At 44.9% G+C, this 57671-nt stretch carries 54 protein-coding genes, 1 pseudogene and 1 riboswitch (2 of these 56 cut by a window edge); of the genes and pseudogenes, 53 read left to right on the top strand and 2 right to left on the bottom strand.

Annotated features, from left to right (window positions below; genetic code table 11):
• The 13 genes from DET59_RS08525 to DET59_RS08465 form a co-directional block, all read left to right on the top strand.
• Window positions 1-1145 carry the 3' portion of a 4Fe-4S dicluster domain-containing protein gene (locus tag DET59_RS08525; RefSeq protein ID WP_044340580.1) on the top strand. It extends 973 nt beyond the left edge of the window, so only the last 1145 of its 2118 coding nucleotides appear in the window; its start codon lies beyond the left edge, outside the window; it ends in the stop codon at window positions 1143-1145.
• A gap of 339 nt (window positions 1146-1484) precedes the next feature.
• Window positions 1485-2672, top strand: a complete 1188-nt coding sequence (locus DET59_RS08520; RefSeq protein WP_113969266.1) for an acetyl-CoA C-acetyltransferase — start codon at window positions 1485-1487, stop codon at window positions 2670-2672.
• 135 nt (window positions 2673-2807) lie between these two features.
• Window positions 2808-3659, top strand: coding sequence for a 3-hydroxybutyryl-CoA dehydrogenase (locus DET59_RS08515; protein WP_113969265.1), 852 nt, complete (start codon window positions 2808-2810; stop codon window positions 3657-3659).
• 29 nt (window positions 3660-3688) lie between these two features.
• Entirely contained in the window at window positions 3689-4825 is a 1137-nt protein-coding gene (locus tag DET59_RS08510; RefSeq protein ID WP_113969264.1) for an acyl-CoA dehydrogenase, read from the top strand.
• Window positions 4826-4994: 169 nt separating this feature from the next.
• Complete coding sequence (locus tag DET59_RS08505) at window positions 4995-6134, top strand: acyl-CoA dehydrogenase (protein WP_113969263.1); 1140 nt, start codon at window positions 4995-4997, stop codon at window positions 6132-6134.
• A 266-nt stretch (window positions 6135-6400) separates the two neighbouring features.
• Window positions 6401-7054 carry a TetR/AcrR family transcriptional regulator gene (locus DET59_RS08500; protein ID WP_258549615.1) on the top strand — a complete coding sequence of 218 codons (654 nt, stop codon included), beginning with the start codon at window positions 6401-6403 and terminating at the stop codon, window positions 7052-7054.
• Window positions 7051-10317, top strand: coding sequence for a fused isobutyryl-CoA mutase/GTPase IcmF (gene icmF, locus DET59_RS08495; RefSeq protein ID WP_113969262.1), 3267 nt, complete (start codon window positions 7051-7053; stop codon window positions 10315-10317). Before DET59_RS08500 ends, icmF begins: the two co-directional genes overlap by 4 nt.
• A gap of 266 nt (window positions 10318-10583) precedes the next feature.
• Complete coding sequence (locus tag DET59_RS08490; RefSeq protein ID WP_113969261.1) at window positions 10584-10766, top strand: hypothetical protein; 183 nt, start codon at window positions 10584-10586, stop codon at window positions 10764-10766.
• Window positions 10767-10926: 160 nt separating this feature from the next.
• Complete coding sequence (rpoE, locus tag DET59_RS08485) at window positions 10927-11502, top strand: DNA-directed RNA polymerase subunit delta (RefSeq protein WP_113969260.1); 576 nt, start codon at window positions 10927-10929, stop codon at window positions 11500-11502.
• Window positions 11503-11996: 494 nt separating this feature from the next.
• Window positions 11997-13601: a CTP synthase gene (locus DET59_RS08480; protein ID WP_113969259.1), complete on the top strand. Its 1605-nt coding sequence runs from the start codon at window positions 11997-11999 to the stop codon at window positions 13599-13601.
• A 217-nt stretch (window positions 13602-13818) separates the two neighbouring features.
• Window positions 13819-13925, top strand: a riboswitch (SAM riboswitch).
• A 96-nt stretch (window positions 13926-14021) separates the two neighbouring features.
• Window positions 14022-15107: a sugar ABC transporter substrate-binding protein gene (locus DET59_RS08475; RefSeq protein ID WP_113969258.1), complete on the top strand. Its 1086-nt coding sequence runs from the start codon at window positions 14022-14024 to the stop codon at window positions 15105-15107.
• Window positions 15108-15123: 16 nt separating this feature from the next.
• Complete coding sequence (locus DET59_RS08470) at window positions 15124-16659, top strand: sugar ABC transporter ATP-binding protein (protein ID WP_113969257.1); 1536 nt, start codon at window positions 15124-15126, stop codon at window positions 16657-16659.
• Complete coding sequence (locus DET59_RS08465; protein ID WP_113969256.1) at window positions 16628-17617, top strand: ABC transporter permease; 990 nt, start codon at window positions 16628-16630, stop codon at window positions 17615-17617. The genes DET59_RS08470 and DET59_RS08465 overlap by 32 nt, the downstream gene beginning before the upstream one ends.
• Window positions 17618-18298: 681 nt before the next feature.
• Here DET59_RS08465 and DET59_RS08460 read toward each other — a convergent pair.
• Complete coding sequence (locus DET59_RS08460) at window positions 18299-18823, bottom strand: DUF2529 domain-containing protein (protein ID WP_113969255.1); 525 nt, start codon at window positions 18821-18823, stop codon at window positions 18299-18301.
• A 204-nt stretch (window positions 18824-19027) separates the two neighbouring features.
• On the opposite strand from DET59_RS08460, the pseudogene DET59_RS08455 reads away from it, so the two are divergent.
• From DET59_RS08455 to spoIID, 35 genes and pseudogenes are all read left to right on the top strand, one after another.
• Window positions 19028-19384, top strand: a pseudogene (locus tag DET59_RS08455) (response regulator); the annotation flags it as partial.
• A 186-nt stretch (window positions 19385-19570) separates the two neighbouring features.
• On the top strand, window positions 19571-20431 hold the full coding sequence (gene fdaB / locus DET59_RS08450; protein ID WP_113969254.1) for a class IIb fructose-bisphosphate aldolase FdaB: 861 nt from the start codon (window positions 19571-19573) through the stop codon (window positions 20429-20431).
• Between the two features lie 176 nt (window positions 20432-20607).
• Window positions 20608-21249: a fructose-6-phosphate aldolase gene (gene fsa / locus DET59_RS08445; RefSeq protein ID WP_113969253.1), complete on the top strand. Its 642-nt coding sequence runs from the start codon at window positions 20608-20610 to the stop codon at window positions 21247-21249.
• A 190-nt stretch (window positions 21250-21439) separates the two neighbouring features.
• Window positions 21440-22723, top strand: a complete 1284-nt coding sequence (locus tag DET59_RS08440) for a UDP-N-acetylglucosamine 1-carboxyvinyltransferase (RefSeq protein WP_113969252.1) — start codon at window positions 21440-21442, stop codon at window positions 22721-22723.
• Between the two features lie 519 nt (window positions 22724-23242).
• Window positions 23243-24205 (top strand): class II fructose-bisphosphatase, encoded by a 963-nt coding sequence (glpX, locus tag DET59_RS08430; protein ID WP_113969250.1) that lies wholly within the window; start codon window positions 23243-23245, stop codon window positions 24203-24205.
• Between the two features lie 664 nt (window positions 24206-24869).
• Window positions 24870-26132 (top strand): transcription termination factor Rho, encoded by a 1263-nt coding sequence (rho, locus tag DET59_RS08425; RefSeq protein WP_044340561.1) that lies wholly within the window; start codon window positions 24870-24872, stop codon window positions 26130-26132.
• Between the two features lie 212 nt (window positions 26133-26344).
• The gene (rpmE, locus tag DET59_RS08420; protein ID WP_034765123.1) at window positions 26345-26557 is read left to right on the top strand and encodes a 50S ribosomal protein L31; all 213 of its coding nucleotides are present in this window, start codon (window positions 26345-26347) and stop codon (window positions 26555-26557) included.
• Between the two features lie 312 nt (window positions 26558-26869).
• Window positions 26870-27481, top strand: a complete 612-nt coding sequence (locus DET59_RS08415) for a thymidine kinase (RefSeq protein ID WP_113969249.1) — start codon at window positions 26870-26872, stop codon at window positions 27479-27481.
• Window positions 27482-27654: 173 nt separating this feature from the next.
• Entirely contained in the window at window positions 27655-28107 is a 453-nt protein-coding gene (locus DET59_RS08410) for a hypothetical protein (RefSeq protein ID WP_113969248.1), read from the top strand.
• Between the two features lie 152 nt (window positions 28108-28259).
• Window positions 28260-29330: a peptide chain release factor 1 gene (gene prfA / locus DET59_RS08405; RefSeq protein ID WP_113969247.1), complete on the top strand. Its 1071-nt coding sequence runs from the start codon at window positions 28260-28262 to the stop codon at window positions 29328-29330.
• A complete protein-coding gene (gene prmC / locus DET59_RS08400; protein WP_113969246.1) occupies window positions 29330-30202 on the top strand; it encodes a peptide chain release factor N(5)-glutamine methyltransferase in 873 nt (290 codons plus the stop codon). Before prfA ends, prmC begins: the two co-directional genes overlap by 1 nt.
• A gap of 383 nt (window positions 30203-30585) precedes the next feature.
• Window positions 30586-31368, top strand: a complete 783-nt coding sequence (gene spoIIR / locus DET59_RS08395) for a stage II sporulation protein R (RefSeq protein WP_113969245.1) — start codon at window positions 30586-30588, stop codon at window positions 31366-31368.
• Between the two features lie 150 nt (window positions 31369-31518).
• The gene (locus tag DET59_RS08390) at window positions 31519-31959 is read left to right on the top strand and encodes a GNAT family N-acetyltransferase (RefSeq protein ID WP_113969244.1); all 441 of its coding nucleotides are present in this window, start codon (window positions 31519-31521) and stop codon (window positions 31957-31959) included.
• Window positions 31960-32312: 353 nt separating this feature from the next.
• Window positions 32313-33353 (top strand): L-threonylcarbamoyladenylate synthase, encoded by a 1041-nt coding sequence (locus tag DET59_RS08385; RefSeq protein ID WP_397540927.1) that lies wholly within the window; start codon window positions 32313-32315, stop codon window positions 33351-33353.
• 146 nt (window positions 33354-33499) lie between these two features.
• The gene (locus DET59_RS08380) at window positions 33500-34054 is read left to right on the top strand and encodes a manganese efflux pump MntP (protein WP_113969243.1); all 555 of its coding nucleotides are present in this window, start codon (window positions 33500-33502) and stop codon (window positions 34052-34054) included.
• 128 nt (window positions 34055-34182) lie between these two features.
• Complete coding sequence (locus tag DET59_RS08375) at window positions 34183-34620, top strand: low molecular weight protein arginine phosphatase (RefSeq protein ID WP_113969242.1); 438 nt, start codon at window positions 34183-34185, stop codon at window positions 34618-34620.
• 18 nt (window positions 34621-34638) lie between these two features.
• On the top strand, window positions 34639-35928 hold the full coding sequence (locus tag DET59_RS08370) for a methyl-accepting chemotaxis protein (protein ID WP_113969241.1): 1290 nt from the start codon (window positions 34639-34641) through the stop codon (window positions 35926-35928).
• A 152-nt stretch (window positions 35929-36080) separates the two neighbouring features.
• Window positions 36081-36524, top strand: coding sequence for a ribose 5-phosphate isomerase B (gene rpiB / locus DET59_RS08365; protein WP_113969240.1), 444 nt, complete (start codon window positions 36081-36083; stop codon window positions 36522-36524).
• A 12-nt stretch (window positions 36525-36536) separates the two neighbouring features.
• The gene (locus DET59_RS08360; protein ID WP_113969239.1) at window positions 36537-37079 is read left to right on the top strand and encodes a TIGR01440 family protein; all 543 of its coding nucleotides are present in this window, start codon (window positions 36537-36539) and stop codon (window positions 37077-37079) included.
• Window positions 37080-37496: 417 nt separating this feature from the next.
• Entirely contained in the window at window positions 37497-38738 is a 1242-nt protein-coding gene (locus tag DET59_RS08355; protein ID WP_113969238.1) for a serine hydroxymethyltransferase, read from the top strand.
• 421 nt (window positions 38739-39159) lie between these two features.
• Window positions 39160-39789, top strand: coding sequence for a uracil phosphoribosyltransferase (gene upp / locus DET59_RS08350; protein ID WP_098351501.1), 630 nt, complete (start codon window positions 39160-39162; stop codon window positions 39787-39789).
• Between the two features lie 689 nt (window positions 39790-40478).
• Window positions 40479-40700 carry an AtpZ/AtpI family protein gene (locus DET59_RS08345; RefSeq protein ID WP_113969237.1) on the top strand — a complete coding sequence of 74 codons (222 nt, stop codon included), beginning with the start codon at window positions 40479-40481 and terminating at the stop codon, window positions 40698-40700.
• A gap of 3 nt (window positions 40701-40703) precedes the next feature.
• Entirely contained in the window at window positions 40704-41078 is a 375-nt protein-coding gene (locus tag DET59_RS08340; protein ID WP_113969236.1) for an ATP synthase subunit I, read from the top strand.
• 22 nt (window positions 41079-41100) lie between these two features.
• The gene (gene atpB / locus DET59_RS08335; protein ID WP_113969235.1) at window positions 41101-41814 is read left to right on the top strand and encodes a F0F1 ATP synthase subunit A; all 714 of its coding nucleotides are present in this window, start codon (window positions 41101-41103) and stop codon (window positions 41812-41814) included.
• Window positions 41815-41885: 71 nt separating this feature from the next.
• Entirely contained in the window at window positions 41886-42098 is a 213-nt protein-coding gene (gene atpE / locus DET59_RS08330) for a F0F1 ATP synthase subunit C (protein WP_044339990.1), read from the top strand.
• 163 nt (window positions 42099-42261) lie between these two features.
• Complete coding sequence (locus DET59_RS08325; RefSeq protein WP_113969234.1) at window positions 42262-42777, top strand: F0F1 ATP synthase subunit B; 516 nt, start codon at window positions 42262-42264, stop codon at window positions 42775-42777.
• Window positions 42774-43310 (top strand): F0F1 ATP synthase subunit delta, encoded by a 537-nt coding sequence (locus DET59_RS08320; RefSeq protein WP_113969233.1) that lies wholly within the window; start codon window positions 42774-42776, stop codon window positions 43308-43310. Before DET59_RS08325 ends, DET59_RS08320 begins: the two co-directional genes overlap by 4 nt.
• 27 nt (window positions 43311-43337) lie before the next feature.
• Window positions 43338-44846: a F0F1 ATP synthase subunit alpha gene (gene atpA / locus DET59_RS08315; RefSeq protein WP_113969232.1), complete on the top strand. Its 1509-nt coding sequence runs from the start codon at window positions 43338-43340 to the stop codon at window positions 44844-44846.
• A 105-nt stretch (window positions 44847-44951) separates the two neighbouring features.
• Window positions 44952-45812: a F0F1 ATP synthase subunit gamma gene (locus tag DET59_RS08310; protein ID WP_113969231.1), complete on the top strand. Its 861-nt coding sequence runs from the start codon at window positions 44952-44954 to the stop codon at window positions 45810-45812.
• A gap of 69 nt (window positions 45813-45881) precedes the next feature.
• A complete protein-coding gene (atpD, locus tag DET59_RS08305; protein ID WP_113969230.1) occupies window positions 45882-47285 on the top strand; it encodes a F0F1 ATP synthase subunit beta in 1404 nt (467 codons plus the stop codon).
• A gap of 22 nt (window positions 47286-47307) precedes the next feature.
• Window positions 47308-47712, top strand: coding sequence for a F0F1 ATP synthase subunit epsilon (locus DET59_RS08300; RefSeq protein WP_113969229.1), 405 nt, complete (start codon window positions 47308-47310; stop codon window positions 47710-47712).
• A gap of 185 nt (window positions 47713-47897) precedes the next feature.
• Window positions 47898-48134: a DUF1146 family protein gene (locus DET59_RS08295; protein WP_113969228.1), complete on the top strand. Its 237-nt coding sequence runs from the start codon at window positions 47898-47900 to the stop codon at window positions 48132-48134.
• A gap of 222 nt (window positions 48135-48356) precedes the next feature.
• The gene (locus DET59_RS08290) at window positions 48357-49106 is read left to right on the top strand and encodes a YwmB family TATA-box binding protein (protein ID WP_113969227.1); all 750 of its coding nucleotides are present in this window, start codon (window positions 48357-48359) and stop codon (window positions 49104-49106) included.
• Between the two features lie 32 nt (window positions 49107-49138).
• Entirely contained in the window at window positions 49139-50443 is a 1305-nt protein-coding gene (murA, locus tag DET59_RS08285; RefSeq protein ID WP_113969226.1) for a UDP-N-acetylglucosamine 1-carboxyvinyltransferase, read from the top strand.
• A gap of 177 nt (window positions 50444-50620) precedes the next feature.
• Window positions 50621-51634 carry a stage II sporulation protein D gene (spoIID, locus tag DET59_RS08280; RefSeq protein WP_113969225.1) on the top strand — a complete coding sequence of 338 codons (1014 nt, stop codon included), beginning with the start codon at window positions 50621-50623 and terminating at the stop codon, window positions 51632-51634.
• Window positions 51635-51672: 38 nt separating this feature from the next.
• Here the strand turns inward: spoIID and DET59_RS08275 are convergent, their stop codons facing one another.
• Window positions 51673-52110, bottom strand: coding sequence for a VanZ family protein (locus tag DET59_RS08275; protein ID WP_113969224.1), 438 nt, complete (start codon window positions 52108-52110; stop codon window positions 51673-51675).
• A gap of 221 nt (window positions 52111-52331) precedes the next feature.
• On the opposite strand from DET59_RS08275, the gene DET59_RS08270 reads away from it, so the two are divergent.
• The 5 genes from DET59_RS08270 to DET59_RS08250 all read left to right on the top strand — a co-directional run.
• On the top strand, window positions 52332-53246 hold the full coding sequence (locus tag DET59_RS08270; protein ID WP_113969223.1) for a stage II sporulation protein SpoIIQ: 915 nt from the start codon (window positions 52332-52334) through the stop codon (window positions 53244-53246).
• Between the two features lie 370 nt (window positions 53247-53616).
• Entirely contained in the window at window positions 53617-53799 is a 183-nt protein-coding gene (locus DET59_RS08265) for a hypothetical protein (protein ID WP_113969428.1), read from the top strand.
• 24 nt (window positions 53800-53823) lie between these two features.
• A complete protein-coding gene (locus DET59_RS08260; protein WP_113969222.1) occupies window positions 53824-54126 on the top strand; it encodes a DUF4212 domain-containing protein in 303 nt (100 codons plus the stop codon).
• Window positions 54127-54171: 45 nt separating this feature from the next.
• Entirely contained in the window at window positions 54172-55839 is a 1668-nt protein-coding gene (locus DET59_RS08255; RefSeq protein WP_113969221.1) for a sodium:solute symporter family protein, read from the top strand.
• Window positions 55820-57671: the 5' portion of a DUF294 nucleotidyltransferase-like domain-containing protein gene (locus tag DET59_RS08250; RefSeq protein ID WP_113969220.1), read on the top strand. The gene runs 44 nt beyond the window's last position; only the first 1852 of its 1896 coding nucleotides appear in the window; it begins with the start codon at window positions 55820-55822; its stop codon lies off the right edge, out of view. The genes DET59_RS08255 and DET59_RS08250 overlap by 20 nt, the downstream gene beginning before the upstream one ends.

Here is a 57671-nt window from a genome sequence, read left to right as displayed (position 1 = left end):
CTTTTGCCTTCAATGGCACGAAAGGGAATCAGCTGGCCATGGCGAGTGCGACTCAAGCAGCGGAAGAAGCGGCTGCAGGAGCTACTTACAGCCCTAGCCTGATCGGAGACGTCATCACAGAAGAAGAAATCTGGGCATGTACAACGTGCCGTAACTGTGAAGACCAATGTCCGGTCATGAACGAGCACGTGGATAAAATCATCGACCTTCGCCGTTACCTGGTCCTGACAGAAGGAAAGATGGATGCAGATGCACAACGCGCGATGCAAAACATCGAACGCCAAGGGAATCCTTGGGGTCTGAACCGTAAAGAACGTGAAAACTGGCGTGAAGCGAGAGAAGACGTTCATATTCCTACGGTGAAAGAAATGAAAAAAGCGGGAGAAGACTTCGAATACTTATTCTGGGTCGGATCCATGGGTTCATTCGATAACCGCAGCCAAAAAATTGCGTTGTCCTTTGCCAAGCTGCTGAATGAAGCAGGCGTGAAATTCGCAATTTTAGGTAACAAAGAGAAGAACTCCGGTGATACACCACGTCGACTTGGTAATGAGTTCCTATTCCAGGAGCTTGCAGGTCAAAACATCGCCGAATTCGAAAAGAATGAAATCAAGAAAATCATTACGATCGATCCGCATGCGTATAACATTTTCAAAAATGAGTATCCGGACTTCGGTTTGGAAGCGGAAGTGTACCACCATACCGAGCTTCTATATGACCTGGTAAAAGAAGGGCGCCTGAAGCCGAAATACGAAGTGAACGAAACAATCACCTTCCACGACTCCTGTTACCTGGGACGTTACAATGAAGTATACGATCCACCACGGGAAATCCTGAAATCAATCTCCGGCGTGAAGTTGGTTGAAATGGAACGTAACCGTGAAAAAGGTATGTGCTGTGGAGCAGGTGGAGGACTCATGTGGATGGAGGAAGACGCAGGTCACCGCGTGAACGTTTCCCGTACAGAGCAGGCACTTGAGGTCAGCCCATCGGTCATCAGCTCGGGTTGTCCATACTGCCTGACGATGCTTTCAGATGGAACGAAAGCGAAGGAAGTAGAAGAAACCGTCTCTACTCAGGATGTGGCAGAAATCCTTGAAAAAGCGGTATGTGGCGATCAAAAAGATCAGCCGGCTGCTTCGTAAAAAGAATATTATCCGTTTAATAATGAGTGTCGCTTCTCAGTAGTTGAACATCTAGGAGTGAAACCAAAGCCTCAACCTGCGTTTCACTCCTATTATTTTTCTACAATAATAAATTTAATAGAAAAATAAAAACTTTCTAAAAAATCATTACGTTCTAACTGAATATGAAGTACAATAAAGGTATATAAGGGACAAAAACTGTCCCTTCTCTTTTGGGGACTGGTTGAGCGAGCGTTCAGTCGAATATCAGTAAGTCCTATTTTTTTAAGAACAGTTGAAAGCGTATACAATTTGTTTTTGTCGAATCAAATCATTCAGATATAAGGGAGAGCGATTGAGATGGGAAAAACGGTTATTTTAGATGGAGCAAGAACGCCATTCGGTAAATTTGGTGGAAGCTTAAGCAGTTTTACAGCTTCAGAGCTGGGCGGTTTTGCCGTGAAGGAAGCCCTGAAACGATCAGGTATAAATGGTGAAGAGGTAGAGGAAGTGATCCTCGGATCTGTTTTACAAGGGGGACAGGGACAGATCCCTTCCCGACAAGCATCCCGTCATGCAGGATTGCCGTGGAACGTCAAAACGGAAACCATCAACAAAGTATGTGCTTCAGGAATGCGAAGCGTGACAATGGGTGACCAAATCATCCGTGCAGGTGACGGCGAAGTCATCGTGGCAGGCGGAATGGAATCCATGTCCAATGCACCGTACATCCTTCCGAAAGCTCGCTGGGGCTTCAAGATGGGTGATTCTCAGGTGAAGGACTTAATGGTTCACGACGGATTGACATGCAGCTTCAACCATGTCCACATGGGAACGTACGGAAATGAGACAGCGAAGGAATTTGAACTATCAAGAGAAGAGCAGGACGGGTGGGCATTAAGAAGCCATGAACGCGCTCTGAAAGCGACAGATTCAGGCATTCTGGGTGAAGAAATCGTCGCGGTGGAAGTACCACAGCGCAAAGGGGAACCAGTAGTAGTCAGTAAAGATGAAGCCCCGCGAAAAGAAACGTCCATCGAAGCTCTGGCCAAGTTAGGTCCTGTCTTCGGATCGGAAGGAACGATCACAGCCGGGAACGCACCAGGGGTCAACGACGGGGCGGCAGCCATGGTACTCATGAGTGAAGAGAGAGCTGCAAAAGAAGGGAAGCAGCCATTAGCCACCATCCTTGGACATACAGCCATTGCCGTCGAAGCAAAGGACTTCCCGCAAACACCGGGACTCGTCATCAATGAGCTGCTGAAGAAAACAGGCAAATCACTTGAAGAAATCGACCTGTTCGAAATTAACGAAGCATTCGCAGCTGTGGCCCTGACAAGCGGGAAAATCGCTGGATTGGACCCGGAAAAAGTCAATGTAAACGGTGGAGCAGTGGCCCTTGGTCATCCGATCGGAGCAAGCGGAGCGCGTATCATCCTGACGCTCGCATACGAACTGAAGCGTCGCGGAGGCGGTGTAGGAATTGCATCGATCTGCAGCGGCGGCGGTCAAGGGGATGCGATCATGATCGAAGTGGCGAAGCAGTAGGGGGATAGCACATTGTTGTACCAGGTACAAAGGTGCTTGGTTTGCTATTCGATTTTAAGGTTTCAGCTGTTAAACAACACAAATTCAACTTCTAACTAGATTACTAGTGTTAGCTATAACAAAGGGGAGAACAAAATGAACATCAAAAAAGTAATGGTCATCGGGGCAGGGCAAATGGGATCAGGAATCGCTCAAGTGTGTGCACAAGCAGGATTCGATGTCTACCTGAACGATTTGAAAGAGGAGTTTGTCCAAAAGGGAATCGGCGTGATCACAAAGAACCTGACGCGCTCCGTTGAAAAAGGAAGAATGTCAGAAGAAGATAAAACAGCCACTGTGAACCGTTTAACGGCTTCAACGGATATCAACGACGCGAAGCAAGTAGACCTTGTCATCGAGGCAGCGGTGGAAAACATGGATATCAAAACAAAAATCTTTGCTCAACTGGATGAAATAACTCCGGAGCACACGATCCTTGCATCTAACACTTCTTCACTACCGATTACAGAAATCGCTGCAGCGACGAAGCGTCCCCAGCAAGTGATCGGAATGCACTTTATGAACCCTGTACCGGTCATGAAGCTGGTTGAAATCATTCGCGGGCTTGCGACGACGGATGAAGTGTATCAAGTGATCGAAGACATGACGAAATCCCTTCACAAAGTTCCGGTTGAAGTAGAGGACTTTCCTGGATTCGTCTCCAATCGCATCCTGATGCCGATGATCAACGAAGCGATCTACACGCTGTATGAAGGGGTGGCGAGTAAAGAGGCGATTGATGAAGTGATGAAGCTCGGTATGAATCATCCAATGGGTCCTCTTACTCTGGCAGACTTCATCGGGCTTGATACATGCCTTTACATCATGGAAACACTGCACGAAGGCTTCGGTGATGACAAATATCGCCCATGTCCGCTACTTAGGAAATATGTGAAAGCAGGCTGGTTGGGACGTAAAACAGGCCGCGGTTTCTATTCATACGAGTAATAACGACGAACATCAGGGAGGAACCATTCATGGAGATACGATTCACGGAAGAGCAACAGATGATGAGAAAGATGGTACGGGATTTTGCCGAAACGGAAATCCAGCCGTTTATAGAGAAGATGGAAGAAGGACAATTCCCGAGAGAGATTTTAAATAAAATGGCGGAACTTGGCCTGATGGGAATCACGATTCCTGAGAAATATGGCGGCTCTGAAATGGATTTCACCTCCTATATCATTGCCATTCATGAGCTGTCCAAAGTAAGCGCAACCATCGGCGTGATCCTGTCTGTGCATACTTCAGTAGGAACCAATCCGATTCTATATTTCGGAAACGAAGATCAGAAACAAAAGTATCTTCCCAAGCTTGCGACCGGGGAATATTTAGGCGCTTTCTGCCTGACGGAACCCAGTGCAGGTTCGGATGCGAAAAGCTTGAAAACGAAAGCCGAAAAACGTGGCGATCACTACGTTTTAAACGGATCAAAAGTCTTTATTACGAATGGTGGCGAAGCGGATACGTATATTGTCTTTGCGGCAACGGACCCGTCCAAAGGGAGCCGGGGAGTATCAGCCTTCATCGTAGAGAAAGATACACCGGGTCTTGTGATTGGAAAAGACGAACATAAAATGGGTCTCCACGGTTCGAGAACGGTTCAGTTGACCTTTGAAGATATGAAAGTCCCGGCTGATAACCTTCTGGGTCAAGAAGGGGAAGGCTTCAAGATCGCCATGGCGAATCTCGATGTCGGCAGGATCGGGATCGCAGCGCAGGCATTGGGAATCGCTGAAGCGGCTTTCGACTATTCCACCGCTTATGCCAAAGAGCGCGTACAATTCGGTAAGCCTATCGCAGCCCAACAGGGGATCGGATTCAAGCTTGCTGATATGGCGACGGCCGTTGAAGGATCGAAGCTTCTTGTGTACCGTGCGGCCAATCTTCGTTCGAACAATATTTCATGTGGAAAAGAAGCGAGCATGGCTAAGCTCTTTGCTTCAAAAACAGCGGTGGAAGTCTCAACGGAAGCCATTCAGGTATACGGTGGATATGGCTATACGAAGGAATATCCGGTTGAGCGTTTGTTCCGTGATGCGAAGGTGACGGAGATCTATGAGGGTACGAGTGAGATTCAGAGAATGGTGATTGGGAAGAATTTGCTGGTTTAGTGGGATGGGGAGCTTGAGGTTTTGGTGGAGTGTCTTTAGGCATACATTCTGAAGCGTGTCAGGCACCCGATCTTGATAGTGATGTTTCGTGGCGTAAAGGGGTTTGTGGCATCTCCTGACTCGTAAGGGTGCCAGACCCGGTATGTAGATGATAAGAGGAGGAAACGAGATGAATTTTAAATTATCGGAAGAGCATGAAATGATACGTAAGATGGTGCGTGATTTTGCGCGGAATGAGGTGGCACCGACTGCTGCCGAGCGTGATGAGGAAGAGCGCTTCGATATGGATTTGTTTAAGAAGATGGCTGAGCTTGGCCTGACGGGGATTCCTTGGCCGGAAGAGTACGGTGGAATCGGGAGCGACTACCTGGCATACTGTATCGCCGTTGAAGAGCTATCAAGAGTGTGTGCGTCTACGGGAGTGACTCTTTCCGCCCATACGTCTTTAGCAGGCTGGCCTGTATATAAATTCGGGACAGAAGAGCAAAAGCAGAAGTACCTTCGTCCAATGGCACAAGGTGAGAAAATCGGGGCTTACGGATTGACTGAGCCGGGTTCAGGTTCGGATGCAGGCGGTATGAAAACGACGGCCCGTTTAGAAGGTGATCACTACGTATTGAACGGCTCTAAAATTTTCATCACGAACGGTGGAATCGCCGATACGTATATCGTATTCGCTCTGACAGATCCTTCTCAGCGCCAGCGTGGAACGAGTGCGTTCATCGTAGAGAAAGAATATGAAGGATTCTCTGTAGGAAAGAAAGAGAAGAAGCTGGGGATCCGTTCATCGCCAACGACTGAAATCGTATTTGAAGATTGTAAGGTACCAAAAGAGAATATGCTTGGGAACGAAGGCGATGGATTCAAGATTGCCATGATGACACTGGATGGCGGCCGAAACGGAATTGCTGCTCAAGCGGTGGGGATTGCGCAGGGAGCCCTTGATGCGTCTGTCGAGTATGCAAAAGAGCGTGAGCAATTCGGGAAGCCGATTGCAGCGAACCAGGGGATTTCATTCAAAATCGCGGATATGGCGACGTCCATCGAAGCTTCCCGTCTATTAACGTATCAAGCTGCGTGGCTTGAGTCAGAAGGTCTTCCGTACGGAAAAGAATCGGCGATGTCGAAGCTGATGGCCGGGGATACAGCGATGAAAGTGACAACGGAAGCGGTTCAGATCTTTGGTGGATATGGTTATACAAAAGACTATCCGGTAGAGCGTTATATGCGTGATGCGAAGATTACGCAGATTTATGAGGGGACGCAGGAGATTCAGAGGTTGGTTATTTCGCGGATGGTGACGAAGTAGGTATCTGAATGGGATTGTGTGTGTGGGATTTTTTTTAAGAGAATCTCCTGGTCGTCCTGAAGCGTGTCAGGCACCCGATGGATTCTGAGATGCTTCGTGGCGTAAAGGGGTTCTTATCATCGCTTGCGACTTTAGGGTGCCAGACCCGGTATGTATAGATAAGTAGTTATAGAGATAGATGACCTTCTGCTTTGTTGGGGGATGAGGCAGATTGGTCTTGAAGTGGGGTCAATGGGAGAAATGGATAGTAAAGGCGGTCGGTTGTTTTGAATAAGAAGAGGGAAGTTCATGCTTCGGTTAAGGATGAGCGTTTGGTAGAAAAGCGTCGTGATCAGATGATTCGCGGGGCCGTCTCTCTATTTAAACAAAAGGGGTTTCATCGCACCACGACTAGGGAGATCGCAAAGGCCGCCGGATTCAGTATCGGAACGTTATATGAATATATTCGAACAAAGGAAGATGTCTTGTATTTAGTGTGTGACAGCATTTATGAGCAGGTTCGGCTGGAGCTTGAGGAGCTGGATGTCGGAAAAGGGACACTGGAGAGCTTAAGGCTCGGCATCGCTCATTATTTTAAAGTGATGGACCGGATGCAGGATGAAGTCCTCGTCATGTATCAGGAGGCGAAATCCTTATCGAAGGACGCCCTTCCATATGTACTGCGTAAAGAACTTGAAATGGTGGGGATGGTGGAAGATCTCATCATTGGCTGTGTCGAGAGTGGCAAGCTTGAGCTTGATGAAAATCAGATCCATATGCTGGCTCAAAATGTATTCGTCCAGGGACAGATGTGGGGATTCCGTCGTTGGGCACTTCAGAAGCGGTTTACACTCGATGAATACATCCATCTTCAAATCGAACTCACTTTTGCAGGCGTCATAGGGTTTGAAAAACAAGGGAGAACAGGGGGAGTAATATGAGCACGGTTGAAATTTATAAACCAAAGCACCATGTTCGTTTTGTCACGGCTTCGAGTCTGTTTGACGGGCATGATGCGTCGATCAACATAATGCGTCGGATTATCCAGGCAAGTGGGGCAGAGGTTATCCATTTAGGTCATAACCGCTCCGTGGAGGAAGTCGTCAATGCTGCGATACAAGAGGATGTACAGGGAATCGCGATTTCGTCCTACCAGGGCGGGCACGTAGAATACTTCAAGTACATGTACGACCTTTTGAAAGAAAGAGGAGCATCTCATATCCGCATTTATGGCGGAGGTGGGGGCGTCATCATCCCGCGTGAGATCAAGGAGCTGCACGAATACGGGATTGCCCGCATCTTCTCACCTGAAGACGGTCGAAAGCATGGTCTTCAAGGAATGATCAACAACATGATCGAGGAATGTGATTTCCCGACGATCAAGGGAAGCGTGGATCAAGAGGTTGAAAAGCTTTCTACTGGAAATGTTAACACGGTTTCGAAGCTGATTTCACTTGCCGAGTATCAAGTCGGAGCAAATGAAGAAGTGGCGGCGACGGCCCAAACCGTTTTCTCTGAAATCAAGAGCTTAGCGAAAAAAGCTCCGGTACTGGGGATCACCGGTACGGGTGGAGCGGGGAAGAGTTCCTTGACGGATGAGCTGATCCGCCGTTTCATCAACGAGCTTCCTGAAAAGAAAATCGCGATCCTATCCATCGATCCCACGAAACAAAAAACAGGCGGAGCCCTTCTTGGGGACCGCATTCGTATGAATGCCATCTTCAATCCTCGCGTCTATATGCGAAGTCTTGCTACCCGTGGGTCGAAAACGGAGCTTTCACTCGCCATCAAGGATGCCATCAATGTGGTCAAAGCGGCAGGCTATGATCTGATCGTCGTTGAAACGAGCGGGATCGGTCAGGGGGATGCGGAAATCGCTGAAATCTGTGATATGTCCATGTATGTCATGACAAGTGAATTCGGTGCTCCGTCCCAGCTTGAGAAAATCGATATGATTGATTTTGCCGATCTTATTGTCATCAATAAATTTGAGCGCAAAGGCTCAGAGGATGCAAGACGCCAGGTACAGAAGCAGTATCAGCGCAGCCACTTGCTTTTTGATAATGACTTAGATGACATGCCGGTATACGGAACGATTGCCAGCCAGTTCAACGATCCGGGTACAAACGCGTTGTTCGCAGCGGTCGTGGAAACCGTGAACAAGAAAATGGAACTCGATTGGAAAACAAGCTTCTCCAAAGACGTCGATGTGGAAAAGCAAAACGTCATCATTCCAAACAATCGCCGTTACTATCTGCGTGAGATTGCTGAAACGGTCCGGAACTATCATAAAAAAGCCGAAGAGCAGGTGAACCTCGCCCGCAGATTGTTCCAATTGGAAGGAGCAATCGAAGCCGTTAACGAAAAGGAAACGAATGATGGGGTCCTAACATCCCTTCAGACGTTGAAAGATGAAGTCGAAAATAAATTAACAGCTGAGTCAAAACGGATATTAGAGAAATGGGATTCTTTAAAAGAAACCTACAGTAAAGATCAATTCATCACAAAAATCCGTGATAAAGAAATCGTCACTGAGTTAAAGACAAAGAGCTTATCTGGACTCGATATTCCCAAAGTATCCCTTCCAAAATACAAAGACTACGGCCAGATTCTGGATTGGGTATACAAAGAAAATGTCCCAGGCTCGTTCCCGTACACAGCAGGAGTGTTTCCTTTTAAACGAAAAGGGGAAGATCCGAAGCGTCAGTTTGCCGGTGAAGGGACTCCTGAACGGACGAATCGCCGTTTCCATTATCTTTCTAAGGATGATGATGCGAAGCGCCTGAGTACAGCCTTTGACTCTGTAACCTTATATGGTGAAGATCCGGATCACCGTCCTGACATTTACGGAAAAGTCGGGGAGAGCGGAGTGAGCATCTGTACGCTCGAAGACATGAAGAAGCTATACGCAGGCTTTGACCTGTGTGCGCCTTCTACGTCGGTATCCATGACAATAAATGGTCCGGCTCCGATCATCCTTGCCATGTATATGAACACGGCAATCGATCAGCAGATCCGCATGAAGGAAGAAGAGCTCGACCGCGTGTTGACGGTGGAAGAATATGTGGAAGTGAAGGAACAGACGCTGCAAGTCGTCCGCGGAACCGTGCAGGCAGATATTTTAAAAGAAGATCAAGGACAAAACACATGTATCTTCTCGACTGAATTCGCCCTGCGCATGATGGGGGACATCCAGCAGTACTTCATCGATCATAAAGTACGAAACTATTACTCTGTATCGATTTCCGGCTACCATATTGCGGAAGCGGGAGCCAATCCGATTTCACAGCTTGCCTTCACACTGGCGAACGGGTTCACGTACGTTGAATACTATTTAAGCCGAGGAATGGACATCAATGCGTTTGCCCCGAACTTATCGTTCTTCTTCTCGAATGGCCTGGACCCTGAGTATACGGTGATCGGCCGTGTGGCACGCCGCATTTGGTCAACGGTGATGCGTGATAAATACGGCGCCAATGAGAGAAGTCAAAAGTTGAAGTATCATATTCAAACATCGGGTCGCTCCCTGCATGCCCAGGAGATTGACTTTAACGATATCCGTACGACACTTCAAGCCTTGATGGCCCTGCAGGATAACTGTAACTCCCTGCACACCAATGCCTATGATGAAGCCATCACGACACCAACGGAGGAATCGGTCCGCCGTGCCATGGCGATCCAGATGATCATCACGAAAGAACACGGATTATCGAAAAATGAAAATCCGCTTCAAGGATCGTTCATCGCAGAAGAACTGACCGATCTTGTGGAGGAAATGGTCCTCACAGAATTTGATCGCCTGAATGATCGAGGCGGCGTACTTGGATCGATGGAAACCCAATATCAACGCGGGAAAATCCAAGAGGAATCCATGTACTACGAAATGAAAAAGCATTCCGGGGAACTTCCGATCGTGGGAGTGAACACGTACCTGAATCCAACCCCGCCTTCAGAGGAACAAATGGACAGCATGGAACTGGCACGTGCAACGAAGGAAGAAAAAGAAACACAAATTCATAATCTGCGAGACTTCCAATCACAACACAAGGACAAATCCGAAGAAGCACTGGCCCGCCTGAAACAAGCAGCCGTGGACGGAGGAAACATCTTTGAAGAACTCATGGAAACAGTGAAAGTAGCCAGCCTCGGCCAAATCACACGCGCCCTCTACGAAGTAGGCGGACAATACCGTCGTAACATGTAAAAAATCATCAAGAAAAAGAGACTACTGTAGGGGTGCAGTGGTCTCTTTTTCTAGGTGTCTCTTCAGCAGGGGGGTCAATAAACGTATCAATAACTTTGAACAAATAACGAAATATGTTTAAAAAGTCCATGAACAGTCTATCCTTTAAACAAAATCAACCAATTTTTAACACGATCTTAATAGTAGTCGGGTATCATTTCCTATATAATGAGAATTGTCAGATAAGTGAGAGGGTAAGAACGATACATACGTTTGGATGTGAGACTGTGAAGACCATTTTTCGTTATATACTATTAGCCATCATCCTATGCGCCGCAGTAGTACTATATCAATTGCAATTAGGAGCGATTCCTTTTTTTCTGCTCTCTTTCTATCTTTTCTTCGAAGCGTTTCGTGTGATTCGAAACGGTGAAAAAGAAGAGAAATGGGAAAGCGGCAGACCCTCCTGACCCCAGGTGTGAAAAAAATGCAAGAAAAACCAGATAGGTATAGCATAAAGTCTTTTCTATTGTTTATAATGATGAATATGGTTAGAATTGATAATGGAGAATTTTTGCCCTTTTTTACTCTACTTAGTAGAGTTTGAAATACAGAAAGGAAGTGCGTTAATTGAGTCTTAAGCAGTTATCCAAAGAAGAATTACGTCAAACATCATTCATTGAGTTGGCACATGAGATTTTAACAGAGAAAAAGAAAGCGATGCCTTTCGAAGACATAGTCAAAGAAATTAAAGGTTTGCTTGGAATTTCTGAAAAAGAGGTTCGCAGCCGCTTACTTCAATTCTATACGGATCTTAATGTCGAGGGACGTTTTATTGCCATGGGCGATAACAGTTGGGGATTAAGAGAATGGTATCCGGTGGATCAAATCGAGGAAGAAACGGTTCCAACGATGAAATCCAGCAAAAAGAAAAAAGCGAAGAAGAAAGTCGATGAAGATTTAGATCTTGAAGACTTCGATGATCTGGACGATGAAGATCTTGATTATGATGATCTTGATGACACGGACGATGACGATGATCTGACAGATGACGACGACGATGACGATGTAGATGCCGTTGACGCCGATGCAGATGAAGATCTGGACATCGATGAAGACGAGGAAGAACTTGAGATCGATGTATTCGATGAAGACGAAGAAGAAGACGAAGAAGAAGAGCTGGATGAGGAAACGGAAGATAAATAATCTTCCCCTCATATAAGCAACTGACGAACCTATCAAAAAGGCGCTTTTGGCCATTTTGATAGGTTTTTTTATGGTCTCGGGCCTTGTGTACCAGTGACGCCATTGATTGAAAATTCCCTCATCATTCTATGCTTGACTTCTTTCTTTGAGGAAGGTAGTATTTTATTTGGGCTCCTTAAAAAAGGACGAATTACGTATACAACGCTCCCCTTACATGTTTGTAAGTGGGGCTTTTTTTATTTTATAAGAAGAAAGCTTTGACGTAACAGGGTATTGTCTATTCCTTTATGTGTGGCGGATCGACTCTTTAAGACCCCTTACATTTTTATGTATATTGATAATAAGAGGCTGTCTTTTAGCTGGTTTATGCAGATGAATTTATTTTTAGAGAATGGACTTGTCCTTCTTTGAACAAGATAAATTCATGACATACCTACATAAGAGACACCCTCTACTTTTTTTGAACCAAACTTACTTTGAAGGGGGACATATACATGACTAAGTATATTTTCGTAACAGGCGGCGTAGTGTCGTCACTAGGGAAAGGGATCACAGCAGCGTCCCTTGGCAGACTATTGAAAAACCGTGGAGTGAGTGTCACGATCCAAAAGTTCGATCCATACATCAACGTGGATCCGGGAACGATGAGTCCCTATCAGCACGGTGAAGTATTCGTAACAGATGATGGTGCGGAAACGGATCTTGACTTAGGTCACTATGAGCGTTTCGTTGACATTAACCTGACGAAATACAGCTCTGTCACAACGGGTAAAATCTATTCGACTGTACTGAAAAAAGAGCGTCGCGGTGATTATCTTGGTGGTACTGTACAAGTTATCCCACACATCACAAACGAAATCAAAGAACGCGTATACCGCGCCGGACGCGAGACGAATTCAGATGTCGTGATCACGGAAATCGGTGGAACGGTCGGGGATATCGAATCTCTGCCATTCCTTGAAGCGATTCGCCAGATCAAGAGCGATGTTGGCCGTGACAATGTGATGTACATCCACTGTACGCTGATTCCTTACATCAAAGCAGCGGGTGAAATGAAAACAAAACCGACTCAGCATAGCGTAAAAGAGCTTCGCAGTCTTGGTATCCAGCCAAATGTCATCGTCGTGCGTACTGAAATGCCAATGACTCAAGACATGAAAGACAAAATCGCGTTATTCTGTGATATCGATAAAAATGCTGTAATCGAAGCAATGGATGCAGACACCCTATACTCTGTACCACTTGCGCTACAGGATCAAAAGCTTGATGAAATCACATGTCAGCACTTGAAACTGAACTGCCACGAAGCAGACATGACCGAGTGGAATGAACTCGTTGACCGCGTGAAAAACCTGTCCCGTAAAACAAGAATTGCCCTGGTAGGGAAATATGTTGAACTGCAGGATGCGTATATCTCAGTAGTGGAAGCCCTTCGTCACGCCGGCTATCAATTCGATAGCGACATCGAAGTAAGATGGTTGAACTCTGAGCTGATCGACAACGAAAACGTAGCAGAAAAACTGGCAGATGTAGATGGAATCCTTGTACCAGGCGGCTTCGGTGACCGTGGGGTAGAGGGAAAAATCGCTGCAACTCAATATGCCCGTGAAAACAAGGTTCCTTTCCTTGGAATCTGCCTTGGAATGCAGCTGGCATCTGTAGAATATGCACGTAATGTTCTTGGGTTGGAAGGAGCTCACTCTGCTGAGTTGAATCCTGAAACGCCATATCCGGTCATCGATCTCTTACCTGAACAAAAGGACATCGAAGATCTTGGTGGAACACTGCGTCTCGGACTATACCCATGTAAGCTGACAAAAGGTTCAAAAGCCTATGCAGCCTACGATGGAGAAGTGGTATACGAGCGTCACCGTCACCGCTTCGAATTCAACAATCACTACCGTGAGCAAATGGAAAAAGCCGGCTTCATCTTCTCAGGCACAAGCCCTGATGGCCGTCTTGTGGAAATCATCGAGCTAAGCGACCACCCATGGTTCGTCGCATCTCAATTCCACCCAGAATTCACCTCACGCCCCACACGCCCGCAGCCTCTATTCAGAGACTTCGTGGAAGCGTCACTTGCGTATGGTGATAAATAAGATTAGATTTTTGGAACTGCTCTCCCTTGTTTTGGGAGGGCGGTTTTTTGGTTTTATCGGGTGCGGGATTTGTCGACTGTTCTACAAATAGTGACAAATTTCGTGAAGCACTCTTTAATCCTCTATAGAAAATTTCCAAAAAAGAATATTGACAATATTCCCACATATCGTTAATATATCGTTTATAGCGCATGCGAACTATATCAAATTTCATATTCTCTTATAAAGAGTTGGCAGAGGGACTGGCCCGATGACGCCCGGCAACCTACCGTACACACGGAAAGGTGCTAAAACCTGCAGGAAGAATTTCCTGAGTGATAAGAGCACGTTTATTTATACATAAACCTCTTTTCTCTTGGGAAAAGGGGTTTTTTTATTTTGAAAAATTGAGGCATATCACCTCGGGAGGAGAAAAGAACGATGAAAAAAGCAGCATCAATTCTCGTATTACTCGCATTTATTTTCAGTTTAGTGGCTTGTCAGCCAAAAGTATCCCAGGAGGCTGGCGCAGAGAGCGGAGAAAAGAAAGAAGCGACTTCCGATCATCCGTTAGCCAATAAAAAGATCGCACTTATTATGCAAATCAATTTAGGGACATTTTCCGCTCAATACATAGAGGGTGTCAAAGAGCAGGTGGAGAAGTTTGGCGGGAAGGTTCAAGTATTTACGTCTGAAGGAGACTTGGCGAAAATGTCTTCCAACCTGGATGCAGCCATCAATCAAAAGTTTGATGGGATCCTCATCGATCACGGAACGAAAGAAGCACTGCAATCAGGAGTGGAAAAGGCGAAGGAACAAAACATTCCCGTTGTCGTGTTTGATGCGGATGTTGCTTCAGAAGAGGTGACGGTCCTCGAACAGGGCGATCAGCAAATGGCTGAACAAACCTTGACGAAGCTTTCGGATGAGCTTGACGGCAAAGGTGAGATCGTAAAGATTTGGGTTGCAGGCTTTGCCCCGATGGAAAGGCGCCAAGTGGCCTATCAGGAATTTTTAGAGAAGAATACTGATATTAAAGAGGTGGCGGCCTTTGGAGCGGCTACTCAGAATACGGCACTGGATACACAGGCTCAAATGGAGGCGATATTGAAACAGTATCCGAATAAAGGGGATATCGATGCTGTCTGGGCTGCTTGGGATGAATTTGCAAAAGGCGCCGTTCGGGCAATCGAAGCGGCAGGGAGAAATGAAATCAAAGTCTATGGAATCGACATGAGTGATGAGGACCTGCAAATCATTCAAAAAGATGGAAGTCCGTGGGTAGCATCGGCAGCCGTCGACCCAAAAGATATCGGTCGTGTGCAGGTCCGTTTCTTGTATCAAAAGCTGGGTGGCCAGGAAACGCCTGAGAAAGTAAAGCTTGAGCCGGTCTTTGTTGAAAAGGATGGATTGCCTGAAGAAACGATTACGACCGATCAATTACACGAGTATGTAGATGGCTGGGGAGCCAGTGAGCAAGGCTATACAGATGAACTGAAAAAGCTTGAAGGATCGTTCACAGAGTAGAAAGGAGTTAGAAGCGATGACGTCTCCACTGTTAGAAATGATTGATATCAATAAAACCTTCTCAGGAGTGAAAGCCTTAAAGACTGCAAGCTTCGATGTGAAAGAGGGAGAGGTTCATGCTCTGTTGGGGGCGAATGGTGCAGGCAAAAGTACGCTGATGAAGATTTTATCAGGAGCCTATGTGCAGGACAGCGGGGACATCATCCTTCACTCTGAAAAAAGAGACTATCAATCTCCGAAAGAAGCGAAGGGGCACGGCATCCATTGCGTGTACCAGGAAGTGGACACGGCCATTGTCCCTGGACTTTCTGTAGCAGAAAATATCGTCCTGGATCAGTTCTCACAAAAAGGCTCCTTCTTTATGACCAAAAAGTCATTAAAGATAGAAGCGTTGGAGGCACTCCGACGAATTGGGGCAGAAGCCATACCCCTCGGACATCCTGCGTCACAGTTAAGTCTCGCTGAAAAGCAGCTGGTGCTCATTGCCAGGAGCCTGCTTCAACAAGCGAAAGTATTGATTTTAGATGAACCAACGGCCCCTTTAAGTTCTTCTGAAACGGAAAAATTATTCCGTGTCATAGAAGATTTAAAGAAAGAGAGAGTAGGGATCATCTTCATCTCTCACAGGCTTCCTGAAGTATTTCAGCTTTCCGATCGCATCACCGTCATGAGAGACGGGGAGACCGTGGGAACGTACGGAACCCACGAAACTACCTCTCAGAAGATCATCGAAGCCATGCTTGGAGGAACATATAGAGAAGAGTTTCAGAAAGGAAGGCTGCCAATCGGTGAAACGCTTTACGAAGTGAGAGGGCTTGAAGACGGACAAAAGGTGAAGGATATCCATTTATCCGTAAAGGCAGGAGAAGTGGTCGGAGTGGTCGGACTTGTGGGAGCGGGGAAAACCGAACTTGCCAAAGCCTTGTTTGGGGACTCTCAAGTAGAATCTGGTGACCATTTTCTGAAAGGAAAGAAGCTTAGAATTCAGTCCCCGCGAGATGCGATCCAAAATGGATTGGCGCTCGTTCCGGAAGAAAGACGAAAAGAAGGGTTGTTCATTCATGAATCCGTTCAGCACAACCTGAGCTTTCCTTCATTAAGAAAAGTCTCCAATTGGTTATGGATCAATAAGGGAAAGGAACGCGAGCTGGCCCGTGAAAAAATCCGATCCCTTGGTATCAAAGCCGCTCATGAAGGAATCCTGGCCAACTTTTTAAGTGGGGGAAATCAGCAAAAGGTTTCAATCGGAAAGTGGCTTTCAGATGAAGCTTCTGTGTTTTTATTTGATGAACCGACGAAGGGTGTGGATGTGGGAGCAAAGAAGGAGATCTTCTCCCTGATTCAATCCCTTGCAGAAAAAGAAAAGGGCATTCTCTATTTTTCCTGTGAAATACAAGAAATCCTCTCGATCTCGGATCGGATACTCATCATGTATGATGGCCGGATCGTCAAAGAAATGACAAAAGAAGAAGCTACTCAAGAACTCATATTGTTTTATGCTTCAGGAGGGATCCAAACGAATGAAGGGCAACATACTCGACTTACTGTTTAAATACGGAGCCATCGTGTTGATGGCTGCAATTCTTCTATTTTTCAGCTTATATAACCCATTTTTCTTTACATATGGAAATCTATCAGACATTCTCCGCTCGATTTCCATCGTTACATTGGTCGCCATCGGGGTCACCTTTACCCTTGTCGTGGATGGCTTTGACCTATCAGTGGGATCGACGGTATCCCTGTCTACTGTTGTGACGGCTTCTTTGATGGTCTGGTATGAGGCTCCGTTGTGGGTCGTGCTCCTTGTTCCATTGTTGGTGGGAGCGGGAGTCGGGTTATTCAATTCGCTGTTGATCGTTAAGTTTGGAATTCCGGATTTGCTTGCTACATTAGGGGCCATGTATATCATTTCAGGTGTCCACCGGACGTATACAGAAGGGTACTCGATCTACAATCAGATGCCGATGACAACCGGAGGGACAGCTCCGGGGGAATTTACAGAAGCGTTCCTCTGGATCGGCCAGGGAAAGTGGCTCGGATTGCCGGTACCGGTATGGATCATGCTCGTGTTAGTCGGAATCGTCTATGTGATCATGCATTTCACGAGATGGGGGCGCATTTTGTATATGACAGGGGGTAACGCAGAAGCGTCACGCTTATCAGGTGTCAGGGTGACACGGGTGAAGTTGATTGCCTACGTTCTCTCAGGTGTATTCGCATCGATTGGAGGAATCCTGTTCACAGCCCGGGTCGGATCAGGACAGATGGATGCCGGTGCACCGCTCCTGATGGAAGCAGTCGCCGCTGTATTTGTCGGCTTCTCCGTCTTCGGCGCAGGAAAACCGAATATCCTGGGCACCTTCTTTGGAGCAGCGTTGATCGGGGTCCTGCTGAATGGATTGACAATGATGAATCTACCATATTATGCATTTGAAATCATTAAAGGAAGCGTACTGGTATTGGCATTGGCAGTGACATATGTGCATGCCAAGAAGGTGCGTGGGGCTTGAATTAGTTGAGGGGAGAGGTGAATTTTGGTGTAACGGGTTCCGTAAAATATCGCAAACATTAAAAATGTAAGTTAAAATGCGTATCCATTTGCATATTAAATGGATACGCATTTTTCATTAGTTTAAAGCCATTTATAGGGGATTTCATAGGGAGATTTGTATAGGAAATTGCACCGCAAATGGTAGGGGTAAAATGGCTGTTGTACCCCTACCATTTTACCCTCAATTTGGTATACAATTTGTCATGCCAAAAATGCTACACAACACATTCAAACCCCCTATATATGTTAATGTGAAGTCTTATCCTTAAATGAGTAACCAGTGATATATAAAATAAGCGGAGTTTTTCCGTTTAGTTTGCAGAATAGAGCTCGGTACGGGGTATATAGGCGGAATTTTTCCGGTTAAGCAAATTAAAATTACCCATTTACTCGTTTTACGAGTAAATAGTCGGAATCTTTCCGTCTATTTAAGGTATTTTTTATTCTTTTTCCTAATTAAGAGAAATTTCTCCGCTTATTTATCACAGCATGCTGATTCCTCATCTCTGGGTCCGTGAGAGTCCGCTCTTTCATTATATCAACCTGATTTTCAAGATATCGAGAGTTCTACAATAAACAACCGTCTCTTAGAACATATCCATCAAAAAGGCCCGTCCCCAACCAGGAACGGGCCTATCTATTACTCCTCATACTCCTCCAACATCTCACGGATCACAAACCCGAGGGCGAAATAAAGATAAAGCGCCGCCATGCTGGAAGGAAAGCTCACACGCTCACCGATTTCATCGCCTGGAAGCATGCCCTTGATTACTTTCGTATCTAAGTGAACATCGGCTAAATCCACCAGATTCACTTCACCCTCCACCAATCCAGAGACAGCCACGAATGGCACACCTTCATCAGCCAGTCTTTTCCCTAACGCCACGGCTTCCTCATCAGTTGAAAAACGGCTGACGACTAATACACGATCTGCTTCCGTCAGCTCGGTGGAACCATCGTATCTTTTAGCAGAAGGAAGAGGTTCAGCGCCAAACAAAGCCTCGGCTGTAACTGCCTCCATTTCCCCGAAGCCCTTCATGTAAATATTTCCTTGACCGATGGCGGCTTGGGCCAGCAGGCGGGCACCGTCTTCGATTTGGAATTCCTGCTTATCATAAATGCGTTTGAACAGTCCTGTTAACTGTGTCGTGAACATTTTTATCATAGAATCAACTCTCCTTATATATTCAGCTTCGACATTTGTCATCGTAACGCTTATTATAAAGGGGAAAAAGGTCTTAAGTAAAATCTTGATTAGAAGCAGGATTTTTTACAGTAAAAAGAGAATTAGTAATAAATATACAATTATTAGCCGGTTATTTAGTTTAGTAATACATAATTTACTTTAATATGAAGGGGATTGGGATGGATGAACGAGAAAATTCTTATTGTAGACGATCAATTTGGTATTAGGATTCTATTAAATGAAGTGTTACAAAAGGAAGGCTACCAAACATTTCAGGCGGCGAACGGAATCCAGGCTCTTGAAATTGTAGATCAGCATTCCCCTGATTTGGTTTTGCTGGATATGAAGATTCCAGGGATGGATGGAATCGAAATTTTGAAGAGAATGAAGCAGAAGGATGCAGATATCCGCGTCATTATTATGACGGCGTACGGGGAGCTGGACATGATTCAGGAAGCAAAGGATCTGGGAGCACTTACTCACTTTGCGAAACCGTTTGATATCGACGACATCAGGCAGGCTGTGAAACAATATATTCCAGCTTGGTCGTATTATTTGAATAGTGAAAATAGTAGTATTTTTATCAATTCGCCTCTGCAGTTGGTAAAATCAATTCTGTTTTGGTATGATACAAGTGAAATTGTAAACAATGTCACATGGTGCTATAAATAACACCGCCATTTCTACTAGAATGGTTCACTGACTGAATAGAAGGAGGAAATTACTATGCCTTTAGTTTCAATGAAAGACATGCTAATTCAAGCAAAAGAAAACAGCTATGCGGTAGGTCAATTCAACCTGAATAACCTTGAGTTCACTCAAGCGATCCTACAAGCTGCAGAAGAAGAAAAATCACCTGTCATCCTTGGTGTTTCTGAAGGGGCAGCCCGTTACATGAGCGGCTTCAAAACAGTTGTAAAAATGGTCGAAGGTCTTATGGAAGACCTGAACATCACAGTACCTGTTGCGATTCACTTAGACCACGGTTCAAGCTATGACAAATGTAAAGAAGCAATCGATGCAGGTTTCACTTCTGTCATGATCGACGCTTCTCACGGTCCTTTCGAGGAAAACATTGAAATCACTTCTAAAGTGGTTGAATATGCTCACTCTAAAGGTGTTTCTGTTGAAGCTGAGCTTGGAACTGTTGGTGGACAAGAGGATGACGTAATAGCAGATGGCGTTATCTATGCAGATCCTAAAGAGTGTCAAGAATTAGTAGAGCGTACTGGTATCGATACACTGGCACCTGCACTTGGTTCTGTTCACGGCCCTTACAAAGGTGAACCGAATCTTGGATTCAAAGAAATGGAAGAGATCGGTGCAGCGGCTGGAGTACCTCTAGTACTTCACGGTGGTACTGGAATTCCGACAAAAGACATCCAAAAAGCGATTTCTTTCGGAACAGCCAAAATCAACGTAAACACTGAAAACCAAATTGCTTCAGCTAAAGCGGTACGTGAAGTACTTGCAGCTGACACTGAAGTATATGATCCACGTAAATACATGGGTCCTGCCCGTGAAGCGATCAAAACGACAGTTGCTGGCAAAATGCGCGAATTTGGTTCTTCTAACCAAGCTAAATAGATAGGTAATGTTTGGAAAGTCCTTGCGTGTAGATTACAGGCTTTCCGAATGTGGTAGAAAAAGAATGAAGCGGTAGGATGGGACTGGCACCAGGAGAGGTTTGATACCTTTTTGGGTCAGTCCCTTCCGTTCATTAAAAGATGATTGAAAATTTTGTCGAAAATGGGGTAGAGGTAATGAAATTTTTCATAGACACAGCAAACATGAGTGAAATTCAAGAAGCATTTGAATGGGGTATTCTTTCAGGAGTGACAACGAATCCGTCGCTTGTAGCGAAAGAAAAAAACGTGACATTTGAAGACCGTTTAAAAGAAATCACGGAATTAGTCCCTGGTTCTGTAAGCGCTGAAGTCATCGCGACAGACGCTGAAGGAATGATCAAAGAGGGCAGGGAGCTTGCGAAGATCGCGCCCAACATTACGGTTAAGCTTCCGATGACGCCGGACGGATTGAAAGCGACATCTACTTTTGCTAAAGAAGGAATTAAGACAAATGTCACGCTGATTTTCAGTGCGAATCAGGCGCTTTTAGCGGCTCGTGCTGGAGCGACGTATGTTTCGCCTTTTTTAGGAAGATTAGATGATATCGGTCATGACGGTCTCGAGCTTGTATCCAAGATCGCTGAAATCTTTGCGATTCACGGCCTGGAAACAGAAATCATTGCGGCATCGACCCGCCATCCACAGCATATTACAGAAGCTGCTTTAAGAGGGGCGCATATTGCGACCGTTCCTCTGAAAGTGTTGAAGCAATTGTTCCATCATCCTCTTACGGATAAAGGAATCGACGCATTCCTGAATGATTGGAACAACCGCTAATTTTAAGTCAATTGGTCTAGCAAAAAAAATTCTTTTATCCTATACATGTTTTGACGAATTATGTATACACTAGTAGACAATACCTCTTAGAACGTCTTCTATTGGAAAAATAATCCTTTTTGTTTTTGGTGTGCGGAGTCTGACAGCCATTGGGGCTTCCTCATCAATGAACAGTGGAAGGGAGTTTAATATGGAAAAGTTAAAAATTGCAGGAGGTTATCCCCTTGAAGGAACCATTAAAGTCAGTGGGGCCAAAAATAGTGCGGTAGCCTTGATCCCGGCAACCATTCTTGCTGATTCACCAGTCACAATCGAAGGGTTACCAGACATCTCTGATGTACAGACACTGAAAGATCTTTTAGAAGAGATCGGTGGTTCAGTCAACCTGGAAGATGGGGATATGAATGTAGATCCAAGTCAAATGGTGTCCATGCCTTTACCTAGCGGGAAGGTGAAAAAGCTTCGTGCTTCTTATTATTTAATGGGAGCGATGCTTGGACGATTCAAAAAAGCGGTCATCGGATTACCGGGTGGGTGTCACCTAGGTCCACGTCCGATTGATCAACACATTAAAGGCTTCGAGGCTCTTGGAGCAGAAGTGACGAATGAACAGGGTGCGATTTATTTGCGTGCCGATGAATTAAGGGGTGCCCGCATCTATCTTGATGTAGTCAGTGTAGGAGCAACCATTAACATTATGCTTGCCGCTGTACGCGCAAAAGGCAGAACGATCATTGAAAATGCGGCAAAGGAACCTGAGATCATCGACGTAGCTACTTTACTAAGTAATATGGGCGCGAAGATCAAAGGAGCGGGAACGGACGTGATCCGTATTGATGGTGTAGACGAGCTTCATGGCTGCCGTCACACAATCATTCCTGACCGCATTGAAGCAGGAACGTTCATGATCCTTGCAGCAGCCGTCGGTAAAGGCGTGCTCGTTGACAACGTTATCCCATTACATATGGAATCAGTCATCGCCAAGCTGCGTGAAATGGGCGTACCCGTTGAAACAAATGACGACCAGATCTACATCGGAAGAGCGGACAAGCTCAAATCCGTTGATGTGAAAACATTGGTGTATCCAGGATTCCCGACAGATCTGCAGCAGCCGTTCACGACATTATTGAACAGGGCAGAAGGTTCTGCTGTCGTAACGGACACGATCTATTCAGCCCGCTTCAAGCATATCGATGAACTGAGAAGAATGAATGCGACGATCAAGGTGGAAGGTCGCTCCGCCATCGTCAATGGACCTGTACAATTACAAGGTGCCAAAGTGAAAGCAAGTGACCTCCGTGCAGGAGCGGCCCTTGTCATCGCCGGCCTAATGGCAGAAGGAATCACAGAAGTAACCGGCCTCGAACACATCGACCGCGGCTACAGCGACCTCGTCGCCAAACTCGAAGGCCTGGGCGCAACCATCTGGCGTGAAAAAATGTCCGCCGAAGAACTGGAGCAGATGAAGTCGTAGTTTCGTAAAACGTTTTGAAAATTTTTCAAGAAATTGTTGTTTTAAATTATTTTATGAAAAGCAATAAACTAAGTTGATTGGAGCGGAAGGTGCTCGACTCCTGCGGGAATAGCGGGAAAGTAAGAAAAGAGGAGGCGGCTCGCACAGCCCCGACAAGCATAAGATGAATGGACCGAGAAGGCGTTCTTTGCCTTCTTGGGCCATTTAGCTTATGACCTCGAGGGGCTAGCCGCCGGAGCTGGACAGGTGAGACCCCACAGGGCAAAGCCCGAGGAGGCTCAACTCACGCCCCGCGGAAAGCGAGCACCTGGAGCGGAAATCAACCACTACTCGCTTTTTAAGGATTTCATTAAATATTTCCAGTATGACCAGTTCTTTTCTACCTAAACGAACCATTGTGTCCTACTTTTTTCGAAAAAAAGTCTCTCTAAACGTTTCAATGTGTTACAATAAATCTGTTAATATGTTATACAATTCAAGATTATTGTAAAACAAAAGGGATTACGGGAGGCTATATACATGGAAAGAAGTTTATCAATGGAGCTTGTTCGAGTAACAGAAGGGGCTGCCCTTGCATCGGCTCGCTGGATGGGTCGCGGTAAGAAGGATGAAGCAGATGATGCTGCAACCTCTGCCATGCGCGATGTATTCGATACAGTACCGATGAAGGGAACAGTTGTCATCGGTGAAGGTGAAATGGATGAAGCTCCAATGCTTTATATCGGTGAGAAACTAGGGACAGGCTATGGTCCACGTGTAGATGTGGCCGTCGATCCGTTGGAAGGAACGAACATCGTTGCTTCCGGAGGCTGGAATGCACTGGCGGTACTCGCGGTGGCAGACCACGGAAACCTACTGAACGCACCGGATATGTATATGGATAAAATCGCAGTTGGACCAGAAGCGGTCGGGGAAATCGATATCAACGCTTCTGTTATCGATAATCTGAAAGCCGTTGCGAAAGCAAAGAACAAGGATATCGAAGACGTAGTGGCAACGGTCTTGAATCGTCCTCGTCATGAGCATATCATCCAACAGCTGAGAGAAGCAGGGGCCCGCATCAAGCTGATCAATGATGGTGACGTAGCAGGAGCTATGAACACGGCATTCGATCATACGGGTGTCGATATTTTATTCGGATCCGGTGGCGCTCCAGAGGGAGTACTAGCTGCCGTTGCGCTGAAATGCTTAGGCGGAGAAATTCAAGGAAAGCTTTTACCACAGAACGACGCCGAACTCGAGCGCTGTATCAGCATGGGGCTGGATGTGGACAAGATCCTTCGAATGGAAGACCTCGTATGCGGTGACGATGCGATCTTTGCGGCAACAGGTGTAACAGACGGCGAACTGTTAAGAGGTGTTCAGCTTAAAGGGACATACGGCTTGACTCATTCTGTCGTTATGCGTGCCAAATCCGGTACCGTTCGCTTCATAGACGGCCGCCACAGTCTTCAGAAAAAACCAAACCTGGTCATGAGATAATAAATAGATATACGTAACATGAGAGAGAAACCAACTCTTCTTAATAAGAGATGAGGGATGGGCAGAGTGTCTTACCATTTCTGCCCATGACCACTCTTATCACTCACTTTTTTTCTTCATAGGTGAAAAAATGCTGCCTATCTACAAAATTACCTTCCTTTTTTTACCCAGTCATTGATTCTTCATTAAAAGTATGGTTACAATAGATAAGGTTTTATCTTCAGCATTTTTTCTATTAATTTATGCTTCAACATATTTCTTCATTTTTAGAAAAATCTACCCATATTTGGCTCTTTTCTAAAAGATAGTATTTATTTGTGAAAGAGAATATAACAAAGTTGATTGTAGCGGAAGGTGCTCGACTCCTGCGGGAATAGCGGGAAAGTACGAAAAACGGAGGCGGCTCGCACAGCCCCGACAAGCATAAGATGAATGGGCCGGGAAGGCGTTCTTTGCCTTCATGGACCATTTAGCTTATGACCTCGAGGGGCTAGCCGCCGGAGCTAGACAGTTGAGACCCCACAGGGCGCAGCCCGAGGAGGCTCAACTCACGCCCCGCGGAAAGCGAGCATCCTGCAGCGGAAATCAACCTCTACTCTCTTGTGAAAAATAACAACAAAGTTTTATTTTAAAGTAGGACAAATTAATAAAGCGTGGTGTCATGATGGAAGAGTTAACAATCTCTAGCTTAGAAAATATGAAGCTTAAAGAGCTTTACGAGCTAGCCAAACAATACAAAGTTTCTTATTATAGTAAATTAACAAAAAAAGAATTGATTTTCGCTATCCTTAAAGTTCGTGCAGAACAAGAAGGCTTCTTCTTTATGGAAGGTGTTCTTGAAATCATCCAATCAGAAGGATTCGGTTTCTTACGACCGATCAACTATTCTCCAAGCTCTGAGGATATTTATATTTCTGCATCACAAATCCGCCGTTTCGACCTTCGTAACGGGGATAAGGTATCGGGGAAAGTGCGCCCTCCGAAGGAAAACGAGCGTTATTTCGGTCTGCTTCATGTAGAAATGGTCAATGGAGAAGAGCCTGAATCTGCGAAAGAACGTGTTCATTTCCCAGGTCTCACGCCTTTATATCCTGACCGTCAAATGAAACTTGAAACAACACCAAACAAAATCTCCACGCGAATCATGGATCTTATAGCTCCTGTCGGTTTTGGACAACGTGGATTAGTCGTAGCACCACCTAAAGCTGGTAAGACGATGCTGATCAAAGAAATCGCGAACTCGATCACGACGAATCATCCTGAAGCGGAACTAATCATCCTTCTGATCGATGAGCGTCCAGAGGAAGTAACGGATATCGAACGTTCGGTTGAAGCAGAAGTCGTAAGCTCAACATTCGATGAAGTGCCGGAAAACCACATCAAAGTGGCAGAACTCGTTCTTGAGCGCGCCATGCGTTTAGTGGAGCACAAGCGTGATGTCATTATCCTGATGGATAGTATCACTCGTTTGGCCCGTGCTTATAACCTGGTCATCCCGCCAAGTGGACGAACTCTTTCCGGTGGTATCGATCCGGCTGCGTTCCATCGCCCGAAACGATTCTTTGGTGCTGCACGTAACATTGAAGAAGGCGGAAGCTTGACGGTCCTGGCGACAGCGTTAGTGGATACAGGGTCCCGTATGGACGATGTCATTTATGAAGAGTTCAAAGGAACAGGGAACCTGGAACTTCATCTTGATCGTTCTCTTGCTGAGCGACGAATCTTTCCGGCCATCGACATCCGTCGTTCCGGAACTCGTCGTGAAGAACTTCTCATCAAACCGGATCATCTTGAAAAGCTGTGGGCGATTCGCAAAGCGATGTCCGATCAGCCTGATTTCGCTGAGAAGCTTATGCGCAAGCTGAAGCAATCGAAGACGAATGAAGAGTTTTTCAATGTGTTGACAGAAGAGTCGAAGAAGCGTTAATCTAGTATTCGAATGATTGGTGCTATGTCTGTAACTTCCAATTTTTCAGGTTGCAAATATCACTTGTCCTTGTTATAATAGTGTCAATGTGTTTTAAAAAATGGATGTGGTAAGGGGCTGGCTATAACTCTCATGCTTATGCTCATATCACATATATCTTCGTAATAAATTACTCTGTCTCAGATGATTCAGGGCGGAAGGAGATGAAAGAAATGAAATCAGGAATTCATCCTAAGTACAACACGATCAAAGTTAGCTGTGCTTGCGGTAACGAATTTGAAACTGGTTCTGTAGCGGAAGAAATGCGCGTTGAGGTATGTTCTGAATGCCATCCATTCTACACAGGACGTCAGAAATTCGCTGACGCTGGTGGACGTGTTGACCGTTTCAACAAAAAATACGGTCTTAAAAATCAACAACAATAATGAAGAGATGAAAGGTCATATCGAATTTCTTTGTGCGTAAGGCATAAATATATGAGATTGGCCCTTCTCTTCTATTAGAAAAACAGGCAAGGATCTTCATGCTTGCCTGTTTTTTATTCTTTTTAAAGCAAATGGTTGAAGAAATAGAGGCAGTTCCAATTGAGCTGTGCCTCTTTTTTTCTGCCAAATTACAGGATTCTGAGCATTTTTCCCGTACATAAAGGAATGCTTTAACTATAAGAGTAGTCCGTTTATCCTAACAGTCAGGCTGTTTAATTATAGAATATTGCAAAAGGAAGGAGAGGCGCTTTCGTGTATGTCATGAAACAAACGGGTTGGGTAGAAGTCATTTGCGGCAGCATGTTCTCAGGGAAATCCGAGGAACTGATCCGCCGGGTAAGACGCACTCAATTTGCTAAACAGGAAATTGCAGTGTATAAGCCAAAGCTAGATAATCGCTATAGTGATGAGTCGGTTGTATCTCATAATGGTACCTCTGTCATCGCCAAAGCAGTCGAGGGTTCACATGTGATCCTCGATGACCTGAATCCAGAGGTGGATGTCATTGCTATTGATGAGGTTCAATTTTTTGACGAAGGCATTGTAGAGGTCGTCCAAAAATTAGCAAACAGTGGATACCGTGTCATCCTCGCAGGACTTGATCAGGATTTCCGCGGAGAACCATTCGGTCCGATGCCGGAATTATTGTCCATTGCCGAGCAAGTGACAAAACTTCAAGCCGTTTGTGCAGTATGCGGCTCTCCTGCAAGTCGAACACAACGATTAATCAATGGCGAACCAGCTTGCTACGATGATCCCGTCATCCTGGTGGGTGCGTCTGAAGCTTATGAGCCAAGATGCCGTCATCACCATGAAGTTCCGACTGGAATGAGCGTAACACCTGATATGGTGAAGGAAGTATAAATAATGATCAGAAAACAAAGTCATGGGTATGTGGCTTTGTTTTTTTATTTGAAGTTCAGGATGTAAAGGAAATTGGGCAAAGATTCTCTGCCGGCTCTCCTAACACTTGTCTCCGCTTTTATGTGCATAAGCACTTTCCTGTGGGAAATCCTAAAAACAGGAGGTGTAAAAGCATGAAAAAACTAGTATTAGTATTATCCTTTACGTTATTCTTCATTTTAATCACCGCGTGTGGAGTGAACCAGGAATCCGAATTCGGTAGGCACGAGGATCAAAATGGAACACGATTCATTGATAATCGAAAAGATGATCAAAATGATCGTCAAGATAAAATCGTCCGAAACACGACAAATGAAAACCCGAATTTTCCAAACCTGACGAATTCACCCGGCACAACATCGACGACAACGGGTGTGTATGAAGACAAAGCACGTGAGGTTGTGAAGGAGTATTCCAATTTTGAACCAGATGAAGTGTGGATCAATGGCGAACAAATGTGGGTGACGGCCCATACCCAAAATGAAATGAGTATGGCTGAGACGGATAAAGAAGAAGCGATGTTAAAAGAGAGACTGGAGAAAGCCATTCCAAAATACGATATAAATGTGAAAATCACCGAAAGATAAAAAAAGTGCAAGCAGGTCTGGAGACTGACCTGCTTACCTTCTACATAAAATCCACCCGCTTATGCCTTCTACTTATCCCCGATCTTCCTTGTGTTTACATACACCGTATAATATAATTAGACTGTTATGGACTAAAATTGAGGTGAATAGCTGTGTTCGATCGTTTACAAGCAGTGGAAGATCGCTATGATAAGTTAAATGAACTATTGAGTGATCCAGAAATTGTGAATGACCCTAAGAAGCTAAGAGATTATTCAAAAGAGCAATCAGACATCCAAGCAACGGTAGAAGCATATCGAGAATATAAAGAACTTACTGGACAGTTTAAAGACGCTAAGGCAATGCTGGATGATAAGCTTGATGCTGATATGCGTGAAATGGTGAAAGAAGAGGTTTCCGAGCTTGAAGAACAAATTGAAGCATTGGAAGCCCGTCTGAAAATATTATTGATTCCGAAAGACCCGAACGATGATAAGAACGTAATCATGGAGGTACGTGGTGCTGCAGGTGGAGATGAAGCTGCCCTGTTTGCCGGTGACTTATACCGTATGTACAGCCGTTATGCAGAATCACAAGGTTGGAAGACCGAAGTGATGGAAGCGAACTCGACTGGCGTTGGTGGATATAAAGAGATCATCTTCATGATCAACGGAAATGGCGCATTCTCCAAAATGAAATACGAAAACGGGGCACACCGTGTGCAACGTGTACCTGAAACAGAATCCGGCGGACGTATCCATACATCGACGGCAACGGTTGCCTGCCTGCCGGAAGCGGAAGAAGTCGAAGTGGATATTCACGACAAAGATATCCGTGTCGATACCTTCGCATCCAGTGGCCCGGGAGGACAAAGTGTTAATACAACCATGTCTGCTGTCCGTCTGACTCACATGCCGACAGGTGTAGTCGTGTCATGTCAGGATGAAAAGTCACAGATCAAGAACAAAGAAAAGGCAATGAAAGTATTGCGTGCCCGCGTTTACGATAAATTCCAACGTGAAGTTCAAGCTGAATACGATGCAAACCGTAAATCAGCCGTTGGTACAGGTGACCGTTCCGAACGGATCCGTACGTACAATTTCCCACAAAACCGCGTAACGGATCACCGAATCGGATTGACGATTCAAAAGCTTGACCAAATCCTTGAAGGAAAGATGGATGAAGTCATCGATGCATTAATCATCGAGGATCAATCCAAACTTCTTGAGAGATTGGAAGAATAATGACGTCTGTTACCATATTTGAAGCCCTAAAATGGGCTTCTTCTTTTTTAGTCGAAAATGACCGTGATGAAAATGTGGGAGAAATCTATTTGCGGCATGTAGTAGGGATGTCCCGATCCCAACTGTTGGCAGAACAGCGGAGGTCCGTCCCTCTAGAGAAGTGGGAAGAATTCCAGGATGGGATCCGCCGGCATGTTGGCGGAGTGCCGATACAGCATATTATTGGGGTTGAGGAGTTTTATGGCCGGGAGTTTGTGGTGAATGAGCATGTGCTGATTCCGAGACCGGAGACGGAAGAATTGATCTATTATGGATTGCAGAAAATGAAGGGTCTGTTTAATGTTGCTGATACTCCATTGCAGGCTGCTGATGTTGGAACGGGGAGTGGAGCGATTGCGATTACGTTGAAGCTCGAAGCGGATCGTTTCCCTCTTGATATGATGGCTGTGGATATTTCTCGTGAAGCGTTGGCAGTTGCCCGTGAAAACAGTGAGAAGCTCGGAGCTGAGATTCGCTTTTTTGAAGGGGACTTACTGCAGCCTTTAATGAAAGAAGGTGTCAAGCTCGATATCCTTTTATCGAATCCACCATATATTCCCCTGACAGATCGTGAAACGCTATCCGATGTAGTCATTGAGCATGAACCTGAACTCGCTTTATTTGGCGGGGAAGATGGCTATGATCTGTACAAGAGATTTATGGATGAACTGCCGTTGGTCATGAAGGAAAAATGTCTCATCGGCTTCGAAGTCGGAGTCGGACAGGGCGAAATCGTAGCCGATATGTTGCGCGCGACCTTCCCCGATGCGGAAACAGTAGTCATCCATGATATCAATGGGAAAGATCGAATGGTGTTTTGTGTGAAAAAATAAGAAATGTTGACCCTCGATTGGTGTGATCGGGGGTGTTTTTTTATGAGAATTGATCAGTTTTGGTGGAATGTGAGATTTTTGCAGGCTGGATTTAAAAAAGTTGTTTCGCTATTAATATTTATAAAAGAGATATTCTCAGAATGTTGATTGGAGCGGAAGGTGCTCGACTCCTGCGGGAAAAGCTGGACAGGTGAGACCCCGGAGGCTCACCGCCAGCCCCGCGGAAAGCGAGCACCTGCAGCGGAAATCAACTAGCACTCGCTTTTTAAAAAGCAACTATATTTTCAAAATCGAAATTCAGCATATTTTCCAAACAAAATGTTATTTTACTAGTTTAAGATTTCCCCTTTTTGACGAGACTGTTTTACTGAGGGGGAGAGGAAATGAAAACAAAACATACAGTTTTATTGTATATCTTGATTCTATCATTAGGAACGATTCTAAGTTTATATATACCGAAGCAGGAAATGGCGGCTCAGGAAACGATGGTGATCCCGGAAGAAGCGATTCGACTTCGGATTCTGGCAAATAGTGATTTAGAGCAGGACCAAAATGTGAAAAGACTCGTCCGTGATGAAGTAAATAAAGAGATTACGAACTGGGTGGCGACTCTTACATCACAGGATGAGGCGAAATCAGTGATTAAAGCAGGTCTGCCACAGCTGCAGAAGATTGTCGAAGAAGTTGTCACTGAGCAAGGCTTGGATCAATCGGTGAAAATTGATTTTGGGAAAGTGAAGTTTCCTACTAAATTATACGGTCAGTATTTGTATCCGGCAGGCGAATACGAAGCGGTGTTGATCACTCTCGGTGCAGGAGAAGGAGCAAACTGGTGGTGTGTTCTTTATCCGCCTCTATGCTTCCTTGATTTCTCGACTGGAAATGCGGTAAGAAGTCCTGGGTTTGAAACGAAAGTGGAAGCGAACGGGAATGTGATCACTGAAGTGGATTCGGAAGATGTAGTTAGTGAAACTTCAGAAGTGGATTCAAGTGCTAAATCAGTAGAAACAAAAACTCCTGAAATCGATGTTATTGCCTATAAAGAGGTCGAGATGGAAACAGCGGAAGCACAAGAACAGCCAGTCTTTGTTGAAGACGGAGATGAGGAAGAAGTAGAGGTTCGATTCTTTGTAGTCGATTTTTTCAAAGGGTTATTCAATAAGTAGAACATAGAGCTTCATCCACCTGAGATGGAGCTTTTTTGTGTTCGGAGGAAATCTAGCGTTCTAGTATTTTTTCATAACAACTTGTTCTATTCTCTTTTTCCCCTCATACATTAACATTAGGGGATGATAGAAAAGGGAGGATAAAATGTGATGTTAAAAGTGATTCGCCAAGCAACACAGGAAGATATCCATGAAGTTGTAGCCTTCTTAATGAAAGCAGGATTAAGCACAGAAGGCATTAAAAATAGTATTGATTGCTTTTTGGTAGTAGAAGACTCAGACAACCGGTTAATCGGGACTCTCGGTATTGAGGTTCAAGAGAAGATTGGGCTTCTTCGCTCCCTCGTAGTGACCTCATCTTTTGAAAGTGAAGAATTGTTTGCTCTTTTCCAAGAAATATTAAAATTGGCGAAAGAAAAAGAACTTACGCGTCTATACTTGATCTCCAATCGAAAAGCGTCGCTGAATTTCTTTGACCTGCTAGGTTTTCAACAGGAAAAAGAGCCTTTTGTGGATGAGTTGGAGAAATTTGTTCACGCTCAAAAGTTATCCACTGTGGATAACTGTATTACGATGAGGCTTGACCTTTAGGAAGGTTTAAGGGGTTTCGACAAATTCCAGCTAAAAGAAATTATTTTGCGATAGTAGTCTGGTAGTAGACTGAATCATTTCTATTGAGAAATGATTCAGTTTTTTTTATGTGGAACATTCGACAAAATACGTGAAGTCCCGGTCACTCACGTAAATATCTCTCTTTTCAGAATTATTCACACCATCCACAGGTTTATCCACAGTTTGTAGAGTTTCATTCTCGTTTTGTGGACGATACTTGAGAATTTGTGGTGTTTCTTTTATACTTTCAAAAGAGTAAAGTTCTAGAACGCTTGTTAATTCTGTATCTATACACAGAAATGAGTGTTGATAATAGAAGGTGGATGACGGAAATGATGAAACATTGGATTGTGGAAAGAGATGTGGATAACAATGAAAGTTATCCACAAATTGTGGATGCAGCGAAGATTCTTCAACAGAATGAGGTGGTGGCATTCCCGACAGAGACGGTTTATGGTCTGGGTGCCAATGCGAAATCAGATAGAGCTGTGGAGAAAATCTTTGAAGCGAAGGGAAGACCATCGGATAATCCACTGATTGTCCACATATCAAATAAAGATCAGCTGGAAGGACTTGTAGCAGAGGTCCCGTCTGATGCAGCGAACCTGATCGATGCTTTTTGGCCGGGTCCATTAACGATTATTTTTCATAATAAGGAAAACGTATTTTCTGAAAAAGTAACAGCGGGATTGCCGACTGTGGGGATCCGGATGCCCGATCACCCTGTAGCCCTGGCGATCATTGAAGCGTCTGGACTCCCGATTGCGGCACCAAGCGCGAACCGCTCAGGGAAACCAAGTCCGACAACGGCTCAGCATGTCATCGATGATCTGGAAGACCGGATTGCAGGCGTGGTCGACGGAGGTGAAACGGGTGTAGGTGTCGAGTCGACCGTAGTGGATTGTACGGGACCAAGGCCTGTCATCTTACGTCCTGGAGGAGTCACCAAGGAACAGCTGGAAGAAGTGGTCGGTTTAGTGGAAGTGGATCCTTCTTTAAAAGAAGGAAAGGGAGCTCCGAAATCCCCGGGCATGAAATACACGCACTACGCCCCTGATGCTCCTGTGTATTTAGTGGATGGTACGAGGGCAGATCTTCAGAAATTAGTAGATGACAAAAAAGCTGAGGGTCTCAAAGTGGGTGTGTTAACAACGGAAGAATTCATGGAGGACTTCCAGGCAGACGTCATTCTCTCGATGGGTCGGAGAGAGGATTTGGCAACAGTCGCTCGAAATCTCTATGATACGCTGAGGGCTTTTAATAAAAGGGACGTGGATATTATTTTCGCCGAAATGTTTCCCGAGGAAGGGGTCGGCCTGGCGATTATGAACCGGCTTCAGAAAGCTGCCGGGTACCGGGTGATAAAAGGATAATGGTTACCCCTGTGGTTTGAAAGAACTGTAGGGGTTTTTTTGTGTGAGTCAATAAGGTCCAATCTTCAAACCGATTTACCATTCTATTTCCCTTTGGACGTGCATAAATTTGTTCTGTAGGCATGTCCGGAGGGAGAAAAACAAAAATGACAACGATTATCGGAGAACTGATTACCTTGATGTTAATGGCATTTGCACTTGGGATGGATGCCTTTTCGATCGGAATCGGGATGGGTATGTTTCAGCTGAGATTAAAGCAAATCTTCTATATAGGGTTGGTCGTCGGGGTCTTTCATGTCTGGATGCCCATGCTCGGGATGATGACGGGGAAATTTTTATCCGAAACATTCGGTGACTTTGCAGGGTATGCCGGTGGGCTCCTTTTGATTATATTAGGCATACAAATGTTCATGTCCAGCTTTAAAGAAGAGGAGACGACGCTCATTTCCCCCGTAGGATTTGGTTTAGTGCTCTTTGCTTTGAGTGTAAGCCTGGACAGCTTTTCCGTTGGATTGACCCTCGGCATATTCGGTGCCAGGACAGCGGTTGCCCTTTTCTGTTTTGGGATAGCGGCGACAGTGTTGACATGGGCTGGTTTATTGATTGGCCGAAAATTTCAAGGAGTGCTCGGGACGTATAGTGAGGCACTTGGGGGAAGTATTCTGTTTGCGTTTGGGATTAAGCTGCTGCTGCCGTTGTGAAAGGAAGGTAATGAGTTTTGGAGGTCAAGGTCCGTCCCTCATTGGATGGACTTTTTTCAATTTCTAAGTGAATGAGTTAGGTGAGGGTTGGAAAATATTTTATAATAGGTTGTAAGGAGGATGACGTGATGAATATTTTATTTGTTTGTACGGGAAATACGTGCCGGAGTCCTATGGCAGAGGCTGTTTTGAAGCATAAGGGTGCAGAGGGGTTTGATGTGAAATCCGCGGGCGTTTTTGCCATGGACGGAAGTGATGCTTCATTTCAGACTAAAGAAGTGCTGAAAGAGAACGATATAATACATAGACACCAATCGAGTTCGCTCTCAAGGGAGAACCTGGATTGGGCTTCCTATATTTTCACGATGACGTCGAATCATAAGCGGGCAATTGTGGATCAGTATCCACATGTGGCGGACAAAATTTTCACATTGAAAGAGTTTGTCCATGAAGATCCTGCAGATTTGGACGTATCGGATCCGTATGGGGGAAGTGTGGACATCTATAGACATACATACAGAGAGCTGGATTCACTGATTGAGGAGTTAATTAAAAAGCTGGGTTGAGACAGGGAGAGAGAAAGAATGGGGAAAGAGAGAAGCTACAAATCGGGTCTTAGAAAGAAATTGGTCTTCTTTATCACGCTACTTGCCGTAGTGACGTATTCCACGAGTGCACTTTTTATTTATTTTATCAAACCTACTTTTGCACCGGATATGAACGAGCTTTTATTTACGAGCATGACGCTGGGGATGGGAGTGTTCTGGTCCGGTGTGCTTGCCTTTTTTGCAGCGGGATTCATCGTCAAACCACTTCAGCGTTTGGAACAGGCTGCGTTAAAAGCGGCTGAAGGGGACATCGCTGTGGAAGTGGAGGTGCCGAAGTCGGATGATGAAATCCGGTCACTGGCATTGGGGTTCAATCGCATGCTCCATAACTTGCGCGACATGGTGTCGAGTATCGACGAGAATTTTACGAAAACAAATTCGAATGTGATCGAGTTGTCGAGAGCATCGGAAGCTGCTTCCACTCAAGCGGATTCCATTTCCAAAACGATTACAGAAATTTCAGCAGGTGCTGAAAGCTCGGCCATGGCGATTCAAACGACGGCTGAATCGGTGGAGGATGTGATCCGGATCGCACAGGAAGTCCAGAATCACTCCAAATCATCAGAACAAATGTCCAAGCATATGGTGACGGAGCTTCAAGGGAGCAAGGAAGTCATTCATTCCCTGGTAGAAGGTATCAGCCGACTTGCAAGAGGTAATGAAGATTCTTTAGATGCCGTCCGCCGCTTGGAAGACAATGCGAAAAAAGTGGAACAGATCATTCAATTGGTCGGGGATATCGCGAACCAGACCAATCTTCTCGCCTTAAATGCTTCAATCGAAGCGGCACGGGCAGGTGAGCATGGGAAGGGGTTTGCAGTCGTCGCCGAGGAAGTTCGCAAACTGGCAGATGAAAGCGGCAAAGCAGTTCAAGGAATTTCGGACCTCATCAAGAACATTCAAACCGAGGTTGGGAAAGTAGTTGGACAGATCACGACTCAAGTTGACTCTGCAAATTCTGAAGTGAAAAAAGGAACACAGACAAATGAGATGATCGAAATGATGACAAAAACGATCCATGAAGTAGCGGATGCCGTTCAAAATATATCCGTTCTTGTCGATCAGCAAATGGACAGCATTCAATTGACTTCCCAGCAATCACAGGAAGTTGCGGCCATCGCAGAAGAAACATCGGCAGGGGCTGTGGAAGTGTCAGCCTCCACCAAAGAACAAGCGGCTGTAATGGGTGACGTAGAGAAATTGGCATTGAACCTGAAAGAACAGGCACAATCACTGAAAAGTACGATTACGCGTTTTCATTTATAAAAAAGACGGATATGAGGGACGGACCTCATATCCGTTTTTTTTGATGACCGGCTTTCGACTCATTCCTTCTAAAAAGAATCCGAAAAACTTTATATAATCAAGAGTGTGTGGCAAAATAAACGTATCAAAGGCTATAGGGAGTGGGATTAATTATGAAAATTGCAATTGCATCGGATCACGGCGGGGTAAATATCCGGGAAGAAATCAAATCTTTATTAGAAGATCTGGGCCTTGAATATGAGGATTTCGGTTGTGAGTGTGGAACTTCCGTTGACTATCCGGACTATGCAGTGCCTGTTGCGGAAAAGGTTGCCAGCGGTGAATTCGATCGTGGCATTCTGATTTGTGGAACGGGAATCGGTATGAGCATTTCAGCTAACAAGGTCAAGGGGATCCGCTGCGCCCTTGTACATGATGTGTTCAGTGCGAAAGCAACCCGTGAACACAATGACAGCAATATGTTAGCCATGGGTGAACGTGTGATTGGACCTGGCCTTGCCCGTGAAATCGCGAAACAATGGCTGGTGACAGAATTTGAAGGTGGCCGCCATTCCAACCGGATAGGGAAAATCACGGCATACGAAGACAAACAATAGGGAGTGGATTTCATGGAAATCGCTCAAATGAAGGAAGAACTGCAAACGATCCTGCAAGAGTTCAGCAAGCAGGTCCCGATGAAAAAGGGACAAGTGTTTGTTGTAGGCTGTTCGACATCAGAAGTGATGGGGGAGCGGATCGGAACATCGGGAACGATTGAAGTAGCAGAAATGATCTTTGATGAGTTAAAAGGATGGGCAGATTCCATTGGTGTTTCACTGGCTTTTCAGTGCTGCGAGCACTTAAATCGTGCCATCGTTTTGGAAAGAGATGCTGCTGAAAGAAAAGGACTGGATGAGGTCACGGTCATTCCTGTGCGAAAAGCAGGAGGAGCCATGGCCACCCAAGCGTATCATTCCTTTAAAGATCCCGTCATGGTCGAGCATATCAAAGGCGATGCCGGCATCGACATCGGGGATACCTTCATCGGCATGCACCTGAAACACGTAGCCGTCCCGATCCGGGTATCACAGAAAAGCCTCGGCGAAGCCCACATCACACTGGCCAAAACCAGACCGAAACTCATAGGTGGAGTCAGAGCTGTGTACGAATAATATTCTCTATTTGAAGGTCCGTCCCTCTGATTTGAGGGACGGACCTTTATTTCGGTGTTGACTTAAATCCAGGTGTAAATCCCGAACTATAAAGTGGGACATGGAGTATATGGTTATGTTACAAGGCAGCGAGGGACAAAACTGATTGATTGGATAGAGGATTACAAACGATCAGCACGTGTTCGCCTTCATTCGACAATGATAGTCATAGCGCTGCTCTGGGGAGCGTGGAAGGAGAACGGTGAGGGTGTTTGTGAACAACATCACACGAGGTCCGTCCCTCTAATATGCTCTAAACACGAACATTACGTTTTGACTGGAGGTTTTTATTTCGCGTTTTGCTGAATCGTGTTAGAATGAGAGTGAATGAATCAAGGAGGCGCCGCAGTTGGGCCTATGAATTAAAGGGGGATATGTATGAGTAAGATTGCCAAGCAAGATCCGGAAATTTATGCAGCGATTCAAGATGAATTAGAGCGTCAACGAACAAAAATCGAGTTAATTGCATCTGAAAACTTTGTCAGTGAAGCGGTTATGGAAGCACAAGGCTCCGTTCTGACAAATAAGTATGCAGAAGGGTACCCAGGTCGTCGCTATTATGGTGGCTGTGAGCATGTGGACGTAGCAGAGAATCTGGCTCGCGACCGTGCGAAAGAACTATTTGGAGCAGAACACGTAAACGTTCAGCCTCACTCAGGAGCACAGGCCAATATGGCAGTCTACTTCACGATCCTTGAACAAGGGGACACAGTTCTAGGTATGAACTTATCTCATGGTGGACATCTGACTCACGGAAGTGCCGTCAACTTCAGTGGAATTCAATATAATTTCGTAGAGTATGGTGTGGATGAAGAAAAGCACCTGATCAATTACGAAGATGTTAGACAAAAAGCGTTAGAGCACAAGCCGAAGCTGATCGTAGCGGGAGCAAGTGCCTACCCAAGAGCGATCGATTTCGCTAAATTCCGCGAAATCGCAGACGAAGTGGGAGCCTACCTCATGGTGGATATGGCTCACATCGCTGGTCTTGTAGCGGCTGGTCTTCACCAGAACCCGGTTCCTTATGCAGACTTTGTGACCACAACGACTCACAAAACATTGCGCGGACCTCGTGGCGGTATGATCCTATGCAGAGAAGAATTTGCTAAGAAAATAGACAAGTCTATTTTCCCTGGAATTCAAGGTGGCCCGCTTATGCACGTGATCTCGGCTAAAGCTGTTGCTTTCGGTGAAGCACTGCAGGAATCTTTCAAAGACTATGCACAGAACATCATCGACAATGCGAATCGCTTAGGTGAGGGTCTTGTAAAAGAAGGAATCAATCTTGTATCAGGCGGATCTGATAACCATCTATTGCTAATCGACCTGCGTTCACTGGGACTGACTGGGAAAATCGCAGAGAAAGTGCTTGATGAAATCGGGATTACCGTTAACAAAAACACGATTCCATTCGATCCGGAAAGTCCATTCGTAACAAGTGGAGTACGTATCGGAACGGCAGCTGTTACGTCCAGAGGATTCGGGCTCGAAGATATGGATGAAATTGCTTCCATCATGGCGTTGACTCTTAACAACCATGAAGACGAAGCGAAACTCGAAGAAGCACGCAAACGTGTCATCGACCTGACAAGTAAATTTGAATTATATCCTGAAAGATAATAGATGATGACCTCTTCGCCAGGGACGGACCTGGTGGGGAGGTTTTTTTATGGGTAGGGGTGGAGGTGATATTCCATAATTTGTTAAAATACGCAATTACATAGTAAAATGACGCAAATAAAGCAAAAATGACGCAATCAGAAGCAAAAATGACGCAATCAGAAGCAAAAATGACGCAATAATCATGAAAACGACGCAATTACCTCAGTCCCAAGCCTCCTGGGCTACACTCACCCAGTCAAAATAAACAAAACCTCATCGAGGAGGTCTATCCCAACTCCAATTTTCTCAATTCTAACGATTCCATTACACTTCCCATCTCATGTTGCTCTTAAATTGTCTTTTATGTACAATAGTCTGAGGTGTAAAGGAAGTAGACAAACTATTTTTACATAAAATCGAATTTAAAGGAGAGAGTCGAATGGGCAAAGTATATGTATTTGATCATCCGTTAATCCAACACAAATTAACGTTTATTCGTGATAAAGAAACAGGTACGAAGGAATTTCGTGAGCTTGTTGACGAAGTGGCAACATTGATGGCGTTTGAAATCACCCGTGATTTACCGTTAGAGGATATTGATGTGGAAACACCAGTAAGCAAAGCGAAGGCCAAGACTCTTGCAGGTAAAAAATTAGGGATTGTTCCTATTCTGCGAGCAGGACTGGGAATGGTCGACGGAATCCTTAAACTGATCCCGGCTGCCAAAGTGGGACATGTTGGTTTATATCGTGACCCGGAGACTCTTAAACCGATTGAATATTACGTAAAACTTCCAAGTGATGTGGAAGAGCGTGACTTCATCCTGGTCGATCCAATGCTTGCAACAGGGGGATCCGCTGTAGAAGCCATCAACTCATTAAAGAAGCGTGGAGCGGTAAGCATCAAGTTCATGTGCCTCGTTGCCTGTCCAGAAGGGGTAGACGCTATCAAGGAAGCGCACCCTGACGTGGATATCTTCATCGCGGCTCTTGATGAGAAGCTGAATGAAAAAGGCTACATCGTTCCTGGTTTAGGGGACGCAGGAGATCGTTTATACGGTACGAAATAATTTGAATCAGAAATGAAAGCCGGATTATCGACATTGGATAATCCGGCTTTTTTATCTAATAATGATTAAACTACATAGTATTTTAGTTGGAAGTATTTACATTAAATTCAAGGGTTACTCATAAAACGAATTTTCTATATAATGGAGGGGCATGTGAAGGTAGAATCTATGGATTTGTTAATATAGTGAGCAACCTGCGGAAAAAGGCTCCGTTTTTCGAGATGTCCAGCTCCGGGGGCTTGGGGCTCGAGGTCATAAGCTGAATTGACCAAAAAGGCAAAGAACGCCTTTCCGGTCAATTCATCTTATGCTTGTCGCCTCTGACCAACCCGCCTCCGCTTTTCGAGATGTCCAGCTGCGCCTCCTAGTCCCTCGAGGTCATAAGCTAAATATGCCAAAAAGGCAAAAAGCGCCTTTCCGGCATATTCATCTTATGCTTGTCGGGCCTGACCAGTCGGCTCCGCTTTTCTAGTAAATGTGTTAAAAATGTGAACAATCTGGAAACGCGTGGATAGGTTGTGAACTTTTTAACTTGAACGCATTGACATAGATAATACCCTATTGTATGCTTACAAAGGGTATCAAATGATAAGGTTTTCACAAGGGTTGAACCCGTATGGAAACGGTTTTTCATCATTTGTACAGTGTGAACGATTTTCCACTAAATCACATGTGTGGAGATGAATAATATGCGTCAAAATGATCGGCGCCCGTATCAATCGATGGTCTTGTATTCTGCTATTCTTTCCCAGCTTGTTGGTTCTATCTTAATAGGGATCTTCGGCGGGAGATGGTTGGATGGAATATGGAGCACCACACCACTTTTCTTAATTATTGGACTACTCCTTGGGCTCGCAACAGGAATCTACACCATGCTCCGTACAGTCCAACATTTCAATTCGGGAGATTAATGTATGCCAGAACTTCAGCAATTGTTTAACAGGCATCGTAAGTACATATTTTTCCTCCTTTCCCTTTACGTCCTCGGTTGGGGTTTTACTTCCTATCAGTCTATTTTCCTTGGGCTTATTTTGGGGACAGGCATCAGTCTGTTTAGTCACTGGCTGATCATGAGGAGAACCGTGCGATTCGGTGATGCAGTAGAATCTGGTCAAAAGGTTCGGTCATTGGGAACCTTCTCAAGGATGGCAGGTGCGGCGTTTGCAGTCATTATTGCAACGGAATACCCTGAGCACTTTCATCTCCTGAGCGTCATTATGGGATTAATGACAATTTACCTTGTCATTATGATAGATTATTTTATTCAGCAGCTTTTAGCTCATAAATAGCGGGGAAGAGAGGTGAATTTCATTGCATCATGAAAATCCTACAGCCGAGTTTCTAGGGTTAACTTTTAACCTGGCGAACGTACTGATGATCACAGTGGCAAGTGTCGTTGTTTTCCTAATCGCCGTTCTGTCAACTCGTAGACTGGCCATGAAACCAACAGGAGTGCAAAACTTTATGGAGTGGGTCATGGACTTTGTCAAAAATATCGTGAAAAGTAATATGGATTGGAAAACAGGTGGTCGTTTCCATCTCCTTGGACTTACTTTACTCATGTACATTTTCGTTTCGAACATGTTAGGACTTCCGTTCTCGGTAGTCATTGACAACGAATTATGGTGGAAGTCACCAACAGCGGATCCAGCTATCACTATGACCCTTGCGGTTATGATCGTAGTGTTAACACACTATTATGCCATCAAGATGAAAGGCTTCGGTGAATACGGTAAAGACTTCTTCAGACCTATGTCGTTCTTATTCCCGCTGAAGATCATTGAAGAATTTGCCAATACACTAACGCTTGGTCTTCGTCTTTACGGTAACATCTACGCTGGGGAAATCCTGCTTACTTTATTGGTAGGAAGCCTCGCACACATGGGAGCAGCCGGATTACTGGGTGCCATTATCCCGACGATTGTATGGCAAGCTTTCTCAATCTTTGTCGGCGCAATCCAATCATTTATTTTTGTTATGTTAACGATGGTTTATATGGCTCACAAAGTCAGCCTGGACCATTAATATATACCCTGTTCAAAATTGAACAAAACTACTCAAAACATTTTTCATACATTTAAAGGAGGAAATTCAGAATGGGTCTTTTAGCAGCAGCAATTGCAATCGGTTTAGCAGCACTAGGTGCAGGTATTGGTAATGGTCTTATTGTTTCACGTACGGTAGAAGGTATGGCTCGTCAACCGGAAGCTCGTGGAATGCTTCAAACTACAATGTTCATCGGGGTTGCGTTAGTAGAGGCGATTCCTATCATCGCAGTAGTTATCGCATTCATCGTAATGGGTCAATAATAGCAGCTTGAAGTTCAAGATGGCGAAGATCATTCGATAAGAACCTTCGCCATTCCTTTATGTTTAGTACTTATGAACATATGACTATGAATGATACGGCATTTGCCGTTATTGTACAGCTTTCTTTAGGGAAGGCATTGACTCTTGAAGGGAGTGAAACCTCGTGCTTACAAACGCATTAGTCCTTGGAGCTGGTGGCTTCAACGGTGGAGATATCGTATTCCAGCTTGTAATGTTCCTTATCCTTCTTGCGTTATTGAAGAAGTTTGCCTGGGGTCCTTTGATGGGCATCATGCAAGAGCGTGAGAATCATATTGCAGGCGAAATAGAAGCGGCTGAACAAAGCCGTCTAGAAGCAAATAAGAGCTTGGAAGAACAGCGTCAACTTTTAAAAGAGGCTCGTCAAGAAGCGCAAGCGATGATCGAGAACTCTAAGAAGCAGGGCGATGTGCAACGTGAACAAATCATCATTGCCGCTCGTCAGGAATCTGAGCGCTTGAAAGAATCTGCGAAACGTGAAATCGAGACGCACAAAGAACAAGCGATGACAGCATTACGCGAGCAGGTTGCTTCACTATCTGTTCTGATCGCATCGAAAGTGATTGAAAAAGAACTTTCTGTTCAAGATCAACAGAAGCTGATCAACGATTATATTAAAGAGGCAGGAGAAGAGCGATGAGCTACTCTACAGTCGCAAAACGCTATGCGTTAGCTCTTTTCGATATTGCCAAAGAACACAATCAATTAGAAGCGATTGAACAAGAGCTTCGCACAGTGAAATCCGTTTTTATCCAAAATAAAGAATTAAGCATCCTTTTGGAAAATCCGAAGTTTTCGACGGATAAGAAGAAAGACTTGTTGAAAGAAGCGTTCTCAAGCGTTTCAGTACCAGTATTGAATACACTGCTTCTTATGACTGATCGTCATCGTGAAGATCAGGTAGTGGGCGTTGTCGATGCATTCATCGAGCTTTCTAATGAAGCTAGAGGAATCGCAGAAGCAAAGGTGTACTCCGTACGTGCTTTAACAGAGGATGAGAAGACAGCAATATCAGCTTCTTTTGCTAAGAGAATTGGGAAACAATCATTAAGAATTGAGAATGTGATAGACGAGAACATACTTGGCGGACTTAAGGTCCGTATCGGCAACCGTATTTATGACGGAACACTTGCTGGCAAGTTGGATCGTCTTGAGCGTGAACTTGTTCGTTAACTTTCGTATAAATGAGGGGTGAAATTCATGAGCATCAAGGCGGAAGAAATCAGCGCGCTGATAAAAAAGCAAATTGAAAACTATCAGTCTGAGATGAAAGTAAGCGATGTAGGTACAGTTATCCAAATCGGTGACGGTATCGCTCGTGCTCATGGCCTCGACAATGTCATGGCTGGAGAGCTAGTTGAATTTTCTAACGGTGTCATGGGTATGGCACAGAACTTAGAGGAAAACAACGTAGGTATCATCATTCTCGGACCATTTAAAGACATTCGTGAAGGCGATGAGGTTCGTCGTACTGGACGTATCATGGAAGTTCCAGTAGGACAGGAATTAGTAGGTCGTGTTGTAAACTCACTTGGACAACCAGTTGATGGATTAGGTCCAATTGCGACAACGAAAACACGTCCAATTGAAGGCGGAGCACCTGGTGTTATGGATCGTAAATCCGTACACGAGCCACTTCAAACTGGTATCAAAGCGATCGACGCACTAGTTCCAATCGGTCGTGGTCAACGTGAGTTAATCATCGGAGACCGTCAAACAGGTAAAACATCGGTTGCGATCGATTCGATCCTAAACCAAAAAGATCAAGACATGATCTGTATCTATGTGGCGATCGGACAAAAAGAATCAACAGTTCGTAATGCAGTTGAAACGCTTCGTAAGCACGGTGCCCTTGATTACACAATCGTTGTAACGGCATCAGCTGCTTCACCAGCTCCAATGCTATTCTTAGCACCATACGCTGGTATCACTATGGGTGAAGAATTCATGCATAACGGCAAGCACGTTCTTGTTGTATATGATGATCTTTCTAAGCAGGCATCGGCTTACCGTGAGCTTTCATTATTATTACGTCGTCCTCCAGGCCGTGAAGCATTCCCTGGTGACGTATTCTACTTACACTCTCGTTTACTTGAGCGTGCAGCGAAGTTAAGTGATGCAAAAGGTGGAGGTTCCATCACAGCATTGCCATTCGTTGAAACACAAGCAGGAGATATCTCCGCTTACATTCCAACAAACGTTATCTCCATCACTGACGGACAGATTTTCTTACAATCTGACCTATTCTTCTCCGGTGTTCGTCCGGCGATCAATGCAGGTCTTTCCGTATCACGTGTTGGTGGATCCGCACAAATCAAAGCGATGAAGAAGGTTTCCGGTACACTGCGTCTTGACTTGGCCGCATACCGTGAACTTGAGGCATTTGCTCAGTTCGGATCAGATCTTGATAAAGCGACACAAGCGAAACTGAACCGTGGAGCCCGTACTGTTGAAGTACTGAAGCAGGATCTTAACAAACCACTTAATGTTGAAAAACAAGTTATGATCTTCTATTCACTAACAAAAGGTCATTTAGATGATATTCCAGTAACAGATATTCGTCGTTTCGAAGGTGAATTCCTAAGCTGGTTAGATCACAACCATACAGAACTGTTAGACCATATCCGCACAACAAAAGGTCTTCCTGAAGACGATGCAATGAAAGCTGCGATCAACGAATTCAAGAAGACATTTGTAAAGTCTGAGTAATTTCATAGGATGTCGGTGTTCATTCTAATGACGCCGGCTGATTATTCTATTATTTAGTTGGTTCTAGTGAATATGACTAACATTTTAAAAGGGTGGTGAGAACCAGTGGCATCGTTACGCGACATAAAAACTCGTATTACATCTACGAAGAAAACCAGTCAAATTACGAAAGCAATGGAAATGGTCTCTGCCTCTAAATTGAACCGTGCGGAAACGAATGCGAAAGCCTTCGTCCCTTACATGGAGAAAATTCAGGAAGTCGTTACTTCCATTTCCCTTGGTAGCACAGATGTAACGCATCCGATGCTAGTCTCCCGCCCCGTAAAAAAAACCGGCTACTTGGTCATTACATCTGACCGCGGTTTGGCGGGGGCTTATAACTCGAGCGTCATTCGTGCTGTAAGTAATGCGATTAAAGAGCGTCACAGCTCTCAAGATGAATACGCCATTATTGCGTTAGGTCGTATTGGAAGGGATTTCTTCCAAAAACGAGGCGATAATGTAGTGGAAGGTATTGTAGGGCTACCAGATCAGCCAAACTTTGCAGACATTAAAGACATTGCCAACAAGGCAGTCAGCATGTTCTCAGATGGTGCTTTTGATGAGCTTTACATGTACTACAACCACTATGTCAGTGCCATTCAACAAGATGTTACCGAGAAGAAGGTTCTTCCTTTAACGGAGCTTGATTCTTCTTCATCGAAACTAACTTCTTATGAGTTTGAGCCTAATGCTGAAGAAATTTTGGAAGTGTTGCTCCCTCAATATGCTGAAAGCTTGATTTACGGAGCGTTACTTGATGGTAAAGCCAGTGAGCACGCGGCCCGTATGACAGCAATGAGAAACGCAACAGACAATGCGAAAGAAATCATTAACAGCCTTACACTTTCTTATAACCGTGCGCGTCAAGCAGCGATTACCCAAGAAATCACGGAAATCGTCGGCGGGGCAGCAGCACTCGAATAGAAATGACATTCCGGGTCGGCCGGATTACAACATAGTTTTGTCGTCAAAAGCTAGTTAGGAGGGAAAGAGATGAACAAAGGACACGTTCTTCAAGTAATGGGTCCAGTTGTCGATGTCAAGTTCGCTAATGGCCAACTTCCTGATATCTACAACTCATTAAAGGTCCAAATTGCAGATAGAGCTGAACTTACATTAGAGGTTGCCCTTCACCTAGGTGATGATTCTGTACGTACAATCGCGATGGCTTCCACAGATGGTTTACAACGTGGAGCTGACGTGCTTGATACAGGAGCACCAATCTCTGTACCAGTAGGGGATATCACATTAGGTCGTGTATTCAACGTTCTAGGTGAATCAATCGATTTAGACGAGCCTCTTGCAGCAGGTATCCGTCGTGATCCAATTCATAGACAAGCACCTACATTTGATCAGCTTTCTACAGAAGTTGAGATTCTGGAAACAGGTATTAAAGTAGTAGACTTACTTGCTCCTTACATCAAGGGTGGTAAGATCGGTCTATTCGGTGGTGCCGGTGTTGGTAAAACCGTATTAATCCAGGAGCTTATCAACAACATCGCTCAAGAGCACGGAGGTATCTCTGTATTCGCCGGTGTTGGAGAGCGTACTCGTGAAGGGAATGACCTTTACCACGAGATGAGCGACTCTGGCGTTATCAAGAAAACAGCGATGGTATTCGGACAAATGAACGAGCCGCCAGGTGCGCGTATGCGTGTTGCCTTGACGGGTCTTACAATGGCTGAATACTTCCGTGATGAGCAAGGTCAAGACGTACTTCTGTTCATCGATAACATCTTCCGTTTCACGCAAGCAGGTTCAGAGGTTTCTGCCCTACTAGGCCGTATGCCATCTGCCGTTGGTTACCAGCCGACACTTGCTACTGAAATGGGTCAATTGCAAGAGCGTATCACGTCAACTAACGTAGGTTCTGTAACATCGATCCAAGCGATCTATGTACCTGCCGATGACTACACGGATCCGGCTCCTGCTACAACTTTCGCTCACCTTGATGCAACTACGAACCTTGAGCGTAAGCTTTCTGAAATGGGTATCTATCCTGCGGTAGATCCATTGGCATCAACTTCCCGTGCTCTTTCTCCGGAAATCGTAGGAGAAGAACACTACAGCATCGCTCGTAATGTTCAACAAACATTACAGCGTTATAAAGAACTTCAAGATATCATTGCGATCCTTGGTATGGATGAGCTTTCTGATGATGATAAGCTGACGGTACACCGCGCTCGTCGTGTACAATTCTTCTTATCTCAAAACTTCCACGTTGCAGAACAGTTCACTGGACAAAAAGGTTCTTACGTTGAAGTGAAAGACACGGTTAAAGGATTCAAAGATATCCTTGACGGTAAATACGATCACATTCCTGAAGATGCGTTCCGTCTAGTAGGTCCGATTGAGGATGTATTAGCAGCAGCTAAAGAAATGGGAGTAGAGGTATAATTAGGGACCAGGAGGGAAGAAAATGCAGACATTAAAAGTCAATATTGTCACTCCCGATGGCCCAGTGTACGATTCAGAAGTGGAAATGGTGAGCACGAAAGCTCAAAGCGGTGAGCTTGGAATCTTACCTGGACACATTCCGATGGTTGCTCCACTACAAATCGGTGCGGTTCGCCTGAAAAAAGGTGGCAACACTGAGCTTGTAGCTGTCAGTGGCGGATTCTTAGAAGTACGTCCTGAACAAGTGACAATTCTAGCACAGTCTGCTGAAACAGCAGAAGCTATCGATGTACAACGCGCTAAAGAAGCAAAAGGCCGCGCAGAAGACCGCATGCAGGCACAACAGGACGACGTAGACTTCCGTCGTGCCGAACTCGCTCTAAAGCGTGCCATGAACAGAATTAACGTTTCCGAACGTAACTTCTAATACAAACACCGAAAACCACCCTTTCCTTGTGGAAGGGTGGTTTTTTTGAATAGAGGGACGGACCTGTGTGTGAAAAACTTCAACAACGCAACTCAACTAAAAATTTTGTGAATTCCATATATCGTTACAGAATTATGTGGTAAAATGGACTTTGTGCGTCGAAATGATTATTAGGAGTGAGAAGAGTGATAGAAAGCTTTGGCCAGCAGGCCCTGATCAGTATGCTCGTGCATCTATTTATATTCGGGATCACATTTTGGTCTTTGCAATCCATCCAGCTAGACAAGCTCCTCAAGAAAAATCGAGTCGCTCAAGGGAGACTATTGTATATCCTACTAACGATCGCAATCGGCTCCGCCGTAAGCCGATTTTTACTGGATTATTATCTGTGGTCTCAAAGCTTGCCTGTTTTCTTTGAATAAATTGAGCTTCTGACATAAAATAGGTCTTCCTGCATGTTTTCATCAGGGCCTGTTTTAAGTAAGATTAATTTTGTGCTCGTTCCTTTGTGAAAAAGTTTCAATATGAAACGCTTTCATGTAACAGCCTGCCGACAACTCAATATTTGTAAAAAGATGACGACAATTTTCAAGTATGTTCTTCTCCTATTCGGACAGACTTTTAGGTAAGGGGAGGAATGGAAAATGACTCGGTATTTTTACATTATTTTAATCTTTTTTGTTGGATTAGGTTTTCTTCCTGTTATTAATGGGAACAACACTATCGAAGCCAATCATTTATTAGACATTGAAAAGCTTGACCAAGCCATTGTACATTCTCAAGGTCGGATAACTGAATGGTCTCTATATGCAAGAGAAAACAAAAAAAGCTTCACGAATAAAGGGTTTGCCAAATATAGTACTACTATGCAAGAAAGATTTTCTGATTTTGAGTGGGTGACGAAGAAATCAGCTGAAGAAGTAATGGTTGTGGGGCAACGTCAGACGTCTCACGGGGAAGAAACCATTAAGTTGCAGCATACCCTCACAAACAAGCAGTCCGTTTCGTATATTATGTATGAAATGCGCGGAGATCAGAAAGCGTTGGGAGAAAAGACGAAGCATTATATTAAGACTGAATTTATCCCAAATATGGAAATCATTTTTACTACTAAACCTATGATTTTCTCTTGTATAAAAGGCGAATTCAATGATAAGCTTGAGAAAGTTTTGTCGAATCAGGCTGTCGAATTAATGTCGAAATTAGACGCAAAAGAACTGGAATCACTAAAAGAAGAAGACTTTTATTCCATTTCAGCTTACTCGGAACAAATGTCACGGACTATACCAACAAAAAATGATGATATGAATATACAACTAGGTTTACGGAAAAGCGGAATGGGCGCTAAGACAACCTTTGTGATTGGCACACCCATCCTAATTATTGAATATTAATATAGAGAAATTGGACGCGGAGGGGAATACTCTTGGAAAAAATTATCGTCCGCGGCGGTCAGCGTTTAAGCGGTACAGTGCAAGTTGAAGGAGCAAAGAATGCCGTTTTACCAGTCATCGCTGCTACATTATTAGCAAGTGAAGGAAAAAGTGTCATTAAAAATGTACCACCACTCTCCGATGTATATACGATTAACGAAGTATTACGTCATTTAAATACAGATGTAGAGTTTAACCATGGTGAAGTCATCGTGAATGCATCAAGAGAGTTGTTTGTGGAAGCACCGTTCGAATATGTTCGAAAAATGCGTGCATCCGTTCTTGTTATGGGATCATTACTTGGACGTACAGGTAAAGCACGTGTGGCGCTTCCTGGTGGATGTGCCATTGGATCAAGACCAATTGACCAACACTTAAAAGGCTTCGAAGCAATGGGAGCAAAAGTGAAGGTAGGAAATGGTTTCATCGAAGCTGAAGTAGACGGAAGACTGAAAGGTGCCAAGGTTTATCTGGACTTCCCAAGCGTTGGGGCAACAGAAAACATTATGATGGCTGCCGTTCTTGCAGAAGGAACAACCATCCTTGAAAACGTCGCAAAAGAGCCTGAAATTGTCGACTTAGCGAACTTCCTGAACAAAATGGGAGGAAGCGTTGTCGGTGCAGGTACTGGAACGATCCGTATCGAAGGTGTGGACCGTCTATACGGTGTCGAGCACAGCATCATTCCGGACCGTATCGAAGCGGGAACATTCATGGTTGCCGCTGCCATTACTCAAGGTGATGTCCTTGTTAAGGGTGCGATCCCAGAACACTTATCTTCATTAGTGGCCAAGATGGAAGAAATGGGCGTTACGATCATCGATGAAGAAGAAGGTCTTCGTGTCATCGGACCGGAGAAACTGAAATCTGTCGATATCAAAACAATGCCTCATCCTGGTTTCCCAACAGATATGCAATCTCAAATGATGGCATTACTTTTAGCAGCTGACGGCACAAGCGTCATCACTGAAACAGTATTCGAAAATCGTTTCATGCATGCTGAAGAATTCCGTCGTATGGGAGCAGACATTAAGATTGAAGGCCGCTCTGTAATCATGAACGGACCAACGCCTCTTCAAGGAGCAGAAGTGGCTGCAACGGACTTACGTGCAGCAGCAGCTCTTTCGATTGCAGGTCTGGTAGCAGATGGTTACACTCGAGTGACAGAACTGAAGCATTTAGATCGTGGATATGTGAACTTCCATCAGAAGCTTGCAGGCCTTGGTGCCGATATCGAGCGTGTGAAAGAAGTGGAAGAAACACCTGTTTCTGAGCAAGACATGATTAAGGATGCGTAAGTATTAGATAAAAAGGTGAGCTTTTCTTTTATAGAAGAGCTTGCCTTTTTTGTTTGGGCACGTCAAAATCACTCTTAAAATATTCATAATTGCTTGTCCACTACCATACATATGATAGAGAGTGGAGAAGTGTGCTAGGACATTCTCCTATTTAATCTTTCATTGGAGGCCGCGAACATGAAGCATTTGAAACCAGTACTGATCATCTTCTCAATCTTTATCAGCATCATCTTTATTGTACCCACTCTTCTCGTGCTCCCATTTTCATCAGATAAGGAAACGGCAAACTTAGACGAAAAGCTGAAGAATACGCCATCCGTTGAAGAGCTGGCGAACTCTGTCGAGGTAGCGGTCTATCGCTCCAACCAGGACCTGATCGAGAAACTTCCTTTGGAGCAGTATGTAGTAGGGGTAGTGGCTGGTGAAATGCCTGCAGATTTTGAAAAAGAAGCGTTAAAAGCTCAAGCACTTGCTGCACGGACGTATATTGTGAATCAGCTTTTACTTGAGGACTCCACTGTTCCGAAGGGTGCCGATGTGACGGATACGGTCTCTCATCAGGTATATAAGAACCAGAAGGAGCTTGCTGGCCTCTGGGGTGCCGACTATGACTGGAAGGTCAAGAAAATATCCGATGCGGTCCTTGAAACGATGGGGCAGGTGCTGACCTATGATGGCAAGCCCATTACGGCAGCCTTTTTCTCAACGAGCAATGGTTACACAGAAAACTCTGAGGCTTATTGGCCGAATGAATATCCATATTTAAGAAGTGTCGAAAGCCCTTGGGACTCGGCGTCACCTAGATTCGAAGATCAAAAGGTTATCCCGATCAAAGAGTTTGAGCAGAAACTGGGCGTAACCCTGCCAAAGGATGGCTCGGTAGGAACGATCACGTCAAGAACAGAAGGCAAAAGGGTAGCAAGTGTTGAAATAAACGGCAAAGGATTCTCCGGCCGTGAGATAAGAGAGAAGTTAGAACTGAGATCCACAGATTTTTCCTGGTACCTGAAGGATAATCATATCGTCATCGCCACGAAAGGATACGGTCACGGAGTCGGTATGAGCCAATACGGAGCAAACGGAATGGCGAAGGAAGGCAAGGATTATCAAGACATCGTCACGCATTACTATAAAGACGTCAAAATAACAGAGTCAGATAAACTGCTGCAAAAAGTAACAGCCCAAAGATAATAAAAAGGATTGAGTCTGAAAGGTCAAGGTGACCAGACTCAATCCTTTTTTATATAGGCTTCAAACGTCTTCATCTTTCTCGTTAATGGATGATCAGGCTTTTTAAAATAAGTCCGGTTCACAATCCAAAAAAGGACAGTGACCCCTATCAGATCCTTCGCAGCGTCAATCATCGTTGCCGACCGATACGGAACAAAGGATTGATGAATCTCATCCACAAACCCATAAAAGACCGCAATTAACGCAGCGGTAAAATTCAAAGTGAACCGAAGCTTTCCATGTGCCAACAGAGCAACGACAAATAATCCATATAAAATACCGAATTCGACTAAATGGAGAGATTCTTTAATAAAACGATCCACCTGATTATCAGGAAAACGAATGACCGCATCATCCGGATTACTCGACATCACCCAAATAAGAATCATATAGACAAAAGGCGCAGCTGTCAGCCCATACGTAAGCAACTTCTTCATATGCAGCTCGTCCTTTCTGTTTGGTGTTATATCTTTATTGTATCATGGTCAGATGGAGCACGAACTCAGGAAATTCATGCTCTAAACAAGAAAATTTCATCTTATTTTTAAAATCATACATATTTTCCATCCCTTTGTCGAAAGATAAGAATTAAAAAATTTTTTCCGAATGTGTATATATTTTCTGAATTCTGTTCAGAATGATTGCTGAGGTGATGAAAATGAGAGAGGAAGAAAAGAAACAACCTTCTCAAAACTTTTTGAAAAGACGTTGGGCATACCCAGCAATCTATTTAGCAAGTGCAGCAATCATTATCACGGGGATTCTGTGGTACCAGGCAGGAAATGATGTAAACGAGAAAGCCAAGGATTACAGCTATGATGGAGTTCCTACTGACAATGAGTTCAACCAGCCTGCAGAAGAAGTCAATCGTTCATTGGAAAACTTTGTAATGCCTGTTTCAAGCCCTGAGGACACAGTGATCGAAAAACAATTCTACGACACTGAAGCATCAGCGGAAGAACAGGAAGCAGCCCTAGTCGTTTATGGTAACATGTATTATCCGAACCTAGGAGTCGACATCTCTAAAGATGGACAAGAATTCGATGTTCTGGCTGCCATGAGCGGTACAGTTACAAAGGTTCAAGAAGATTCCCTACTTGGTAACACGATTGAGATCGAGCACAGCAAAGGAATCGTTACTCGTTATCAATCAGTGAAAGACTTTGAAGTCGCGGTTGGAGATGTAGTCGATCAAGGACAAGCTATCGCTAAAGCAGGTAAGAGCTTATTCAATGAAGAAGCTGGCGTTCACGTACATTTTGAAATTCGTAAAGCAAATGTAGCCGTTAATCCACTGGAGTACTTCAATAAGTCCCTTGCAACACTTCAAGAAGCGCAGTTAGAAGACAAGAAGGTTTCAGGTGAACAGCCGGAAGCTGAAGCTGCACAGGAAAACGCAGCTGAAGATCAAGCTAGCGAAGACAAAGCAACAGAAGATAAAGCAACTGAAGAAAACGGTGCTGACGATGCAACTGAAGAAAAACCGGAAGCCGGGCAAAAGCCGAAACAAGAAAATGCTGATCAAAAAGACGACGCAGCCGATAATGGCTCTGACGTAAAAGACGAAGAATAATCATATAGATGAAAAAAGACTGACCGGTGATTTCCGGTCAGTTTTTTTGTTTTCAGATTTATTCCAATGGTAGGCTTAACCCTATAAAAAAATTTCCTCGGAAATTCGACAAAGGGGTTATTTTACTGGAAAAGTATTTACATATCGATTTTGTTTAATCGTGTTAACACATTCTTCATTATCTTTATTTTAACAAAATGATTCTTTAGTAAAGAGAAAAATCCAATGTAGATTTGTCGTTTTTTCTTTATTGACCAGGCTTTTTCCAATAAAGATAATGAGGGCATGAATTAAATTTCAGAAAATTTAATCTTTATTAACGGGAGGTTGTGTGATTCAGGAGACGCTTACATATTCAGGAGGTGAAACGTTGCTTTACTTCATCGCGATTTTACTCATAACAGGGGGAAGCATTTTTCTTGCAATGAGAAAGAAACGGGCTTTCTTCCTAACCATTCCATTCTTGTCTTTATTCATTTACTTTATTTTTCAAATCGCCATGGTCCCGATTCCGTTTTTTGAGACCGTGAAGTTTATTTTCAGTTTAAAATAATGAGCTTGAAAAGGGGTTACATAAATGAAGAAAATCGATAGAGCAAAAGCGGATCAGTATTTTAAAGAAAAAAACCGTTATATGGCAATGTATTTAGTGATATGGCTCGCCTCTTCCTTTGGGGTCGTGCTGTTTGCCGAAAGCCTGTCAACGATCACGCTCAATGGCTTTCCGTTTCACTACTTTATGGGGGCTCAGGGGTCGATTGTCATTTTCATCATCTTACTCTACATAAATGCGAAGGTGAGCGATGGAATCGATAAGAAGTATGGAATTGATGAAAGTAAAAATGAACAAATCAGTTACGGAAAGACATTGGATCATTAAACGGCTTCAACCAAATATATAGAACAGAGCAGGGGGAAACGATAAATGGATACTCAGTTTATAGTATCAACGTCGATTATTCTGTTGACGTTTGCGTTATATATCGGAATTGCTGTTTATAACAAAGCGAAAGCGACATCAGACTTCTATGTAGCAGGCCGGGGCGTGCCGCCGATCTTCAATGGGATGGCGATCGGGGCCGACTGGATGAGCGCAGCATCATTCATTGGACTGGCTGGTACCGTCATGATCCTCGGATATGATGGACTTGCCTACATCATGGGGTGGACGGGAGGATATTTGCTGTTAACCTTCTTACTTGCCCCGCAGCTTAGGAAATATGGACGCTATACGGTACCGGAATTCATCGGGGACCGGTATAACAGCCACACGGCCCGGGTCATTGCCGCGATCTGTACGATCATTATCAGTTTCACGTATAGCATCGGGCAGCTATCGGGTTCAGGGGTCGTAATCGGTCGGTTGTTCGAAATCGATGCCAAAGTCGGCACGATGATCGGAGTGGTGCTCATCGCCTTCTACGCCGCTTTCGGTGGGATGAAGGGGATCACGTGGACGCAGGTAGCTCAGTATGTTGTTCTGATTATCGCTTATTTAATTCCTGTTATTTTCATGTCCCTGCAAATTACCGGAAACCCTGCACCCTGGATTTCCTATGGGGAACTGGTAGGGAAAATCGGGGAGCTCGATCGTGAGCTTGGGGTCTCGGAATACTTCGCACCTTTTACAAACGGTACGAAGTGGCAGTTCATGGCTCTCATGTTTACGTTGATGGCAGGGACCGCGGGGCTTCCACACGTCATCGTTCGATTCTATACGGTTTCTACGATGAAAGCGGCTCGCTGGTCAGGAGCATGGGCACTTCTTTTCATCGGACTTCTCTATTTATCCGCACCTGCATATGCCGCATTTTCCCGCTTTATTTTAATGACAAAGGTAGCGGGAAGCCAAATCAGTGACCTGCCTTCATGGACGAAATCCTGGGTGGATACGGGGAAATTACAGGTCGCAGATGCAAATGGAGATGGGATCCTTCAGTGGAAGGAAATCATCATTTCCAATGATATCGTGGTCATGGCGACACCGGAGATTGCGAATTTAGGAGTGTTCGTCATCGGTCTCGTAGCGGCTGGTGCCATGGCAGCGGCGTTATCGACAGCGGGTGGGTTGATGATCGCGATATCTTCCTCCTTTGCTCATGATATTTACTATCGTGTATTCAGACCGAACGCGACAGAGAAAAATCGTCTGGCCGTTGCCCGTTGGTCGATCGTCATCGCGACGGTGCTCGCCGGAATCGTGGCTCTTAATCCACCAGGGGTTATCACCCAGATCGTCGCCTGGGCCTTCGCACTGGCATCTGGAACGTTCTTCCCGGCACTCTTACTCGGGGTATGGTGGAGACGCTCTAATGCCCAAGGGGTGATTGCAGGGATGCTTGTAGGGTTAGGGGTAACCCTTACGTACATCTTCCTGGCAAGATCGGGTGTTACCCTATTCGGCATCATTGATACGGGAGCTGGTGTATTTGGGGCAGCGGCAGCAACGATTGCCAATATCGTCGTGTCACTGATGACGAAAGCACCTTCTCAAAAGATTCAGGAAGAGGTAATGGATCTCCGTTACCCGGAACAAATGACCTTCAAGGACGGAGAAGTTTGGGTGAACGACGATGTCGATTTCAAAGCCTGACGGATCATTTCAAGAAGCTGTACTCCTTCATCCCTTTTTCAAGGGGATGGAGCGTAGTACGGCTCTTTCCCTTTTTACTGAGTGTAAGCGGCTTGAGGTGGGAAAACACTCTACTATACTGAAAAGCTTTGAACATCGTCTCGGACTCTATCTTGTTGTGAACGGAGAAGCAGAAGTCGTTGTGACAAAGGAAAAAGAAGAGATTCTCGAGATCATTTCGAAGGACGGGATCGTCGGCTTATCGAGTCTTTATTCAGTACTGAATACAGCGATGGATGAGAGTGTATATTCCTCGGTTGAGGTGAAGGCGAAGGAGGACTGTCTGCTCTGCCTCGTGCCTTATACCAGTTTGCAAAACTATTGGAATGAACCTTATTTGAAGAATTTTTTATTGGAGGAAACATCGAAACGACTTCAGGATGTTTATTATTCCTTGTCGCAGCAAGTGGGAGTGGCGCACGGGCTGGAAGAGCGGACGACGATTCTGAAGCGGGTGAGTGATGTGATGACGAAATCAGTCGTTACTGTCAGGAGTGAAGATTCCCTGGAGGATGCAGCGCGGGCCATGGGGGAAAACCGGGTCAGCTCTGTCATCATTCTCGAAAACAATCGCATCGCAGGAATCCTGACAGAACGAGACCTCGTCTCCAGATGCCTCGCAAGGTCCGTCCCTCTCACCAAACAGGTAAAAGAGGCCATGACCCCCAACCCAACCGTCATCACCCGTCACGCCTATCTGTACGAAGCCCTCGCCGCCATGATCGACCACTCCATCAAACACCTGCCCGTTGTCGGGGGCGAGGAGAGGGACGGACCTATCGTCGGCATCATCACCCTCTATGAAGTAATGAAAGCGAACCATATCGGGGCCCTGACGAGTGCAAGGAAATTGGAGAGCAAGGATTTCCCCCTGAAAAAGGTCAGACCTATGGCAGAGTCGATACTTACGAGCCTTTGGGAAGCACAAGCTCCGGTATATCACATACTCGATTTCATGTCAGGGCTATTCGATCGTATTTATCAGCGAATCTTAAGGCAGGTGGAGGAAGAGTTGCTTGGGGAAGGACGGGTCATCCCTTGCTCGTATGCTTTTTATGTCATGGGCTCAGCGGGGAGGAAAGAGCAGTTTATGCTGACCGATCAAGATCATTTCCTGGTTTATGAAAAACATAGTAAAGGAGCGGGGGAATATTTCTGTGATTTTGCTGAACGAGTCGTCGTTGAATTAGAAAAGACAGGGCTGCGTCTTTGTGACGGTGGAATGATGGCGAATCAGAAACCGTGGACGGGGAGTATGGGTTCCTGGCAGGAACGATTGAGAGAATGGTCGGTCCATTCGTCAGAGGAGGCTTTATTGAAAGTGCAAAACTTCTTTTCCTATCGTTTTTTATTTGGGGAGGAAGCACTTCATTCAACATTTGAAGACGCGATAAAAGATCAGCTCCGTAGTTCAAAAATATTATTGGTACGGCTGGCTCAAGTGGAAAAAGCCAAGCCGGTGCCTGTCCTTCACTCCTCCATCCGTTCAATATTAGGCTTGGACCGAAAAACGGTTTCCATCAAGAAAGACATTCTGTTTCCTTTTCATCATGCACTCCAGATTCTGAACGCGGCTCATGGTAATACTTCGGGGGCGACTCGAGAGAAGCTGGATTATTTGAAAGAAAAAGGGTCGATTTCGTCGGGGTTTGCAGAAGAATTATCCGAAGCATTCCAGGAATTAATGAAGCTATATATAGAGTTGAAGCGGAAGGATCAGGGAGATACGGTACACCTCTCCTCACTCTCCACCATTAAAAAAGAAAGTCTATACAGAAGTGTGAAAACGATCC

The sequence above is a fragment of the Rossellomorea aquimaris genome (assembly GCF_003315075.1).
GTDB lineage: Bacteria > Bacillota > Bacilli > Bacillales > Bacillaceae_B > Rossellomorea > Rossellomorea aquimaris_C.
The sequence above is the reverse complement of the archived record's forward strand: the minus strand, read 5'-3'. Positions and strand labels throughout refer to the sequence as shown.

Bases quoted from the DNA above. Each gene is read 5' to 3' on its own strand.
- DET59_RS08520 (WP_113969266.1), top strand. From the start codon at position 1,485: ATGGGAAAAACGGTTATTTTAGATGGAGCAAGAACGCCATTCGGTAAA.
- atpD (WP_113969230.1), top strand. From the start codon at position 45,882: ATGAACAAAGGACACGTTCTTCAAGTAATGGGTCCAGTTGTCGATGTC.
- DET59_RS08385 (WP_397540927.1), top strand. From the start codon at position 32,313: ATGATGAAACATTGGATTGTGGAAAGAGATGTGGATAACAATGAAAGT.
- glpX (WP_113969250.1), top strand. From the start codon at position 23,243: ATGGAAAGAAGTTTATCAATGGAGCTTGTTCGAGTAACAGAAGGGGCT.
- icmF (WP_113969262.1), top strand. From the start codon at position 7,051: ATGAGCACGGTTGAAATTTATAAACCAAAGCACCATGTTCGTTTTGTC.
- DET59_RS08275 (WP_113969224.1), bottom strand. From the start codon at position 52,110: ATGAAGAAGTTGCTTACGTATGGGCTGACAGCTGCGCCTTTTGTCTAT.
- DET59_RS08270 (WP_113969223.1), top strand. From the start codon at position 52,332: ATGAGAGAGGAAGAAAAGAAACAACCTTCTCAAAACTTTTTGAAAAGA.
- DET59_RS08370 (WP_113969241.1), top strand. From the start codon at position 34,639: ATGGGGAAAGAGAGAAGCTACAAATCGGGTCTTAGAAAGAAATTGGTC.
- DET59_RS08465 (WP_113969256.1), top strand. From the start codon at position 16,628: ATGAAGGGCAACATACTCGACTTACTGTTTAAATACGGAGCCATCGTG.
- DET59_RS08255 (WP_113969221.1), top strand. From the start codon at position 54,172: ATGGATACTCAGTTTATAGTATCAACGTCGATTATTCTGTTGACGTTT.
- DET59_RS08470 (WP_113969257.1), top strand. From the start codon at position 15,124: ATGACGTCTCCACTGTTAGAAATGATTGATATCAATAAAACCTTCTCA.
- atpE (WP_044339990.1), top strand. From the start codon at position 41,886: ATGGGTCTTTTAGCAGCAGCAATTGCAATCGGTTTAGCAGCACTAGGT.
- fsa (WP_113969253.1), top strand. From the start codon at position 20,608: ATGAAATTTTTCATAGACACAGCAAACATGAGTGAAATTCAAGAAGCA.
- DET59_RS08410 (WP_113969248.1), top strand. From the start codon at position 27,655: ATGAAAAAACTAGTATTAGTATTATCCTTTACGTTATTCTTCATTTTA.
- fdaB (WP_113969254.1), top strand. From the start codon at position 19,571: ATGCCTTTAGTTTCAATGAAAGACATGCTAATTCAAGCAAAAGAAAAC.
- prmC (WP_113969246.1), top strand. From the start codon at position 29,330: ATGACGTCTGTTACCATATTTGAAGCCCTAAAATGGGCTTCTTCTTTT.
- DET59_RS08360 (WP_113969239.1), top strand. From the start codon at position 36,537: ATGGAAATCGCTCAAATGAAGGAAGAACTGCAAACGATCCTGCAAGAG.
- DET59_RS08340 (WP_113969236.1), top strand. From the start codon at position 40,704: ATGCCAGAACTTCAGCAATTGTTTAACAGGCATCGTAAGTACATATTT.
- rpmE (WP_034765123.1), top strand. From the start codon at position 26,345: ATGAAATCAGGAATTCATCCTAAGTACAACACGATCAAAGTTAGCTGT.
- DET59_RS08375 (WP_113969242.1), top strand. From the start codon at position 34,183: ATGAATATTTTATTTGTTTGTACGGGAAATACGTGCCGGAGTCCTATG.
- DET59_RS08505 (WP_113969263.1), top strand. From the start codon at position 4,995: ATGAATTTTAAATTATCGGAAGAGCATGAAATGATACGTAAGATGGTG.
- atpA (WP_113969232.1), top strand. From the start codon at position 43,338: ATGAGCATCAAGGCGGAAGAAATCAGCGCGCTGATAAAAAAGCAAATT.
- DET59_RS08355 (WP_113969238.1), top strand. From the start codon at position 37,497: ATGAGTAAGATTGCCAAGCAAGATCCGGAAATTTATGCAGCGATTCAA.
- rpiB (WP_113969240.1), top strand. From the start codon at position 36,081: ATGAAAATTGCAATTGCATCGGATCACGGCGGGGTAAATATCCGGGAA.
- DET59_RS08510 (WP_113969264.1), top strand. From the start codon at position 3,689: ATGGAGATACGATTCACGGAAGAGCAACAGATGATGAGAAAGATGGTA.
- DET59_RS08390 (WP_113969244.1), top strand. From the start codon at position 31,519: ATGTTAAAAGTGATTCGCCAAGCAACACAGGAAGATATCCATGAAGTT.
- spoIIR (WP_113969245.1), top strand. From the start codon at position 30,586: ATGAAAACAAAACATACAGTTTTATTGTATATCTTGATTCTATCATTA.
- DET59_RS08460 (WP_113969255.1), bottom strand. From the start codon at position 18,823: ATGATAAAAATGTTCACGACACAGTTAACAGGACTGTTCAAACGCATT.
- DET59_RS08380 (WP_113969243.1), top strand. From the start codon at position 33,500: ATGACAACGATTATCGGAGAACTGATTACCTTGATGTTAATGGCATTT.
- DET59_RS08515 (WP_113969265.1), top strand. From the start codon at position 2,808: ATGAACATCAAAAAAGTAATGGTCATCGGGGCAGGGCAAATGGGATCA.
- DET59_RS08290 (WP_113969227.1), top strand. From the start codon at position 48,357: ATGACTCGGTATTTTTACATTATTTTAATCTTTTTTGTTGGATTAGGT.
- DET59_RS08440 (WP_113969252.1), top strand. From the start codon at position 21,440: ATGGAAAAGTTAAAAATTGCAGGAGGTTATCCCCTTGAAGGAACCATT.
- DET59_RS08480 (WP_113969259.1), top strand. From the start codon at position 11,997: ATGACTAAGTATATTTTCGTAACAGGCGGCGTAGTGTCGTCACTAGGG.
- DET59_RS08300 (WP_113969229.1), top strand. From the start codon at position 47,308: ATGCAGACATTAAAAGTCAATATTGTCACTCCCGATGGCCCAGTGTAC.
- spoIID (WP_113969225.1), top strand. From the start codon at position 50,621: ATGAAGCATTTGAAACCAGTACTGATCATCTTCTCAATCTTTATCAGC.
- upp (WP_098351501.1), top strand. From the start codon at position 39,160: ATGGGCAAAGTATATGTATTTGATCATCCGTTAATCCAACACAAATTA.
- DET59_RS08320 (WP_113969233.1), top strand. From the start codon at position 42,774: ATGAGCTACTCTACAGTCGCAAAACGCTATGCGTTAGCTCTTTTCGAT.
- DET59_RS08475 (WP_113969258.1), top strand. From the start codon at position 14,022: ATGAAAAAAGCAGCATCAATTCTCGTATTACTCGCATTTATTTTCAGT.
- rho (WP_044340561.1), top strand. From the start codon at position 24,870: ATGGAAGAGTTAACAATCTCTAGCTTAGAAAATATGAAGCTTAAAGAG.
- DET59_RS08260 (WP_113969222.1), top strand. From the start codon at position 53,824: ATGAAGAAAATCGATAGAGCAAAAGCGGATCAGTATTTTAAAGAAAAA.
- DET59_RS08345 (WP_113969237.1), top strand. From the start codon at position 40,479: ATGCGTCAAAATGATCGGCGCCCGTATCAATCGATGGTCTTGTATTCT.